Raw genomic sequence first — 55,347 nt, forward strand, 5'->3', positions numbered from 1 at the left:
ATCCACGCTTTGGCGGTGGGGGTGGCGAAGCCCCAGCCGAACAGCTTGTCCAGGAAGGCCCACAGGAACACCCAGCCGATGGCGATGCGGGCGGCGGCCCAGGCGTACCGGGCCGGGCCGGCGGTGGTCGTCTGTGTGGTCGTCCGGGGCGCGGCGGTCTGGGCCGTGACGGGGGGAGTGGCGTCGTACACGTGGTTGCCGTGGTGGCGCCTTTCGATGGTGGCCATGACCGGCCCCTTTCAACGTCTTCTCGCTCTTTCGACACTTCAAGCAAACCGCGATCACCGGCCGTGCCGCAGGAGCAGTACGGCACGCTCCGGTCGTCCCGAAGTCCCGTGATCGCGGGACCTTCGGCCCAGCCGGTCCCCCGGCTGAGGAATGCCCATGGAACGGGTGACACGGGACCCGTACGGAGAGGTCCAAGGTCCCTGCCCGGCCGGTCCGGCAGCCGGGCACCGTTGGGTGAGTCCGGCGGTGTGACCGCGCTCGGAGCACTCTTGGGGGATCGAAGGCATATGTGCGAGTACTGCGGCTGCCAGGCCGTGACCGCGATCGACGAACTGACCCGCGAGCACGATCTGGTGGTCAACCTGATCGCGGACGCGCGCACGGCGCACACCGCCGGCGACGCGGACGCCATGGCCGTGATCGCCAGACGGATCGCCGAGGTGCTCGGCCCGCACACCGAGGTCGAGGAGCACGGCCTGTTCCCCGCCCTGGCGGACGAGTTCCCCGAGCAGATCGCCGGGCTGGAAGCGGAGCATCGGCGCATCGAGGCCGTCCTCGGTGAGGCCGCGGACGCCACGCCTGCCGATCCCGGCTGGCCGCTCAGGCTGCTCGACGCTCTGAACCTGCTGCGCGCCCACATCCTCAAAGAGCAGGACGGAGTGTTTCCGGCGGCGTTGGCCGGCCTGAGCACCGAGGACTGGGAAGCCGTCGAGGCGGTCAGGGCCCGGGCCGGCACGCTGCTGCGGGCTGCCGGCGGTCAGTGAATCGCGGCTCACCCGATCGTGGCCCTGCCATGAGGGCCGGCACGCGGTGGCCGGGAACGGCGCCGTCCCTCAAACGGCGGTAGAACCTCTCATCGGCTTGCGCAAAAGCCGGTCGGGGCGCTGCCTCCGGCGTACGCGCGCGGGTACTTACGCACCAGTCCGCGGTTCTCGCGAGAGGGGAATCCCCCCATGACCACAATGTCCAAGCACCACCCGCACACGGGACACGATCATCACCATGGCGCCGACTGCGGCCATGTCGCGGTGCCGCACGGCGACCACGTGGACTACGTCCACGACGGCCACATGCACCGGGTTCACGAGAACCATGTCGACGAGTGCGAGGTGAGCGGGCACGTCGTACACGACGCGCACGACCACGAGCACGGGCCGGGGTGCGGGCACGTGGCCGTGCCGCACGGCGACCACGTCGACTACATCCACGACGGGCATCACCACATGCACCACGACGGTCACTGGGATGACCACTAGGACACTCCCCTGCCGGGGCTCCCCGGCAGGGAGGCGACGATGCGACCGGCGCTCGCGGCGCCGCTGATCGTCGCGGCCGGCCCGGCCGGCGGGGCCGACCTGGCCGCGGCGCGGACCCAGATGGCCCTGTCCCTCGGATGGCACATCATCGTCGCGTGCCTGGGGGTGGGCATGCCCGCCCTGCTGCTGTTCACCGAGTGGCGGGGGCTGCGGAGAGGCGATGACGACTACCTGCGCCTCGCCCGTCGCTGGGCGAAGGCGGTGGCCGTCCTGTTCGCCGTCGGGGCCGTGTCGGGCACGATCCTCAGCTTCGAGATGGGCCTGCTGTGGCCGGGCCTGATGGGCGTGTACGGCCAGGTGATCGGGCTTCCGTTCGCGCTGGAGGGCATCGCGTTCTTCCTTGAGGCGATCTTCATCGGGATCTATCTCTACGCGTGGGACCGGCTCTCGCCCAGGGCCCACCTGCTGAGCGGGGTACCGGTGATGGTCGCCGGTGTGGCCTCGGCGTTCTTCATCGTCTCGGCCAACGCGTGGATGAACCAGCCGCGCGGCTTCCTCCTTCAGGGCGGCCGCGTCACGCACGTGTCGCCCTGGGCGGCCATGTTCAATCCCGCCACCCCGCCACAGACGATCCACATGATCGTCGCGGCGTTCATGGTGTCGGGCTTCGCCACCGCGTCCGTCTACGCCGTGGCCCTGCTGCGCGGGCGGCGGGACCGTTACCACCGCCTCGGCTTCCTCGTGCCCTTCACCGTCGCGGGGGCGCTGGCGCCCGTGCAGATCCTGGTGGGCGACTACGCCGCGCGATTCCTCGCCGGCTACCAGCCCACCAAGCTCGCCGCCATGGAAGGCGTGACCAGGACCGGCCCGCACGCGCCGTTGAGCGTCGGCGGGATCTTCGTGGACGGCCGTCTGCGCTACGCGCTGGAGATCCCCAACGGACTGTCGCTGCTGGTCGGCTACAGCCCGGACACCGTCGTGCAGGGGCTGGACCGCACGCCGCCCGCCGACCGGCCGCCCGTCACGCCGGTCCACCTGTGTTTCGACACGATGGTCGGCATCGGCGTCCTGCTCGTGCTGCTGGCGGCCTGGCTCGCCTTCGGCTGGTGGCGGCGGCGCGAGATCCCGCGCTCCCGCCTGTTCCTGTGGCCGGCGGCCGCCTCCGGCGTGCTCGCGGTCGTCGCCGTCGAGGCGGGCTGGGTGGTGACCGAGCTCGGCCGTCAGCCGTGGGTCGTGTACGTCAGGCTGCGCACCGCCGACGCGGTCAACCCCGCGCCCAATCTGTGGGCGGGACTGCTGCTGCTGGTCGCCGTATACACGGTCCTCACGGTGTCGACCGTGTACGTGCTGCGGCTCATGGTCCGCGCCCGGCCGGTGGCCGCGCCGCAGGAACGGGAGACGGCCTGATGGAGGCGGCGCAGGTCCTGCTCGGGGTCATGTGGGTCGGACTGACCCTGTACGCGCTGCTCGGCGGTGCCGACTTCGGCGGCGGCCTGTGGGACCTGCTGGCCGGGGGCAGCCGGGCGGGCATGCCCCAGCGGCGGCTCATCGAGCACTCGCTCGGCCCTGTCTGGGAGGCCAACCACGTCTGGCTGATCTTCGTGCTCGTGGTGCTGTGGACCGGTTTCCCGCCGGTCTTCGCGGCGGTGATGTCCACGCTCTACATCCCGCTCACGCTGGCCGCGTTCGGGATCATCGGCAGGGGGGCCGCGTTCGCGTTCCGCAAGAGCAGCACCGAGCTGTGGCAGCAGCGCCTGTTCGGTGCGGCCTTCGCGCTGTCGTCGGTGCTCACGCCGTTCTTCCTCGGCACGGTGGCCGGGGCCGTCGCGTCCGGCCGGGTGCCGCCCGGCCTGGCCAGGGGACGCCTGGTGGGCGCGTGGGTCAACCCGACCTCGATGCTGGGCGGCGTCCTGGCGGTGGCCGTCTGCGCCTACCTGGCCGCGGTCTTCCTGTGCGACGACGCGGTGCGGTCCCGCCTGCCCGGAATGGCCGAGGTCTTCCGGCGCAGGGCGCTGGCCGTGGCCGCCGTCACCGGTGTGGTCGCCCTCGGCGGCATCGGGGTGCTGCACGCCGACGCCCCCCGGCTCTTCACCGGCCTCACCCACCGCGCGCTGCCGCTCGTCCTGGCGAGCGCCGTGCTCGGCGTCGCCTCCATCGCGCTGCTGTGGCTGCGGCGCTACCTGCTCGTACGCGGCACCGCGGCCCTGGCCGTGGCCGCCGTGTTGTGGGGGTGGCCGGTGGCGCAGTATCCGCTCATGCTGCCGCCGGCGGTCTCCTTCCGGCAGGTGGCGGCGGAGCCGGCGGTGATCACGGCGGTTCTCGTGGTCGCCGGGGCGGGCGCGCTGCTGGTGCTGCCGTCGATCGCGTGGCTGCTCGCCGTCCAGCACCGCCTGCCGTTCGAGCGGGGCAGCCCCGGCTGAGCCGCGCCGACGGCGGGCGCCGCGGGCCGTTCCGACCTGCGGGGATAGGCTGGGTGCAGGGGTCGGAGGATGCGTGATCTGCTGAGGGAGTCGCGCCGCCCCCACCGCGTGCGCGAGCACCCGTACGCCCCCTGGTTCGCCGTGGGCGCGGTGTGCATCGGCGCGTTCATGGGACAGCTGGACGCGAGCATCGTCACCCTGGCCTTCCCCGCCCTGGAAGGAGAGTTCGGCGCCTCGCTGGCGGCCGTGCAATGGGTGTCCCTGGGCTACCTGCTGGTGCTGGTCGCGTTGCTGGCCGGGGCCGGCAGGCTCGCCGACGTGGCGGGCCGCAAACTGGTCTACCTCTACGGCTTCGTCGTGTTCACCGTCGCCTCGGCCGCCTGCGGGCTGGCGCCGTCCCTGGCGGTGCTGGTGGCCTGCCGGCTGGTGCAGGCGGCGGGCGCGGCGATGCTCCAGGCCAACAGCGTGGCCCTGGTCGTGTCGAGCGTCCCCCGGGCGCGGATGCGGGCCGGCCTCGGCATGCAGGCGGCGGCCCAGGCGCTCGGCCTGGCCCTCGGGCCGGCCCTCGGCGGAGTGCTGGTCGCCACGGCGGGATGGCGGTGGGTGTTCTGGATCAACGTGCCGGTCGGCTGCGCCGCGTTGATCGCCGGGCGTTACCTGCTGCCGCGCACGCGGCAACGGGGGAGGGGCGGCCGCTTCGACTGGCAGGGACTGGTCCTGCTCGGGGCCTCCACCAGCGCCCTGCTGCTCGCCGCCTCCGTGATCTCGGGCCTGGAGCTGCCGTCCTGGTCCGTCCCCGTCCTGCTCGCCGTCGCCGCCGGGGCCGCGATCGGCTTCTGGCGGTGGGAGGCGCGGGTGCCGTCCGCGCTCATCGACACCGCCCTGCTCCGCAACCGGGTCGTCACGGCGGGGCTCTCCGGAGCGCTGGGCGGCTACCTGGTGCTGTTCGGCCCGCTGGTGTCGATCCCGCAGGTCCTCGTGGCCGGCGGGACCGGCGAACTGGTCGCCGGCCTGGTCCTGACGGCGCTGCCCGGGGGCTTCGCGGTGAGCGCCCTCATGGGCGACCACCTGCTGCCCCGGGCCTGGGGCGACCGGCGCAGGTGCGTCGTCGGCGCCGTGGCGGCGGCCGCCGGCTGCGCGCTGCTGGCCGCGGATCCCGCCGCCGAGGGCTGGGCCGGGGCCTGCCTGGCGCTGACGGGTGCCGGGCTCGGCCTGTTCGTGCCCGCCAACAACACCGTCGTCATGGCCGCCGTCCCCGAACGGGTGTCCGCCACAGCCGGCGGCATGGTGAACATGGCGCGCGGCATCGGCACGGCGCTCGGCATCGCGGCGGTGACCCTGGCCCTGCACCTCGCGGGGGGCGCGCATGAGGAGGCGGGCGCCCGCGCCGCGCCGGCCGTCCTGGCGGCCGTGGCGTTGCTGGCCGCCCTCACCGCTTCGGGCCGGGTGGTGCGGCCGGGGGCCGGCCCCTACCCTGGTCGCTCATGACGACCGTGCGAAGGAGCGAGCCGCGTGAGCGATGAGGACGTGGCGGCCCGGCTCCGGGAGATCTGCCTGAACCTGCCGGAGGCCGTGGAGAAGCCGTTCGGGGGCCACACCGCGCCCTCATACCGGGTCGGCGACAGGTTGTTCGCGATGACCAGTGAGGACGGGCGGTCGCTGACGTTCAAGGCCGGACCGGGGGTGCAGGACGCCCTCGTGGCCTCGGACCCGGAGCGCTTCTTCGTCCCGCCGTACGTCGGCCGCAACGGCTGGGTGGGCGCGCACCTGGACGCCGAGCAGGACTGGGACGAGATCGCCGGGCTGATCGAGGACAGCTACCGGCTGATCGCGCCGAAACGACTGGTCCGGCTCCTCGACGAACGGCCGACCGCTTGGCCGGTGCCTCACAGCGGCGGGTAGGCGTTGGCGAGGAGCTGCCGGAACTGCGCCCCGAACCACTGCCCGGCCGGCGGGGCGTACGGCAGTGCTCCGCTGGGCACGGTCGCCTGGGAGTATGTGGGATCGCACATCGGGTCGGGCCTGATGCCGTCGGGACTCGTGACGTTCACGCTCGAGCCGTCGGAGACGCCCGGCGGCTTGATCCACGCATACGCGTCGATGCCGGCGGCGGGGATGGCCGTGGGCCGCGCGCCGAGCCCGGCGCCGGCCTGGTTGCACCAGTCGCCGACGCTGTGACGGCGGTCCGTCCGGGACTCGTCGACGAACCTGTTCACGTCGCCGGAGGTGCTCCCGCGAACCGGGCGATACGGGCCGCCCCAGCCGCCGCGCGAGGTGTCGATCACCATGCCGATGCCGGACCCGAAGCCGGCCGCGATGAGGCGCTGCCGGAACGCCTGGGCGAACGACAGCTCGTCCACGTAGTCGTTTCCGGCCACCCACCGCGAGCTCTTCACCGGCAGGCCCATCTGGGTGTTGTAGTACGGCTCGACCAGGGCGCCGTAGCCCGCGACGTTCACCGTGAAGCCGTGCACGGGCGTCGATGCTCCCCCGCTCGCGCCCGCGATGCTCGCGAGCAGGTCGGCGGCCCGGCCGAAGTTGTCCGGATGGCCGGCGACGCCGTGATCGGAGGCGTCGAGGTAGACGTACACGTTGGGGATGGCGTGCAGCCGGGTCATCGCGTACCGCACCGCCGCGGGGTAGGCGCCGCTCGCCTGTACGGCGGCGCAGCGGGAGGTGGCGGCGGGCAGGAGCAACCCGGGCAGGAAGTCGGGTTCGACGATCGCCACGATGCGCAACCGCTGGTAGGCCGGGTCGGCCAGGATCTCGGCGATCGGATCGACGTACTCGGTCCGGTAGCGGTTCAGGCCGTCGGACGTCACGCTGAAGTCTCCGTTGGAGACCAGGTGGGTGCAGTTCCGGTCGGGCAGGTCGTCCAGCACGATCTGGATCGTGAGCGGGGCCGGGCCGAAGGCGTCCTGCAGGACGGCCTCGTTCAGATGCGCGCGAAGCCCGGGGGAGGAGGCGGTGCCCTCGATGAGGGAGAGGCGGTCGAGCCAGACGCCGGTCGGCTGGTCGGCCACCGCCCCACCGCCGGGCTCCGCCGCGGCCGACGCCGACCACCAGGGATCGACGTAGCGTTCGGCGGCCACGTAGGGGTTGTCGACGCGGGTGTCCGCGGCGGCGGGGGTGCCCGTGAGGACCGCCGTGACCGGCAGGAGGATCATCGCCGCGACCATCGCCATGAGACGCGCTCCCAGCCGCACCGCCATGCCGTGCCTCCCCACCGCGCGAGATCTTCGTCACCACGCACGATTCACCGGCCGGTCGGGCGCGTACAGCGCCCGACCGCACCGCCCGCCGTACGCCAGGGCGCGCCGGGGAAGATCACCCGCTCTCATCTCGGCGAACGCCGCACCGCCCATGCCGCCGCGCGCCGCGTCGCCTGAAAGCTTCAGCGCCCGGAAGCTTCAGGCGCGACGCTCGGGCTGACAACGCCAACCCCGGCAGCCCCAGTCCGTACGGCTGCGCGAGGACCCTTTGAGCTACGCGGTGCCTGGCCGGTCGCGCCTGGCCGGTCGGATTTCGGGTGCGGTTGAGGCTTCTCCCGCGCAGCGGAACGTGATACGGATCACAGAGGAAGCCGGAATTTATGGCCGGTTGAGGAGGCTTTGTCGCATTATGAGGTTCTTCCCGGTGATCGTGTGGCTCGTGGAGCGACTGCACGTCGACCTGTGCCGCCTGAACAGTCGCCTCTGTCCCTGAGCGCAGTCACCACTCCTTCCCCCTCACCTCGCATGCCGCCTCGGCGTCAGCATGCCCTTCTGCCGGAGTCTCGTTCGTGAAGAAACTCTCCTTCTCCCTGCAGTTGCTGCTCGGTCTGGTGATAGGCGCCGCCCTCGGGTTCGTCGCCCGCGCCGGTGACGTCACCTGGCTCACCGCCACCCTCACCGAAGTCGGCAAGATCTTCGTCCAGCTCCTCAAACTCGCGGTCGCGCCGCTGGTCTTCACCGCGGTCGTCGTCAGCGTGGCCAACCTGCGCAACGTCAGCGGCGCCGCCAGGCTCGCGGGAAAGACGCTGCTGTGGTTCCTGATCACCTCGCTGATCGCGGTGGTCTTCGGCCTCGGCCTCGGCCTGATTCTCAATCCCGGCCAGGGCGTCACCATCTCCACCGCCGGGGCGAAGGCCGTCGACCTGGAGGGCGCGGGAACCTGGCTGGACTTCCTGACCGGCATCATCCCGACCAACATCGTCACCGCCTTCACCGAGCTCAACGTCCTCCAGATCGTCTTCCTGGGGGTCGTCCTCGGAGCCGCCGCCCTGGCGGTCGGCGAGAAGGCCGAGCCGTTCCTCGGCTTCAGCCGGTCGGTCCTCGATGTGGTCCAGAAGGCTCTGTGGTGGGTCATCAGGCTGGCCCCGATCGGCACCGCCGGTCTGATCGGCAAGTCGGTGGCCAGTTACGGCTGGGACCTGCTCGCCCCGCTCGCAAAGCTCAGCGCGGGCGTGTACATCGGCTGCCTGCTGGTGCTCCTGGTGAGCTACCCGCTGCTGCTCGCCTTCGTCGGCAAGGTCAGCCCGCTCACCTTCTATCGCAAGGCCTGGCCCGCGATCGAGCTGGCCTTCGTCTCCCGCTCCTCAGTCGGGACCATGCCGCTCACCCAGCGGGTCACCACCGAGCGCCTGGGTGTGGACCGCGGCTACGCCGCCTTCGCGGTGCCTTTCGGAGCGACCACCAAGATGGACGGCTGCGCCGCCATCTATCCCGCGCTCGCGGCGATCTTCGTGGCCCAGGTGTTCGGCGTCCATCTCGGCGTGGGGCACTACCTGCTGATCGCGTTCGTCTCCGTGGTCGGCTCGGCCGCGACCGCCGGTTTGACCGGCGCGATCGTGATGCTCACCCTGACGCTGAGCACGCTGGGCCTGCCCCTGGAGGGCGTCGGGCTGCTCCTGGCGATCGACCCGATCCTCGACATGATCCGTACCGCGACCAACGTCACGGGGCAGATGGTGGTGCCCGTCCTGGTCGCCCGTTCCGAGGGCCGTCTCGACGAGGCGGTGTTCAACGCTCCACCGCAGCCTCTGGACGAGGCCCCCGCCGCGGTTCGTCCCGCGTCGGGTCCCGAACCCGCTCTCACCTGACCCCGTCCCGTCCGTCGGTGGCGACGGCCTCGCCCACGACTCCGGGTCATGGGCGAGGACCGTCCGCCCGCTCGCGGACCTGCCGTCAGCGCGCCTACCGCGCTCGTCGATCCCGTAGTACGCGGCGCGCGCGGACTGGTCGTCGGATGCGAGGCAGAGGCGACACGTCTTTGTCGGACCCACCGGGCACGATGGCCGCATGACTGAAGCGCCCCCGATCGACGCGATCCCCGACGAGACCGCCTACGCCGAGGCGGTCCAGCTGGCGGCCGACGCGGCCGCGGCCTACTACGGTGACGGCACCTCCTCCCTGGACGATGACGCCTACGACAGGCTCGTCCGTGGCATCGCGGCCTACGAGAAGGCCCACCCCGATCACGTGCTGGAGGCCTCGCCGACGGGCAAGGTCGCCGGAGTCGTGGGTGATGTCCCGCACACGGTGCCCATGCTCAGCTTGGACAACGTGTTCGGGCCTGAGGAGCTGGCCGGCTGGACCGCCTCGCTGGAACGCCGCCTCGGCCGTCCGGTAACCGCATGGTCCGTGGAGCCGAAGTTGGACGGGCTGGCGATCGCCGCCCGCTACCGTGACGGCCGCCTCGTCCAGTTGGTCACCCGCGGCGACGGGAGCGCAGGCGAGGACGTCTCACACGCGATCGGCACGATCGTCGGTCTCCCCGGGCGGCTGGCCGATTCGGTCACCGTGGAGCTGCGTGGCGAGGTGATGATGACCGCCCGGCAGTTCGAGGAGGCGTGTGCGAAACGGCAGGCGCATGACGGGACCACGTTCGCGAACCCGCGCAGTGCCGCCGCGGGCACGCTGAGGGCGCAGGACCGGCCGTACGTGTGCGAGCTGACGTTCTTCGGGTATGGCGCCTTGCCGGTGCCTGGTGACACGACCGACCTCGCGACGCGGCTCCGGGAGTTGCCGCACAGCCAGGTGATGGACTGGGTCGCCGGGCAGGGTGCGCAGACCACGGCCGGGACCGCGGTCGCCGGGATCGTCGCGACGACTGTGGAGCGGGTGCAGCAGCGGATCGAGGAGATCGCGGCCGCGCGGCCGGAGCTGCCGTTCGGGATCGACGGCATCGTGATCAAGGCGGACGATGCGGCGGATCAGGCGCAGGCCGGGTTCGGCTCGCGGGCGCCGCGGTGGGCGATCGCCTACAAGCTGCCCGCCGTGCAGAAGATCACGAAGCTGCTCAAGGTGGAGTGGAACACCGGCCGGACCGGTGTGATCGCCCCGCGGGCGGTTCTGGAGCCGGTGGAGCTGGACGGCTCCGTCGTGACGTACGCGACGCTGCACAACCCCTCCGACATCAAGCGCCGTGGGCTGATGCTGATGGACAGTGTCGTCGTCTACAAGGCCGGCGACGTGATCCCGCGGGTGGAGTCCCCGGTGGTGCACCTGCGCACCGGCGACGAGCAGCCCATCGTGTTCCCGGAGGTGTGCCCGACCTGCGCCGGTGAGATCGACACGTCGCAGGAGCGGTGGAGGTGCGTGCGAGGCCGAGACTGCCGCGCGATCGCCTCGATCCGGTACGCCGTCGGCCGCGACCAATTGGACGTGGAAGGGCTGGCCGACAACCGCGTCCAGCAGATGCTGGACGCCGGGTTGATCGCCGACTTCGGCGATCTGTTCTTCCTCACACGCGAGCAGCTACTGGGCCTGGAGCGGATGGGGGAGGTGTCCACCGACAACCTCCTGACCGCCATCGACAGGGCCAAGACCAGGCCGTTGAGCCGGGTGTTCTGCGCGCTCGGGGTCAGGGGGACGGGGCGCTCGATGAGCCGCCGCATCGCCCGGCACTTCGGCACGATGGAGGCCATCCGTGCGGCCGACGCCGAGGGGTTCCAGAAGGTGGACGGCATCGGCCCGGAGAAGGCGCCCGTGATTGTCGCTGAGCTAACCGAGTTGAGCGACCTCATCGACAAGCTCGTCCGCGCCGGGGTGAACATGGTCGAGCCCGGTGTGGCGGTGGTGGCCGGTGACGAGGGCGGCACGACCACACCGACGTCGGGCGGCGACGAGCCGGCTGCTCTGCCACTGGCCGGGATGACGGTCGTGGTCACGGGCGCGATGAGCGGGCAGCTGGCAGCATTGTCCCGCAACCAGATGAACGAGCTGATCGAAAAGGCCGGAGGCCGGGCGTCGTCCAGCGTCTCGGCGAAGACCTCGTTGGTCGTCGCGGGAGACAACGCGGGGTCGAAGCGGGCGAAGGCCGAATCCCTCGGCGTGCGGATCGTTTCTCCGGAGGAGTTCGCCGAGATGGTCGCGCAGCTGTCGTAGGCGGCCCTGTCATCCGCGTGTAGCCACATCCGACGGGCGAGACGAGCACGCTCAGGCGAGAGGTCACGAAGAAGATCAACAGCTGGTGCAGAGGATTCGCCCGGGCGCAGTCAGGTGGCCTCGCCCAACTGCTCGGCAAGCCGCTCCAGGCCGCCTCTGATGAGCTGTCCATACTCGTCGTCGCCAAGCGCGCCGATCTCGGCCCGCGCCCGCTGGAGGTGCTCACGGGCGCGGCCGATATCGCCCAGCTTCCGATAGCACTCACTCACGTTCAGGTGCAACGACGGATACAAGCCGGCCACTGAAAGTGGCACCCCAGCTTGGGCGACCCGTTCATCGGTGACGAGATCGGCGGCGGCAAGCGCTCGCAGATCCCACATCAGCTCCTGGTGCACGTCGTCTTGCACGTCGGCCATCGAGTGGGCAAGGACACAAACATGCAGCGGGTCGCCTTGCTCACCGCCGATGTCGTCCCAGATCTGCGCGAACAAGTCGCGAGCGGCTTCACGCTGACCTTGGTGGTGATGCAACTCCACCGCCTGGCCGATCCGGGTCATCGTCGGGTCGATGGTCATGAGCAGTCCTTCACCGTCGCGGGCGATCGCGGTCAGCCTACTTGCCTGAGGTGCCTCAACGACCTTCAAGCTGCTGACCGGCTCCCGCGACCACCACGCGAGCAGGGCCGCGTCGAGGGCTGGGTGTTCCTGCGGGCATGGTGCGGCTCCTCTGGGAGTTACTTTTGGTCACCGATGTACTCTTCGATAACCGCTAACAGGAACATGACTTGGTCACCATGAGGTGACGGAGGAGGCGGGAGCCCATGTCGCACCAGGCCGAGGCGGACAGGGTGCTGCGTTCGTTGGGCAGGGCCTGTCTCGAGCACGACCCGGATGTTCTCCGATCCGTGCTGGACCGGGTCGGTGACAAGTGGAGCCTGATCCTCATCGGGCTGCTCGACAAGGGGCCGATGCGCTTCACCGAGTTGCTGCGGACGGCCCCCGGTATCTCCCGCCGCATGCTGACGCTGACGTTGCGCAGCCTGGAGCGTGACGGGCTCGTCAAGCGCGTGATCTATCCGGAGATCCCGCCCCGGGTCGAGTACGAGGTCACCCCGTTCGGACGCACCCTGTCCGAGCCCGTCCTGGCACTCACCCGGTGGGCGGCCGACAACCAGGACACGATCCGCGCCAACCGCCACGCCTTCGACAAGGCGGCCGGCTTCGACACCGACGATCTCGACTGAGACCTGGCCGGTTCACTCCATGTGACCACGGTTCAATTGAAGTGACCGGTTACCGGCGTGTACTCAGTACTCGGAAGTTATCGAGGCCGACGGTGAGCCCTGCTCCACCGCCGGCGCACGTACGGAGATGATCGGTATGTCTGGCGTGCCGGAATGGCCGTCCGCTGCCGGCCCGGGCGAGGTAGGGGACGGGGATCCCGCCCGCCGTCATGGCCGACGGCCCGCTGGTTTCACCCACCCCTGACTTCACCGATGGCTAAGCGATGACCCGCCGGCCGGGCAGGTGACAAGAGTCCCGACCAGCCGGCTCCCCCAGGCCGTCTGACCTGTGCCGCCCAGCCGACTCCGCCGGGCCGCCTGACCCGTGCCGGCGGGGCTGTTCCGCGCGTCCCGGCCGGCACGGTGATCCCCACATACCTCACCCACGATGCAAGCAGGAGGAACCATGACCGTCGGCAGGACCGAACCCCCGAACTTCGAGCTGGGGCTCAACTCGTTCGGGGAGGTGGCGACGGACGGCGGGCGCGTGCTCGACGACGCCGAGACCGTGCGCCTGCTCGTGGAGGAGGCCCGGCTGGCCGAGGCGGTGGGGCTGGACGTCTTCAGCCTGGGGGAACACTACCGGGATGGGCACAACGACTCCGCGACCCCGGTGCTCCTCGCCGCGATCGCCACCGCCACGCGACGCATCGGGCTCGGCACGTCGGTGACGGTGCTGAGCACGAACGACCCGGTCCGGCTGTACCAGGAGTTCTCCACCCTCGACGCGGTGTCCGGCGGCCGTGCCCGGATCGTGTTGGGCCGTGCCTCCGCGACCGAGTCGTTCCCGCTGTTCGGCTACGACCTGGCGGACTACGAGCGGCTGTTCGAGGAGAAGCTCGATCTCTTCCTGCGGCTCGAACGCGAGGAGCATGTGACCTGGTCGGGCACGGTGCGGCCGCCGCTCACCGGGCAGCGGCTGCACCCCCGGATGCGGCCGGGAGGCATCCCCACCTGGATCGGCGTGGGCGGCAGCCCCGACTCCGTGGTGCGCGCCGCCCGTCACGGCCTGCCCCTCATGATGGCCATTATCGGCGGACGGCCGCAGCGGTTCGCGAGGAACGTCGAACTGTACCTCAAGGCGCTTGATCGCTTCGGCCGTCCCGAACTGCCGATCGGCCAGCACTCGCTCGGCCTCGTCGCGGACACCGACGAGGAGGCCGTCGAGACCTGGTGGCGATACTGGCAGCCCGTCGTCGAGGATCTCGCGGCCGAGCGCGGCTTCTACGCGCCGAATCGGGAGCGGTACGAGGCCGAGGTCGAGCACGGCGCGCTCTTCGTCGGATCGCCTGAGACGGTCGCCCGCAAGATCGTCAGGATGGCCCGTGATCTCCGCCTGAGTCGTTTCGATCTCAAGTACGACATCATGCACCTTCCTCGCGACGCCCGCACTCGCACGATCGAACTGCTCGGCCGCGAGGTCGCCCCGCGCGTACGCGAGCTGCTCGCAGCGGACACGGTCCACGCGTGACCCGTCAACGACTCGGAGCGACCATGAAACCCGGCGACGTTCGCACCATCGGCATCCTCGGCGCCGGCAAGGTCGGCACCGTCCTGGCCCGCCTCGCGGTCGCGGCCGGCTACCGCGCCCTGATAGCGGGCTCCGGGGAGGCCGCACGGATCTCCCTCATCGTCGAGGTCGTCACGCCCGGGGCGGTCGCGGTGACCGCGGTGGAGGCCGCGTCCGAGGCGGATGTCGTGGTGCTGGCCCTGCCACTTGGTAAGCATCGCAACGTCCCCGCCGAGGCGCTGCGGGGCAAGCTGGTGCTCGACGCGATGAACTACTGGTGGGAGGTGGACGGGGTGCGGGACGACCTCACCGACCCGCGTACGTCCTCCAGCGAGATCGTCCAGGCGTTCCTGCCTCACTCCCGGGTCGTCAAGGCCTTCAACCACATGGGCTACCACGACCTGGAAGAAAGCGCCCGTCCCGCCGGCGCTCCCGGCCGCCGCGCGATCGCCATCGCCGGCGACGATCCGGACGACGTCGAGGTCGTCGCCTCGATCGTGGACGCGCTCGGCTTCGACCCGGTTATTGTCGGCCCGCTCGCCGAGGGTGTCCGCATGGAGCCGGGGACGGAGCCGTTCGGCGCGAACGTCGACGCGGCCGAACTGCGCGCCCTGCTTGACCGTTTCCCCGATTCGCAGCGCGGCGGCGAGGTGCTCCGCGCGCGCGGCGGCGTGACGTCGTCACCCCATCCGACGTCCTGATCGGCGCGGAGGGCGCGGAGGAGACCGACCTGCCCGTCGAGACCAGCCGCGCGGCGGTGCTGGAAATCACCCACCTGCCTACCACTCGTGCCGCCTCCGGCGGCCCTGCCGGAGGCGGCGAGGTCCCATCACGCGACGGCGGTCCCCTCAAGCTCGACCATCAGGTCGGGGATCGCCAGCCGTGTCACCCCGAGCATCGTGGTGGACGGTGCAACCCCGGCGGCGCCCAACCGCGACGCCAGCACGCCGTAGTGCTCGAAGAGCCGATCGACGTCGGTGGTGTAGACGTTGAGCCGGACGAGGTTCGCAAGGGACATGCCGGCCTCGCCGAGCACGGCCTCCAGGTTGTCGAGGCTCAGCGCCAACTGCGCCGCCATGTCACCGGCATGCAGGGGCTTGCCGTCGCCGCCCATCGCGGTCTGCCCGGCGCAGTACAGGGTCCGGGTGTGCCCGGAGACGATCTCACCCTGGTTGTATCCCAGCTCCACCGACCACGTCCACGGGTTGACCGCCGTTCGCTCCATGCCACATCAGCTCCATTCGATTCGTCGACATCAGGTACGTCGATCGGCTTTGGCCGCGTTCATGAGCCTCCCAACGAATCACGACATCCTGTGTCGTGTATTTCGGTAAAGTCCTCGTATGCGCGCCGACCGTTTGGTCTCGCTGGTGCTGCTGCTGCGGCAGCACGGTCGGCTGTCCGCGGCCGCGCTGGCCCGCGAGCTGGAGGTATCCACCCGCACCGTGCTGCGCGACATCGAGGCGCTGTCCGCAGCCGGCGTCCCGGTCTACGCCGAACGCGGGCGGCACGGCGGTTTCGCGTTGTTGCCCGGTTTCCGGACCGAGCTCACCGGACTCAACCACGACGAGGCTCTTGCCCTGCTGGTCGCCGGATCGCGGCGCGGCGCGCAGGCGTTCGGCCTCGGCTCGGCGCTCGCTTCGGCGATGCTCAAGGTGGTTGACGCGCTACCCGAAAGCTATCGGGACACCGCGGCCGGCGCTGCCGAGCGATTGCTCATCGATCCGGAGACCGACCTCCTCTCGCGTCGGCTGGTCGCCGAGGAGGTCCCCGACGCCATAGTGGCCGAGGTCCTGCGCGCCGTGTTCGCCGGACACAAGCTGCAGATCCACTACGCCGCTGTGGACCAGACCCCGGAGTGGCGCACGGTGGACCCGATCGGCCTGGTCACCGTACGCGACCGGGGTTACTTGCTGGCCACGAAGTCCGGCGCCGACCGCACCTACCGGCTGTCCCGGATCTTGGCCGCCAAGCGACTCGCCGAACCCGCCCAGCGACCGGACCGGGTCGATCTCGGCCGGGCCTGGCAGGAACGCAGCACGCGGTTTCGGACCGGCGGCGACCAAGTCGCCGTGCTGGTACGGGTGGACCCGGCGCGGCGGGAGGACCTGGTGAGCACCGCGCTGGCCGTCCGCGCCGAGGAATCCGACCCAGACGGCTGGCTGCGGATGGAGGTGACCTTCCAAGATCCGAGACACGCCGAATGGGCGCTGTGGCAGCTCACCACGAACGCGGAAGCCCTGACCCCGCAGTGGTTGCGCAACTCCCTGCGCAACCGCGCCGCCGCGATCGCCACCCGCTACGCAGTGTCCTGAGAATCGGCGTCTTCCATGGGTCGCCGCCGACGCGCTTCCTCGGGACGAGGTTAGGCTTACCTAAGCAATCTGATGAAGGGAACCACCTATGGCGACGACCGAACCGGCACGGCGCGCACCCCGGGCGACCACCGGCGTGGTGGAGCGCACCGAGCGGCTGACCCCGCACATGATCCGGGTGGTGCTCGGCGGTGAGGGGCTCGCCGGTTTCGAGGCGGGCGAGTTCACCGACCACTACGTGAAGCTGCTGTTCCCGCTGCCGGGAGCGGCCTATCCGGAGCCGTTCGACATGGCGGTGATCCGTGCCGAGTTGCCCCGCGACCAGTGGCCGAAGACCCGGACCTACACCGTCCGGGCCTGGGACCCGGAGGCGCGGGAGCTGACCATCGACTTCGTCTACCACGGGGACGAGGGACTGGCCGGGCCCTGGGCGCTGCGGGCCCGGCCGGGCGACGTGATCCACTTCATGGGCCCCGGCGGGGCGTACGCGCCGAGCGCGGAGGCGGACTGGCACCTGCTGGCCGGGGACGAGAGTGCGCTCCCGGCGATCGGCGCCGCACTGGAGCGGCTCCCCGCAGGGACGCCCGCCCGGGTGTTCGTGGAGGTGGAGGGCCCGGAGGAGGAGCAGAAGCTGCAGACGGAGGGCGATGCGGGGATCGTGTGGCTGCACCGCCGCGGCGCGCAGGTGGGCGAGGCGCTGGTGCGGGCGGTGCGGGAGCTGGAGTTCCCCGAGGGCGTCGTGCACGCCTTCGTCCACGGCGAGGCGAACTTCGTCAAGGAACTGCGGCGATACCTGCGGGTGGAGCGCGGCCTGCCGCTGGAGTGGTTGTCGATTTCCGGCTACTGGCGGCGGGGCCGTGACGAGGACGGCTGGCAGTCCTCCAAGCGGGAGTGGAACCGCAGTATCGAGGAAGAGGAGTCCGCCGCCCTCGGCGACTGACAACGGCCACACGGCCTGGTCTTCGCGCAAGCGCCCGAAGGGCACCAGAGGACAACCGGCGTCAGCGGGAGATCGATGCCCGGAAGATCGGCCCTCTCATGGAGAGCCGGCGGCGGGCAGGCTCGGTGCGTAGGCGACCGCGTACAGAGTCGCGAGCATCCAGGGCGCCTCGGACCCGGCGCGTTCGAGCGCGCGGACGCCGGGGTGGCGGCCGATGGCCTGTGCCGCCGCACCGGCGTCCGGCGGCGGACACTACCTGCCACATGGCGGACGCGGCGAACGGGGACACATCAGGCGGGTGCACGCGGCGCCGGGCTGTTTTAGATCCGCGTTACGCGCTCGCGGCTATGGTGACGCCCGAGGATGTCTCGGGGAGCGGTCTCGGGAGTGCCGATGTCACAGCGAAAGGTGAAGCGCATGCGCGCCGCCATGCGGCGCGAGGAAGCCATGCGGCGCGAGGAGCGCAGGCGGCTGACGCGCAGGGTCACGTACGCCACCGCCGCGGTCGTGGCGGTGGTGGCCGTCGCGACCGGGGTGCTGGTCTTCGTCTCCGCCGGAGCGCCGGACACGGCGACGCCCGTCGCGAACGCCTCGCCGCATCCGTCCGCCTCGGCCACGGGATCGGCGGCGAACTCGGCCACGCCGTCGTCGCCCGCGTCGCCCGCGTCGCCGTCAGCCGGCACGTCACGTGAGGCGACGGCATCCGGCCGATGACGCGGCCCGGAGCGCCGAGCCCGGCACGGTGACCGGGCGGCCGGGCGGGGGGTTCACCGCGCCCGGGCCGGGATGCACCGCGCCGGCCTTCTCCTGCCCGCGCGCGGACGTGCGCCGCGACGGCCTTCCCCCCCGCGTGGACGGGCGACCCGGCCTACCCGACGACGCCGGAGACGCTGGGCGGCCAGATGCCGACGTTCAGGAGCCGGTGCGCGTAGAAGTAGGCCACGAGCTGACTGCGGTTGCTACAGGCGAACTGGACGAGCAGCTTGCTGATGCGCTCCGCCACGGTGTACCGGCTGAGGTGCATCTCGCGGGCGATCCTCGTCGTCGTGTAGCCCCTGGCCAGCATGACGATCAGCCACCTGTCGCGATCATTTATCAGGCCGTCGGAAACAAGGTCCATGTGCAGTCCCGGGTCGGATCGCCGTTCGACTGAAGGGAGCCTGGTAGGGGTCCCTTTTGCGCGACCCTAGAAAGGGGCGCTTAACGATCGGTATGGCTTGACCATGGCCCCGGTTATGGTCCTCCCGGCCACGCCGGTAGCCCACGTTTGTGGGGTTGTGTTACCTGCTCGTCCCCGGCTCATACTCGACCTGCGACGCGTTCCGGTCAGGCCGGGGACGAGCGGAGAGCCGCTCACATCGCTCGGGAGCAGACCGACAGCGGGAGGGCGAAGTGAAGGGCAGGCTGTGTTGAGAGATGTCGTGACGGCCGTGGGGCTCACCAAACGCTATCGAGGCAGCGAGAGACCGGCCGTGGACGACGTCTCCTTCGAGATCGCCGAGGGGGAGACCGTCGGACTCCTGGGCCCCAACGGCGCCGGCAAGACGACACTGATCAAGATGATCTGCGGGGTCACCACCCCCACCTCCGGTGAGATCCGGGTCTTCGACGCCGATCCGGTGCGCCAGCCCGTCCTCGCGAAGAGCGGCATCGGGGCGATGCACCAGACCGGTCCGTTCGACATGATGCTGCCGGCGCTCGACAACCTGCGGATCGCCGCCCGGTTCCGCGGGCTGCGGTGGCGCGACGTGCGGCCGTGGGCGTTGGAGGTGGCGGACTTCCTCGGCCTCACCGGTGCGATGCAGCGCCTGGTCTTCCAGATGTCGGGCGGCCAGCGGCAGCGGTTGCAACTGGTGCGGGCGTTGCTCACCATCCCGCAGCTGCTCATCCTCGACGAGCCCTCCGCGGGCCTGGACGTCGCGGGGCGGCGCCAGGTCGAGCGCTTCGTGACCTGGCTGCGCGAGGAGCACGGCGTGACCGTGCTGTGGACCAGCCACCACATCGACGAACTTGAGCGCAACAGCCAACGCGTCCTCGTCATCGACCGCGGGAAGGTGCTGCGCTTCGCTAAGCCGCGCGAACTCGTGGAGGAGTTCGGCAGCACCCACCTGCTGGTGACCGTCGAGGACCCCGGCTCTGGCGGTCTCGTGGCCACCTGGGCGGAGTCCGCGGGGCTGCGGGCCAAGGCCGAGGACGACGAGGTGCGCATCGACGACGCGAACGCGCGCGACGTGCTGCCGGAGCTGTCCCGATACTGCCAGGACCACGCGATCGCGATCACGGGAGTGTCGACCGCCGTGGACTCGCTTGAGGAGGTCTTCCTCCGGATGACCGGGAACGAGGGGTGATGATGGCCGCCGGGCTGCACTTCCACACCGCGCCCCCCGCCCGGACCGCGAGGGCGGCCGACCTGTCCGCGGTGCTCTACCGGGAGTACGCGCTGCTCGCCCGCAACCGGGTCTACCTCATCCTCGGCCTGACGCCGATGCTGGTGTACCTGCTGCTGGTGAACACCTCGCTGAGCAACCTCGTCAGGGTCGTCGACTACAAGGGCGTCAGCGTGGGGTTCGCGGTCTTCCTGCTCCCCATGACGCTGGCGATGTCGGTCGTCAGCGCGGCGGGCACGTCCGCGATGGCCGTGTTCCAGGAGGAGATGAGCGGGGTGGCCACGCAGTTGTGGTCGTACCCCATGCGCAGGTCGCGCTTCCTGCTCGGCAAGATGATCGCCGGAGTGTCGCTCGTGCTGGGGCAGACCCTGCTGGGCCTCGCCGTCGCGGCGATCATGTTCAACCTCCCGTTCGGCCCGGAGAACTGGTTAGGGCTGCTGACGGCGCTCACGCTGTCGGCCCTGGCCCTCAACGGGCTGTACCTGGCGGCCGCGATCACGATCACGGACTATCAGGCCTTCATGGTGCTGTCGAACGTGTCGATGCCCGTTCTCGTCTTCAGCGCCCCGTCGATGTACACCACCGAGAGCATGCCCACCGTGCTGCAGTGGATCTCCGTGGTCAACCCGCTGACGTACGCGATCAACGGCATGCGGGACGCCGCGATCTTCGGTTTCGGCGAGGCATGGGTGGACCTGCTCGTGCTGGCGGTCATGGCGGTCGTCGGCTACGCCGTGGGCGGCCGGGCCCTGCTCAACCGCGCCGGCAACATCTGAGCCAGGAACATCCGAGCCGGCACCATCTGAGCGCACCATCCGACCCCGCCGGCTCGATCCCGGCACCTCACCTCGACCAGGGCAAGGGGACGATGCGGACAGACACCTCCTCCCACTCATGGATCCTCTCCCTTTCCGACCAGTCGAAGGTCCGGTTGCCGGGAACGGACCGGGCCCGGGACCCTGCCGCCTCGCTGGAGATGGCCGGCCATGCCGGGCGCAGGGCCGGGATCACCCGGGTCGCGGACATCACGATGCTCGACACCCTCGGCATCCCGACGTTCCAGGCGATAAGGCCAACCGCCCGGACTCTCGCCGTCTCCCAGGGGAAGGGCGTCACCCCCGACCTGGCGAAGCTGTCGGCGATGATGGAGGCCATCGAGCTCTGGCACGCGGAGCAGCCCATGCGGCCGGTCACGACGGCCTCCCCCCGCGAGGTGGCCGGGACGCTGGGCTACGACGTCCACGCCCTCCCGCCGTGCACGCCGACCCTGCTGCACGACGGCCTGCCGGTGGACTGGGTCGCCGCCAAGTCGCTGGTCGACGGGTCGCAGGCCCTCGTGCCGAGGGACGTGGTGGAGTTCACCCTCGTGCGCAGGACGGGCTGGAACCCGCCGGCGTTCTTCTCCTCGACCAACGGCCTGGCCAGCGGGAACACGCAGGCGGAGGCCGTCCTGCACGCGTTGTACGAGGTGATCGAACGGGACGCGGTGACGGGCTTCGTGACCGGCGGCGACCGGGGCGTCCGGATCGACCCGCGCTCGCTCGGGTCGCCGGTCGTCGACGACCTGTGCGTGACCATGGAGCGGGCCGGGGTCCGCCTGGAAGCGAGGTCGCTGACCTCGCCCACCGGGCTGCCGTGCTTCGTCGCCCGGATCACCTGCGACGACTATCCTCCGCCGTTCCTGGGCTTCGGCTGCCACCTGAGCTCGGAGATCGCGCTCAGCCGCGCCCTCACCGAGGCCGCGCAGGCCAGGCTGGGCTACGTCTCGGGCGCACGTGACGACCTGCGGCCCGACATCCAGGACGACCTGGCCGCCAAGCGCCGGCCGGAGCCGGCGCAGGAGGCCGGAGCGTCGATATCGCCCATGCACGCGCACGAGAGCCTGGTCGACGACCTGGAGGACGTGGTGAAACGCGCCGCGGTCGCCTTCTCGTACGCGCCCCTCGTCGTCAACCTGACGAGGGAGGACACCGGAGTCCCGGTCGTCAGGGTGCTGGCGCCGGGGAGCCGCGTCTGCCCAGAGGTCTTTTGATGAGCAGGGTTTTCTGATGAGCCAGGGTTTTTTGATGAGCGAGGGTGTTCTGATGAGCTCGCCGAACGTGGTCGTCTACACCGGCCCGACGATCTCCCGTGACGAGGTCCTGAGCGTCATGCCACAGGCGCGGGTGCGGCCGCCCGTGGCCCGGGGCGACCTCCTCGCCGAGACCTGGAACCCGGACGACACCGCCGTCATCATCGACGGCTACTACCGCGAGCGGCTGTCGGTGGGCCACAAGGAGATCCTCTGGCTGCTCGACGAGGGCGTCCACGTCATCGGCGCGGCCAGCATGGGCGCGTTGCGCGCGGCGGAGCTGAGCCCGTACGGCATGAGCGGCGCAGGGACCGTGTTCGACATGTACGCGACCGGCCAGGTCGACGGGGACGACGAGGTCGCCGTGGTGCACGGACCGGCCGAGCGGGGATACCCGGCCGGGACGGTGGCGCTGGTCAACATCCGGTACGGCTGTCGCGAGGGCGCGCGGACGGGCCTGATCCCGGCGGCGGCAGGGGAGCGGATCGTGCGGGCCGCGAAGGCGCTGCCCTTCATGCGGCGGACCTGGCGCGAGCTGGAGGCGGCGGTCGACTCCGGCGACCGCGACCATCTCGGCACGCTGGAGCGGCTGATCGGCACGGGCGAGTGGGACGTCAAGCGGCTGGACGCGATGGCGGCGCTGCGGGCGGTCGGCGAGGGCCGCGGCGAGAGGTCCGCGGACTGGGCGGCCGACACGGCGCTGACGGGGATCACCCACTACGAGGCGCTCAAACGGCGGTCGAGGCGTGAGTACGCGCCCGGCAGGTGGATGACAGACCTCGACGTCGTGAACGCGGGGCGGCTGTTCGGCGACGACTACCCGCGCCTGCACGAGGAGGCGCTGACCGGCCTGCTGACGGACTTCGCCGCAGCTGAAGGCCTCGGCCTGGAGGCGTACGCCCGTGCCGGGCTCGGGGTCGCCGAGCCCGCCGCCCTGCCGCCCGTCCTCGCGTCGTGGCTCACGGAAACGGAGCTCGCCGCCCTGCCGGTCGCCGAGCAGCTCCGGCTGGTCATGGTGCGGGTCTGGCCGGTCTGGCAGTCGGAAGACTGGAGGCCGGTCGTCCTGGAACGGGTCAGGGAGTCGGGCCACTGGCACGAGTGGTCCGAGATCGTCGCCCGCGCCGACGAGGCGGCGGAGCGGACCCGGGGCAGGCTCGCCGTCCCGCCGCCGGAGATCTGCGCGAAGATCTTCCTGCGCCACTGGCGCCGCAAGGGGACCTCGGCGGAGGTGGAGTTGGCCCGGCGGGGCTTCACCGGCATGCAGGAGCTGGGAAACACCGTCAGGAGGTTCTTCGCCCTCGACGTCCAGAACGCGCGTGCCGCCGAGCGGCGAGCCGACGAGTGAGCGAAGCGGTGGGCCGAGGGACGAGGCCGCCCGCGTAGCGAACGAGGAGGGGAGCGCGACCATGAGCCGAGCGGCGAGCCGACGAGTGAGCGGAGCGGGTGTGGGTCGAGGGACGAGGCCGCTCGCGTAGCGAACGAGGAGGGGAGCGCGACCATGAGCACGGGAGCCGCTGACGCCGGCCGGGTGCGCCCCGGCGGACGGCCGTGTCCGGAACCGTCGGTGCGCCCCGCGAGGAGAGGGTCATGACCGCGACCACGCTCGAGCAGCCGTTCGACCCGGCGGCCGCACGGCATCGTCCGAACCCCCACCCGCTGTTCCACCGCATGCGCGAGCACGCGCCGGTCTACCGGTTCGTGAGCCCGGCGAGCGGCCGGGTGCTGTGGTACCTGACGCGGTACGCCGACGTGCAGCGTGCGCTGCTCGACCCGGACGTCGGGCGTCAGCTCGACCGGCTGCCCCCCGATCTCGCCGCGCCGCACCGCCGGGCGGAGAGCCGCGACCCGCTGGCCATGCTGCGGCGCAACGTGTTCCATCTCGACCCGCCCGACCACACCCGCATACGCCGGCTGATGGCGCCGGCCTTCGGCACCCGTACGGTGGCCGTGCTGGAGCGGCACGTCCACCGGGTCGCGGGCGAACTGGTGGACGGCATGGCGGCCGCCGGTGGCGGGGCCGACCTGATCCGGGACCTGGCGCTGCCGCTGCCGATCCTGGTCGTCGCCGAGCTGCTCGGCCTGCCCGTCGAGGACCGCGCCCGGCTGCGCGGGTGGAGCGACGAGATCGTGGGCAGCGGGGATCCGTTCCGGGTGCGCCGCGCCGGCATGGAGTTCATGGCGTACGCCAACGAGAGGATCGACGAGCGGCGGGCGCACCCGGGGGAGGACCTGCTGTCCCGGCTCGCCGAGGCGGAGCGGGCGGGTGGGATCAGCCGCGTCGAACTGATCTCCAGCGTGTTCCAGCTGCTGCTCGCCGGGGACGAGACGACGGTCAACCTGATCGGGAACGGCGTGCTGGAGCTGCTGCGGCACCCACACGAGCTGGAGCGGCTGCGCGCCCGCCCCGAGCTGATCGGGTCGATGGTCGAGGAGGCGCTGCGGTACAACGGCCCGGTCGGGCACTCCCGGCCGCTGTATGCCCTCGCCGACGTCGAGATCGGCGGGACCGTGATCCCCCGCGGGGACATCGTGGTGCCGGTGCTGCTGGCGGCCAACCGCGACCCGGCGGTCTTTCCCCGGCCGGACGTCTTCGACATCGGCCGCAGCCCGAACCGTCACCTGGGCTTCGGCCACGGCGTCCACTTCTGCCTCGGCGCGGCGCTGGCGCGGCTGCAGGCCGCGGCCGCGATCGGCGCGCTGGTGCGCCGCTTCCCCGAAATCGCCCTGGTGGTCGATCCCGCCGATCTCGAGTGGACGCCCGACCTGTTCCTGCACGGGGTGCGCCGCCTCCCCCTGCGGCTACGCGCTCGCCAGACACCTGTCAGACGCCGAAAGGAGCCGGCCCATGAGTGACCGAGCGCGAGGCCTCGCGGGGTACGCGAACCTGTCCCGAATGGCCTTCGGCTACGCGTCCTCGCAGATCCTCTACGCGGCCGTCCGGCTCGGCGTGCCGGATCTGCTGGCGCAGGGGGACGTACCGGTGACGCGGCTCGCCGAGGCGACCGAATCGGACCCGCACGCGCTGGGCCGGCTGCTGCGCGCGCTGGTGGTGCTGGGCGTGGCGGAGGAGGGGGAGCCCGGGTGGTTCGGGCTGACGGAGCAGGGGCAGCCGCTGCGCGCCGACCACCCGTGGTCGATGCGCTCCAGCCTCCTGCTGCTCGGCGACCCCGACACCTGGCGGGCGTGGGGGGCGCTGACCCACAGCGTCCGGACCGGTGAGGCGGCGTGGGAGCACGTGCACGGCAGGCCGCTTTTCGACCACCTCGCCCGCCACCCGGAGCTGTCGGCGGTGTTCAACAGGGCGATGCGCGAGGGCACAGAACAGATCGCGCCCGCGCTCCCCAGGGCGTACGACTTCAACGGCGCCCACACCCTGGTCGACGTCGGCGGCGGGAACGGCTCGCTGCTGGCCGCGGTGCTGGCCGCGACCCCCGGCATCAAGGGAATCCTGTTCGACACCGCCGAGGGGGTCGCGGGCGCCGCCGAGGAGCTCCGGCTGGCGGGGCTGTCCGACCGGTGCTCCATCGAGACCGGCGACTTCTTCGAGGCGGTGCCCGAGGGGGACGTCATGCTGGTGAAGGGCGTCCTGCACGACTGGGACGACCGGCGCTGCATCGCTCTTCTGCGCAGTTGCCGCAGGTCGATAGCGGCGGACGGCCGCCTGCTCGTGCTGGAGCCGGTCATGCCGTCCGGCCTCGGCACGCCGGAGGCGGCGGGGGCCGTCATGAGCGACATCGCCATGCTCGTCTACACCGGCGGCCGGGAACGCGGCATGACCGAGTTCCGGGACCTGTTCGCCGCGGCCGGCTTCGAGCTGGCCGAGGTCACGCCTCCGCTGGGGGGCTCGGCGATCCGGGCGCTCGTCGCGAAGCCGGCCTGAGCTCGGCCCCCGGATCGCGCTGTGAACCCGTGAGGCGGGCACGGGGCTTTCAGCGGGTGCGGAGCTCAGCGGGTGCAGGCTTTCAGCGGCGGAGTTCAGCGGCGGAGCTCAGCGGGTGCGGACTCAGCTGGTCGCGGCGGCGAACCGCGAGCGCCGCCACGCGGCCAGGACCGGGTACTGCCCGATCGCCTCCTCGCCGGTGAGAAGGGGCTCCGGCCGCCCGGTCAGCACCCGGGCGATCTCCGACCTGTCCGTCGCGGTGTCGCCGGAGATCAACGTCTGGACGCCGAAGAAGTCGGCGGCGAGCCGCGGGCTGCTCAGCTTCGCCTGGGCCAGGCGGGTGCGGATCTCGAGTTCGAACGCGTTGGGCTCCCGTCGCGGTGCACCGTCGAGGCCGGCCCGCTCTGTGACCCGCTCCCCGGCCCGCTCTGTGACCCGCTCCCCGGCCCGCTCTGTCACCCGCTCTCCGTCCTGCTCGATCGCCATCCGCCAGGACCGCTCCGCCTCCGCCGCGAGGGCGGCCTGGAGCCCGGCGAACAGGGACGGCCCGAGCCCGTGCCGTGCCAGCTCCTCGCGCAGCCTGAGCGCGCCGAGCGCGGCGACCGACATCCCGTGCGAGTGGACGGGATTCACCGCGACGGCCGCGTCGCCGACGACGGCGAAACCGGCGGGCAGGCGCGCCCGCTCGAAGAACCGCCTTCTGTTGACGGTGTCGCGGTACGGCCGGACGACGCCGAGGGGGGTGGCCTCCGCCATGAGGTCCGCCACGATCGGGTGGCGCAGCGAGCGCGCGAAGGCCGTGAAGCCCTGCTCGTCCGTCGGCGGCTCGCCGCCCCGGGTGCCGGTCAGCGTGACGATCCACCGGCGGTCCTCGACGGGGAACAACGTCGCCCCGCGAGCCGGCTGCCCCTTCGCCGTCCCCGGGTGCAGCATGATCGCCGGGATCGCGGCGGCCAGGTCGCCGGGCGCCTGGTAGAGGCGCGTCGCGTAGGCCAGCCCGGTGGCGACCGACACCTCCTCGACTTCCCCGGCACCGATCTGGGCGAGCCACCGGGGCGACTGCGACCGGCGTCCCGTCGCGTCGACGACGAGGTCCGCACGTACGGTCTCGGGCGGGGCGCCCTGCCGGCTGACCGAGACGCCGGTGATCCGGGCCTCGTCTCCGGTGAGCCCGAGCGCCCGCGTGTCCTCCCAGACCTCGACGTCGCCGCCGCCGAGCGCCCGCCGCCGCACCACCTGGTCCAGCAGTCCACGGGTGCAGGAGATCAGGTGGGCGTCGGTGTGGAGACGGTGGAACCAGCCGTCGGCGGAGTAGATGAGGGCGTCGCCGGGCAGGCCCCGCAGGTGGGCGCCGTTCGCGAGCAGGGCGTCGACCGTTCCGGGCAGCAACGCGTCCAGCGCCCGCGCGCCGCCGGCCACGAGCACGTGACTGTGGTGCGACTGGGGCAGCCCCCGCCGCGGGCGTGGACCGGACGGGTAGCGGTCGCCTTCGACCAGGACCACCTCGTCCGCGTGCCCGGCGAGCACGGCGGCGGCGAGCACGCCCGCGAGGCCACCGCCGAGGACGACCGCCCTGCTCATCGGGCCAGGCCAGGCGGACGCGCGACCGGCGGACACGGCGCCGGCGGATGCGCGGCCGGCGGACGCGTCACGACAGCGACTCTTCCTTGACCGCGGGCTCCTCGGCCGGGATCTCCTCGATGAGGCCCTGCTCGATCATCGCGCCGAGGAACTCCTCGACGTCGGCCACGATGCGCCTGCTCATCGCGGAGTTGCTGCCGGCGAACTCGCGGGACAGCTTGAACATGACCGGCTCCCGTTCGCCGTCGCTCGCAACCAGCCTCCATATCCGGGAGCCGGTGTCGTTCAGGCTGTGGAAGTCGCCCGTCTCGGTGTTGTAGAGCGAGACGCCCTCCCCGGTCTCCTGCCAGATCACGGCCTCACTGATCCGCAGTGACACATCGACCTCCTCTATACCGGCGTGATGGGAAGCAACTCGCCGACCCTGACGGTGCCGCGCGAGGGGAGAACATAGGTCTTCCAGTCGTCGAAGACGGGATGGACGTCGCCGTTGACGACCAGGCGGGGTGTCGTCATCTCGCGCTCGTCGGCGGCGAGCTCCGAGCGGCTGACACCGGCCTCCATCCACAGCTGCGTGGCGACGCCGTGCCGCAGGATCCGGCACTGGTGGCGGCTGTTGCGCCGCAGGTCCCCGGACTCCGCCATGTGCGCGGCCCGGCATCCGCCGCCGCAGGACGCCTTGATGTAGCACTTCGCGCAGTCGGCGTGGTAGTCGCCGCCGAGCACGGTGCTGGTGCGCATCCCGCGCAGGAGCGGCCCGGCGAAGATCTCCGACAGCGGCTGCCGCCGTACGTTGCCCGCGTGGTGCGACCGTCCGGTGACGAGCTTGCACGGATACACGTCGCCCAGCGAGTTGATGTAGATCTCGTTGCCGCCCATCCCGCAGTTGGCCTTCACCGAGCACGGCGTGATCGGCCGCGGGCCGTCGGGCAACAGCTTGCCTGCGGCCGGAGACGTCCAGGTGATCTGCTGGATCCGCATGTGGTCTTCCCAGCCGAAGTCGTACTCGTCGGTCTCGCCCCGGCCCAGGTCGTTGTGGTACATCAGCCGGATGCTGTGGACCTCGAGCCCCTCGGCGAACCTCGCGAAGTCCTCCAGCTCGTCCACGTTGTCGGAGGTGACGATGTGGTTGATCCGCGGCACCACACCGGCGTCGTTGAGCAGCCGCAGCGCGCGGTAGGTCCGGGCGAAGGAGCCGGCGCCGCGGGTGCGGTCGTGGGTCTCGGCCGTTCCGCCGTCGACGCTCACCGTGACCATGCCGAACAGCTCGGCGAAGCGCTTGGCCTGCGCGGGCGTCCTGATCATCGTGGCGTTGGTGACGATGTTCGACGTCAGTCCGCTGTCGTTGGCGTACTCCACGATGCGGAACAGGTCCTTGCGGAGCATGGGCTCGCCGCCGGTGAAGATCATGGTCTTCGCTCCGATGGCGGCGACCTGGGAGACCAGGCCGAGCGACTCGGCGGTGGTGAGCTCCCCGGGCAGGCACTTCTCCGAGGAGGCGTAGCAGTACGGGCAGCGGAGGTTGCAGCCGTCGGTGATCGCGTAATACACCTGGCGGAGCGCCGGCTCCTTGATGCTGAGCTTCGGACGGTTCCCGTTGTAGTAGACGATGCAGTTCAGGATGAGCTTGGCGAGGGTCCGCTCGGTCTCGCCGGTCTCGTCGGTCTCGCCGAGGGGGGCCGGCTCCCCGCCCGCCCGGGGACGGGCCAGGGCCGCCAGGACGGCGAACTCACGCGCGTCGAGGACGATCCGGCCGCCCACCTGCGGGTTGAGGACCAGATACTTCCCGTCGTGCACGAAGTAGGTCAGGTCTGCCGGTACGTCGATCAACGAGCGGTTCCGGGCGAGTTTCCCAGGCATCATTCCCCTTTACGCTCAGCCGCAGGTGCGGCCCCAGACTCTGTGGGTGACGCGCGGCCGGAGCCGCACCCGCGAAACCGTCCTGACTAGTCCGCCCCGGACCCGGAGCCCGACCAGGCTCCGCACAGGCACTTGCCCTCGACCGGCACGGTGTGGGCCTCGACCTCGGGCCGGGACCACTCGCCACCGGCGCCGGCGTGCGCCAGCACACCGGGCAGCGCGGCGGGGAGCTTGTCCTTGAGCGAGATGAGCAGGGCGACTTCCTCCCGGGTCAAGGTGGCGAACGCCTCCTCGACTTCGGCGGCCAGCGGGCTGTTCAGGATGCCGGCTTCACGCAGAGCTTCCCTCGGATCGAAGGCCATGCCTTCACCTCTCTGTCTGACGGGAATGCGGTGTATGTCGAGTATGTGCTGGTGAGAAGTGGGTGAGACAACCCCACAAACGTGGGCTAGCCGCGATGGGCGGCGAGGTCGTCAGGCCTCGGGGACGCCGTCCCCGAGCACCCGGGCCGGCACGGTGGTCCGGATCCTCGGCGCGGCCGCCGTGCCACGCGACGTGCTGGTCGGGCCGCACCAGCACCAGGGCGGCAGCGGCGCCTCATGGGCGGGCGGGGGAAGCCGCACGGTCACTCCCCGGCCTCCCCGGTCGCCGGTCGCCAGGCGCCTGCCATTGAGCGGCAGGCCTTCTCACCACGGCGTACCACCGGTCTGCCCTCAGCAGACATAGCGACAGGTCGCGGGGCTGCGGCGGATACAACTGCGCCATGAGTGTTTCACCGAGCACGAGTTACCGGGATCGGCTGAACGAGAAGCTGTTCCAGCAACGGACCCTGTTGCTGACCGGAGAGGTCGACGACGAGATGGCCGAGCGGGCGTGCGCCGAAATGGTGTTGCTGGCCTCGGCGGATCCCGAACGCGACATCATCCTGTACATCAATTCGCCGGGAGGGTCGGTGCTGGCCGGGCTGGCGATCTACGACACGATGAAGCTGGTGCCGAACGACGTGGTCACCGTCGCGCTGGGGATGGCGGCGAGCATGGGGCAGGTGCTGCTGGCGTCCGGCACCCACGGCAAGCGGATCAGCCTCGCGCACAGCCGGATCATGATGCACCAGCCGTCGGCGGGCATCGGCGGCACGGCGATCGACATCTCGATCCAGGCCGAGAACCTCAAGTACATGAAGCGGCAGTCCGAGGAGATCCTCGCCGCGGAGACGGGACGCACGATCGAGGAGATCTCCGCCGACAGCGACCGGGACCGCTGGTTCACCCCGGAGCAGGCCCGCGACTACGGGATGATCGACACGATCGTCGACTCCTTCCACAGCATCGCGCCGTACGCCGTTCCCAACCGGATGGGGTTCTCGTCATGAGCCAGTACACGATCCCGTACGTGGTCGAGAAGACCCCGGTGGGGGAGCGGTCGTTCGACATCTTCAGCCGGCTGCTCAACGAGCGCATCATCTTCCTCGGAACGGAGATCGACGACGGCGTCGCCAACGTCGTGATGGCACAGTTGCTGCACCTGGAGGCGGAGAGCCCTGACCAGGAGATCAACCTGTACATCAACTCCCCGGGCGGCTCGTCGACCGCGATGCTCGCCATCTACGACACCATGCAGTTCATCCGCGCGAAGGTCGCGACGTACTGCATGGGCCAGGCGGCCTCCGCCGCCGCGGTGCTGTTCGCCGCCGGCGCCCCCGGACGGCGGTTCATGCTCGGCCACTCCCGCGTGCTGCTGCACCAGCCGTCCACGCAGGGGCAGGGGACGATCTCCGACCTGACCCTGCAGGCGGCCGAGGTGATGCGTGTGCGCGCGCAGACCGAGGAGATCCTCAGCCGTCACACCGGGGTCGACGTCGCCAGGCTGCGCGAGGACACCGACAGGGACCGCGTCTTCAGCGCTCGCGAGGCCGTCGAGTACGGCCTCGCCGACGAGCTCATCATGACCCGCGAGTAGCGCTCACGCCGCCAGCAGCTGCACCCGTGGCGTACCGGCCGACCCAGGCGTCGCGATACGCCGCGACGCCGTGATCCGCCGGACGGCACGGGTGAGCAGGTGCTCGATCGGCAACCCGAGGGCGTCGCACACCGAACGCAGCATCTCCGACGACGGCTCCTTGCGGCCGCGCTCGACCTCCGACAGATACTGCTTCGACATGCCCACCGCACGCGCCACGTCGTCGAGCGTGCGGTCCTGGTCCAGCCGCTCGTCGCGGAGGATCTCCCCGTACACCCTGCGTAGCAACGGGTCCGGGCCGTCGGGAATGGCCGGGCCGCGCTCCTTGCCGGCCCGGCGCGTCCGGATGTCGATGACCACTGATCGGCCCGAGGCTGCCATGTCTGGCAGTCTGGCACGCCCCGACCCTGAGCGGACCGCGTGTTCGCGGACAGGTGAGCGGGCCGACCGGACGGGGGTGGAGAGGGCGCAGGCGAGACCACGAGGGGTCGAGTGCCCCGAGGTGCGGTGACGCACGTCAGGGCCCGCCGAGCCCCCGGGTGATCGAGCGTGCCGCCGTCCGTACGGCAGGCCCGAGCAGCCGCGGTTCGGCGTGCTCCTCCGGCAGGACCACGGACAACGCCGCCGCGATCCGGCCCCGGCGGCGAAGACGGGCGCCGCCACGGTGACCAGCGGCTCGGGAGCGTGGCGACGGACCGTGGCCAGCCCCTCCCGCCGCACCTCGGCCGGCGTCCGCCGCAACTCGGCGGGGGACCGCGCTCCGCTCCGGCTCGTGCACGAGCGGCCGGGCGAGGATCTCCTCCTGGAATCCGGGTTCGGCGAAGGCCGGCAGGACCAGCCCCACGCCCGTGGAGTGCAGCGGAAGCCGTCCGCCGACGCGGTAGAGCACCGGCATCGCCTGGTGCGCGGAGAGCCTCTCGACCAGCACCGCATCGTCGCTCTCGCGTACGGCGAGCAGCACGTGCTGGCGGGTGACCTCGGCGAGGTCGCCCATGTAGGGCATCGCCACCTGCCGAAGCCCTTGGCCTCGCGGCGCGAGCGAGGCCACCTCCCACAGGCGCAGTCCGATCGAGAAGCGGCCGTCGTCTCCCCGTTCGAGCGCGCCCCACGCGGTCAGCCGTGAGGCCAGGCGCAGCGCCGAACTCGCCGGAATCCCGCTGCGCCTGCTCAGCTCGGCGAGCGTCAGATGGCAGTGCCGGGTGTCGAAGGCGGCCAGGAGCGACAGCGCCCGATCGACCACCGGATCGCCGTGCGGCGGCCGGCTGCCCCTGACCCGGTGCGCGGGCGCCCCCGGGCCGTTCATGGGGAAGTCTCCGCGCTCGTCTTGCCTGCTGGCACTGGATCCCGGCGTCAGGGGGTGAGCCGGTGACCGCCCAGTGAGATCGGCGACTCGGGCATGGGAGCGAAGAAGTCGAAGTTGGGCGGCGGGCCGACCCTCCGCTCCAGCGTCTTCACGACGTGCCTGGCGTCGTCGTTGGGGCCCGCGAGGTAGAAGGGCCTGCCGTCCTTGCCGAAGGTGATGGCCGCCTTCTCCTCCCACGTGCCGAGGTGTCCGGCCGCCCCGGCGAAGTCCGCCGCCGGTTCGAAGCCGAGGTCACGGGCGTAGTCGACCGCGCCGAAGACGAGGTGCCGCACCAGGTCGAGCGGCGCCTCCCGCGAGCCGTACGGGTAGATCCTGAACCACTTGGGGAGGAAGCGATGCAGCTCCACCTCGCTCATCACGTCGGGGCCGAGGGCGTGCTTGACGCCAAGGCAGTAGACGTCGACGAGGTAGGCGCAGACCGACAGCTTGTCCCAGCCGTGCTTGCGCGCCACCACCACGCTCACCGTGCCCGCGGTCTCCTGACCGTCCGGGACGTCGTCCGCCCAGCCGCTCGTGTCCGGGACGCCCAGTCCCTCGCCCCAGCCGGCGTTGATCCAGCAACCCGCGAGTTCGGGTTCGGCGGCCTGCCCGCCCGTCTGCTCGGCCACCGCCCTGACGTACGGTGCGACCGCCGCCGGCGCCATGCCCAGGGCGCGGGCGATCTGCTTGGGAGAGTGGCCCTGTCCGCGGAGCTCGCGGACCTTCTCCAAGATCGAGCTGTCCATAGGGTCCGAAGCCTACCGGTCATGCAAGGCGGGCCAGGGGCTGCCGCATAACCGGCACCATAGGGTGCGAGGCAGCGGGCACTGGAGGAAAATGGACGAGCGGCGGTTGGTGCGGGTCTCGAAGTACCTGGCCAAGCATCTTCGGCACCAGCCCGAGCGCATCGGCATCGAACTCGACGCGCACGGCTGGGTGGACATCGACGCCCTGCTGACGGCGGCGGCCTCGCACGGGTTTCCGATCTCGCGTGGCGAACTGGAGCAGGTGGTCGCCGACAACGACAAGCGGCGATACGTGATCGAGGGCGATCGGATCCGGGCCAGCCAGGGGCACTCGGTGCCCGTCGACCTCGACCTGCCGGTGGTCGAGCCGCCCCCGATCCTCTATCACGGCACGGTCGCCCGGAACGCTGCGGCGATTCGCGCGGAGGGGCTGCGGCCGATGGCACGTCATCACGTCCACCTGTCGCCCGACCGGGAGACCGCGACCCGCGTCGGCGCGCGCAGGGGGAAGCCGGTCGTGCTCGTGGTGGACGCGGCGGCGATGCACGCCGCCGGGCGTCACTTCCGGGTGAGCGCCAACGGCGTCTGGCTGGTGGACCACGTCCCGCCGTACTTCATCCGATGGGGAAGCGACCGATAGACGGCTTCCCTGGGCTGAGGCCGCTACGGCGGCCCATTTTCAGTGGCGATCCGCGCATATCCGGCCTATATCTTTCCTACGTGGAGGATCTGATCATTTCCCGGCGCCTGCGTGTTCCCGTCGACGATGCGGGGGACGACACGCCCGGTTGGGGTGGGGTGGCTGCGCGGCAGCTCGACGCGGCGCTGCTCAGCGTCGGCTTCACCTGCTCGCCGGCGCTGCTCGACCGCCTGACCCGGCTGCCCGGCGAGCAGGTGATCGACCTTGGCGTACGCGTCCTGGCCGCGGTCCGCCGCCTGGTCGGCGACCACGTCGAACACAACGCCTACTTCATCGACTTCCCGAAGAACGTCCCGGACACCGTTGAGTTCTGGGCGGGGCTGCTGCGCGAGGCCATGCTCGACCCGGTCGCCGCCGCCCGGCTCCAGCCGGGCATCCTCAACCTGCTCGACCTGCCGCGATACGGCAGCTATCAGCACACCTACGCCGACCTGCTGGCCGCGCACGCCGAGCTGATCCCCCTGGCCAAGGACCGGGTGACCGTGCTGGAGCTGGGCGGAAGCCTGCGGGACGAAGCACGAGAGCTCTACCTCTCGCTGGCCGGATCCGAGGTTCCGCTCGCCGCCGAGGACCTGGCCGCTCTGCGCGCGCTGGCCGCGTTCTGCGCCGACTTCTGGGCCGACTTCCGCGCCGACGACAAGCCCGAGCACGTCCCGGTACGCGAGAACCGGGCCGTCGTCAACGAGGCGCGGCTGGCCGCCGGGCAGCCGCTGCTCGTCGACACCGTGACAGACGTGCTCCGGCTGGCCGCGCTCTGCTCCGGCGGCGACGTCACTCTGGCCACCCCCACCCGCCTGCGCTCCTTCCGCCGCGCCGAACGCCGCATCCTGCTGGCCGCCCTGGACGCCGTCCCGGCCGCCAAACACGGGGACGTGCTACGTCACAGAGAGCAGTGGAAGCGGCTCGGCGAGCGGCTGCACCCCCACGAGCATCCGCGGTTTCCGCGGGCCGCCCAGGTCTTCGACGTGGCCAGGGGTGTGCGCAAGGCGGCGAGCTTCGGCAGCCGGGTCGAGGCCGCGCTGGCCGCGGGCCGTACCGAAGAGGCCGTCCCGCTGCTGGAGCACACGCCCGGCGCACTGCTGCGCCGCCTCGACCATCTGCTGCGTGCGGGTGGCGGCTCCGCCGTGCTGGAGGCGGCGGAGAGGGCCGCCGCCCGCGCCTCCGGCCGCGTGCTGCTGTCCCTGCGCGAGCACCTGCAGAACCGGCTCACTCCCGCGAACCGGGTCTTCACCAATCGGTTCGGCAGGGCGTGGGCGACACCCGACACCCGTGCCCCGCTCGACGAGGACGCCCTCAACCGGGTGCTCACCATCCTGGACGAGGAGATCAGCCGCCGCCTGCCCGACCCCGGCGAGTTGATCGTCGACCCCGCCGTACTCGACGTGGCGCTGCCCCTGTCGGGCAAGGCGGTCGCGCCCGGGCTCGGGATGCTGCCCCGCGGCTCGCTGTCGCCCGTGGAGGGTGAGCTGCTCCGATTCTTCGTGCACTGGCGACAGGCCGAGCGGCGCACCGACTACGACCTGTCCGCGCTCATGCTCGACCCCACCTATGACAACCCGACCAACATTTCGTGGACGTCCTACGCCAACGAATTCGCGACCTACTCGGGCGACCTCACCGAGGCTCCCGACGGCGCCTCGGAGTTCATCGACGTCAGTCTGTCCCGCGCCACCAAGCCGATCATCATTCCTCAGGTCAACATCTACGCCGGGGAGCGGTTCGACGAGGCCGCCGAGGCCTTCTTCGGCTATATGACGAGGGACGCCGCCCAGGAGGGCAGGCCGTTCGAGCCGCGCACCGTGCGGATGAAGTCCGACCTGCGCGGATCCGGCCGCATCGCGCTCCCACTCGTCTTTCTGCGCGGGGACGACGATGCCTGGCGGGTGAAGTGGTTGCACCTTTACCTGTCGGGCCATCCGGCGTTCAACCAGGTGGAGGGCAACCGGGTCACCGCGTCGCTGCTCGTACGCTCGATCGTGGAGCGGGACTACCTCCGGGTCGGTTACCTGGCCGACCTGCTACGGGCCAAGCCCTCCACGGGCGGGCACGTCACGTACATCGGGCTTGAGGCACCCGCGGACCTCTCGGAAGGGGCGCGTATCTACACACCGGCCACGCTGCACGAGCTGATCCCGGCCTGATATCTTGCTGACCGCAAGGCCATGGGAGAGCTTCCTTCTCACCTCTTTTGGAACCGGTCTGCCCGTACGGGCGCCGGTCTGGATCTAGCTCTCCCGCTTTCCTTGCGCCCGGCGGGTGAGGCCATTCCGAGGCTTCCTTCTAACCTGGTTCAATTCCAGGTGGGCCTGTAAAGGCCTGCTGGTACATCTAGCGTCCGAGCCCTCCTCACCCGCCCGGCCGGCGAACCGCTCCACAGCAGGTCTTCGCCCCCCGTTCCGCCGATCGCTGCAGCAGACAACCGAGCGACCCGCTCCCGCCTCGGGAGCCAAAGAAGACCGCCCCGAGAAGACCACGAGGGCGGGTAGAACTTAGGGTAACGGATTAATTACTTTAAGCAACATTCAGGTTGCCGTCCGTCTCGGCACAGATACGGTCACGCAGTGGCACTAGCCGAACACGAAGCCCTCGTCCGTCTGTTCTGCGAACGACCCGACCTCGCTGCCGACCTGCTCACGCGCTCCCTCAGAGTCCAACTGCCCGACTACGACTACGCGGGCCTCGAATCGGCCGATCTCACCGAGGTCACACCCACCGAACGTCGCGCCGACTCGGTCATAGCCTTCCGTCGTAAGAGCCCCGACGACGAGCCCGAACCCGTCCTGGCTGTGATCGTGGAAGTCCAGCGCGACCGTGATTCGGACAAGCTCTGGTCTTGGCCGCTGTACCTCAGCAGTCTGCGCAGCCGGTTGAGATGTCCTGTCATGCTCCTGGTCGTCGCGCCCGATGCGGCGATCGCCCGTTGGTGCGCCCGCCCCATCGGGCTGGGGCACCCCGGTATGGTGCTGACCCCGCTCGTTGTCGGACCAGCCGAGGTTCCGGTGATCACCGACCCCGGCCAGGTGGCAGAGGATCTCGAACTCGCCGTACTGTCGGTGATCCATCATGCCGACACGCCGCAGGGTCCGGAGATCCTCGAAGCCCTGCTCACCGCGTTGCACAATCTCGACCGCGATCAGGCGGGTATGTACGCTGACATGGTGCGTGCGGCGCTGCCTGGCGAGATCTGGGATCACTTGGAGAAGCACTTGAAGACCGAGACCTACGAGTACCTGAGTGACTGGGCCCGCGACAACATCGCCAAAGGCAAGGCGGAAGGCAAGGCGGAGGGGCAGGCCGAGGCAATCCTGACGGTTCTGTCGGCCCGAGGCATCGAGGTGCCTGAGGACATTTCCGAAAAGATCCGGAAGTGTCATGACCTCGACAGGCTGGCTGCCTGGCTGCGAGCAGCCGCCACGGTCGACTCTTCTGACGCGCTGCTCGACGACGTTTCCTGACGCCGTCCGGGTGACATGGCCCCCGCTGTGCCGGGCGCCCAGGGGAGATCGCATGACCTCTGATCACGACGGCGGCGATGGCGACAGCTCGTGTCGACCTGCCGGCGCTGCCGGAGTCCGCCGGGCAGAGGGCTTCGTGGTGGACGGTGGGTCTTGAAGAAGAACGGCTCGCCGTGGTCGATCGCGCGGAACTCCCGTCCGCTTGAGGGCCGCCAGAAGTTCACCTCGCGAGGCCCGGACGCTCCGCTTACCTGCGAGCGCTGACCTCAGCCGTGCCCCGGAGGACGAGCTCTGATGCCCGGCCGCCTGATCGCCCGGCGCGAACGGTGGCGATCAGGCGACCGGTGACTCGGCCTACGCGTGTCAGCGGGGGACGATCGGCAGCGTGATGTACGAGTCGGGGAAGACCTTCTGGTGCTGGACGACCAGGTCCGCCTCGGTCGCCCCGACCCGGCCGGTGCCGGGGTTGCGGTCGAAACGGGGGAAGTTGGAGCTGGAGATCTCCACCCGGATGCGGTGACCGGCCTTGAAGACCTGACTGGTGGCGACCAGGTCGATGGCGAAGGTCCCGGAGGGCTCGAAAACGCGGACGATGCCGTCGATCACGCTCATCGCCCGGCCGTCGGGATACACGTCCACGAGCTTGGCCGTCCAGTCCGTCGAGGCGGCCGAGGTCTCCGCATGCAGGGTCACCGACACCGGGCCCGTCACCTCGACATCGCTGGTGAGCACGTCGGTCGAGTAGCAGAGCACGTCGGGGCGCCGCTCCACGTCGCGCTGGTCCTGCGGCCCGACGTTGGTGGGGTCGGGCAGCAGGGTCGGGCCGCCGACGGTCGGGACCGGGTCGCGCGGGTCGAAGGCGAAGGTCGCCGGCTCGGACGCCGAGGAAGGCTCGGGAGAGAGCAGGCCGCCGGTGTGCAGGTAGTAGGGGGTCTCGACGGCGCGCTCCAGCGGCCAGGCCTCCTCGTCCCGCCAGACGTCGTCGCCCATCACGAAAAGCTTCACCGCGGGGCCGGTGTCCTCGCCCTTCAGGAACGCGAGCTCCCGCTGCTCGAGCTGGATCGCCTGCGCGGAGGCGGCGCTCCCGAAGAACAGCCGCCCGGTGCCCGTGGCGCCCGGTGCGAGGTGGGACCAGGGCCCGATGACCAGAGGGCCGCCAAGTCGGCGGTGGTTTTCCAGCGTCCCGCCGAGGAACAGGTCGAACCAGCCCGCCACGTGCATGACCGGCACCTCGACGCGGTCGTGGCGCAGGGTCTCGGCCAGTTCCTCCCAGTAGGCGTCGCGTTCCACGTGAGAGGTCCAGTCGCGCCACCAGGGGATGCCCGGGATGTCGCCCACCGGCAGGGTGCGCGCCGCGGCGTCCTGGTCACCCAGCATGGGCAGAACGGCGGCGAGCCCCGCGCCGGCGTCCTCGCCCGCCTCGGCGGCGTGCAGCAGGCCGAGCATCGTCTGGAAGGCGCCCCAGTTGAGGGCCGACCCCAGCGCGAACGCGCCGCCGTGATACTTCAGGCCGTCGTGGAAGTCGTGCGGCGTCATCGAGGCGACCACGGCCTTCAGCCCGGGCGGGCGCGTCGCCGCCGCCTGCAGCGCGCACCCGGCGAGGTAGGACATGCCGCTCATCACGACCTCGCCGTTCGACCAGGGCTGGGAGGTGATCCAGGTGATCGTGTCGTGCCCGTCTGCGCCCTCGTCCACCCACGGCCGGAACTCGCCGTCGCTGCTCCCGCGCCCCCGGCAGTGCTGCAGCACCACGGCGAAGCCGGCCCGCAGCGCGGGCGTCACCGGCGCCATCCGGAACGAGTCCTCGCCGTACGGCGTGCGCATGAGCAGCGCCGGGAACGGACCGCCGTCGACCGGCCGGTGGACGGTGCCCCGCAGAGTGGTGCCGTCCCGCATCGGCATCGGGACGTCGTGCTCGACGGCGACCGGAAGCGGGGGGCGGTCGAGCTTCGGCATGAGGACTCCTCAGGTCAGGGCGTAGGCGTCGTAGCGTACGGCGGTGGCCACGCGGGCGGCCGAGGCCACGGCGAGGGTGCGGTTGAGCCACAGATATCGATCGTCGCCGGTCTCGAAGCGGCAGAACAGCCGGAAGTAGTACTCCGACGGGTCCACGTCCTCGCCCCGCGCGAGGCGGCCGAGCACCTCGGGGGAGCCGTGCCGGACTCCGCTGGTGGTGATGTAGACGTGCGCGCCGTCGTGGGTGCGCAGCGTGTAGCGCGTGTCGATACTGATCATGCCGTCGGCGTGCACGACCTGCCAGTCGGCGCCGCCGGGCAGCACGGTGCCCGACAGGCGGGGACCGTCGAACGTGCCGCCCACGATGTTGACCACACGGCGGTGGCCCCACTGCGAGTCGCCGAGGTCGAGCACGGGGTCGAGATCCACGCGGAACGTCGCGAGCGGTTCCAGGTTCACGAGGCGGCACTCCGATCGACGCTCCAGGAGGGACGTTCGCTGAGCGAGGCGGGGTCGAACCCGGCCGTGCGCTTGTAGGAGGCGGCGATCTCCGCCCGCTCCGCGTGGGGGACGACCTGCTCGATGTCGTCGAACCCGCCGGGGGCGCGTTCGTGGGCGAGCTTCATCACGACCTCCGGGCCCATCTCGCGGTTGGACAGTTGCAGCGCCGTCGTGGCCGGGCGGCGCATCTCCTCGTACGACGCCAGGTCGCCCCGGGCGAGGGCGTACGCCAGCACCCGGGCATCGATGATCGCCTGGGAGGCGCCGTTGGAGCCGATCGGATACATGGCGTGCGCCGCGTCGCCGAGCAGCGTGACGTCGCCGAAGGTCCAGCGGGGGAGCGGGTCGCGGTCCACCATCGGGTACTCGTACGCGGTCTCGGCTCCGGCGATGATCCCCGGCACGTCGAGCCAGTCGAAGCGCCAGCCGGCGAAGTGCCTGCCGATCTCGGCCAGGTCGGCGGGGCGGTTCCAGTTCCCCCGGTCGGGGGCCTCGCCATCCAGGGGCCGCTCCGCGATCCAGTTGATCAGCGTGCGCTCGCCGGTCTCGATCGGGTAGGCCACGAACTTCTGTGTGCCGTCGCCCGCCATGATCATGGATCGACCGGTCAGGAACGGCTCGCCGTAGGTGACGCCGCGCCACAGGACCAGGCCGTTCCACGGCGGCGGGCCCTCGCCGGGGTACAGATGGGCGCGCACGGCCGAGTGGATCCCGTCCGCGCCGACCAGCAGGTCCTCCGTGCCGGGGCCGGTGATCCGGCTGCCGGTCCGCACGGCGTCCGGGCCCAGCCGCTCCACCACCGCCTTGAGCAGGAGCATCTGCAGCCTCCCGCGGTGGACGGAGTACTGCGGCCAGGCGTAGCCCGCGGCCAGTCCCCGGGGCTCGGACCAGATCGGCGTGCCGTAGCGGTTGAAGTAGGCCAGCTCGGCCGTGGCCACGCCGATCTCCGCCAGCCGGTCGGCCAGTCCCAGCTCGGTCAGCTCCCGCACGGCATGCGGGAGGAGGTTGATCCCGACGCCGAGCGGCCCGATCTCGGGGGCGGCCTCGTGCACGGTCACGTCCTCGAACCCGGCCGCGTGCAGGCTGAGCGCGGCGGTCAGCCCGCCGATGCCCGCTCCGGCGATGACGATGCGCACAGGCGCCTCCGGAAGAACGAAGTTGTTATGGCCGTAACAATATTCAGGACACCCCTGCGGCTACGCAAGACTTGAGCGGTGAACAGCGAGCCCGACACCCGGCCGGACCTCGGCGTGGACATGCCGCCGGACCTGCGCTACGCGGCCTACGCGCGCGAGCGCCTGGCGACCATGTCGCCTCCGGCCGACGCCGAGGCGTTCGCGCTGGCCCACCACCTGCTCCAGCTCGCCTACCTGCTGGTCACCGACCTGGAGACCCGGATCCACCGCCCGCGCGGTCTGACGCTGCCCGGATTCCGGCTGATGTTCAAGCTCTGGCTGCTCGGCCCCACCCAGCCCGTACGGCTCGCCGAGATCTCGGCCATGTCGCGGTCCGCGGTGACCAACGCCGTCAACACCCTCGAACGCGGCGGTCTGGTCGAACGCCGGCCGGTGCCGGAGGACGGCCGCGCGGTGGTCGTCGCGCTGACCGCGGCGGGCGAGGCGGCCGTGCGTGAGGCCTTCGCCGAGCAGACCCGCAGGGAACGGGAGTGGTTCGCCTGCCTCGGTCCCGCCGAGCGCGAGCAGATGACGGCCCTGCTGGCCCGGATCCTCCACAGCCGGCCGGCGGATCTTCCATAGGACGAACCGGGGCAGTCGCCCAGAAGCTACGCGTACAGTTCTCGCAGGCGTCCCCGGGGGCGGGACGCGCCCGCTTCACCGTGAGGACCGCACCAGTGGCCGTTTCCGAGCAGTTCCCGCCGTTCGCGGCGCCGGACGCCGACGCCGCAGCCGAGGACGAGCCCGGCGGCGCGGAGCCGGACCCGTTCTCCGGCGACACGCACTGGTACGACCTGCCGGACGACGACGCCGCGCCGGAGGAGGGCGATCCCCTTCCATGGGGAAGGCGCCTGTGGCGCGCGCTGGGGCGGCGCTGAAGCGCCTCCCGCTTTGGCGGCTACGCCACCGCCCACGTGCCCGAGCCGTTCGACGCCCGCCACCACTGGTCAGGATCTTCGCGATCGATCTGGTCCACGAGCTTGTCCGCGCTGGGCGCGCTTGAGGAGGTGGAGCGTAGTCGCCGTTGAGGCTGTCGTGCTGTCGGATCGCCGACGACCGGCGTCCCGGGAGATTTTTCAGAAGAAGTCTCGGGAGGCGGTGTCGGATCGGGGCGGTGGTGTTCGTAGCAGGGGTGAGACCGCCCGCAAGGGGCGGCGCCAAGGCAGAGGAACCGCGATCATGAAGCTGACGACCATGACTCAGGTCACCATCGATGGAGTGATGCAGGGAAACGGCGGTGCGTCGGATGAGGACCGCAGGAACGGATTCGAGCGCGGCGGATGGGCCCGGGGGAAGGGCGACGACGAGACCAGGACGTTCATCACGCAGACCTACCAGCGCGCCGAGGCGTTCCTGTTCGGCCGGCGCACCTACGAACTGTTCGCCGGCTCCTGGGGATCAATCGACCAGACACATCCCATCGGCGTGGCCTTGAACGAGGCCCCCAAGTACGTTGCCTCGACCACGCTCACCGCGCCGCGTTGGAAGGACACGACCGTTCTCCGCGGTGACCTCGCGGCGGCCATCAGTGAGCTGAAGGCCAAGCCCCGGGGTGAGCTGCAGGTGCACGGCAGTGGCGCCCTGACCCGGTGGCTGCTGGAGAACGGTCTGGTCGACGAGATGACTCTGATCGTGATCCCGGTGATCCTCGGCCAGGGCGCGAGACTGTTCCCGGAAACCGGCCCGGATCTCGCGCTCGACCTGGTCGAGTCGCGCGTCGACTCGAAGGGCGTGACGATCCAGGTCTACCGGCCGGCCGGGCGTCCGCGGTATGCAACGGCCTGAAGTCCCTGACCACCGAATCACGCTGTCTTGACACCACAGGAGATGATCTCCAGATGCGATACCTGGTTTCCGTGATCGATGACAAGAGCAATCCCGGCGGCACGGACAGACGGCCTGCCATCAGCGCGTTCAACGAACGACTGATCGCCGAGGGCTACTGGGTTTTCGCGGGCGGACTCGCGGACACCGACGCGGCCACGGTCATCGACAACCGGGGCGAGCAGGCGGTGTTCAGCGACGGGCCTTACGTGGAGTCGAAGGAGTACCTCGCCGGCGTCTGGGTGTGGGAGGCCCCCGATCTGGATGTGGCGCTCAAGCTGGCAGCCGAGGCGTCGAAGGTCTGCGATCGGAAGATCGAGGTGCGGCCGTTCCTGTGAACAGGATCGACGTCCGCGAGGCGATCACCACGTCGCAGATCTCGCGGACCGGCGCGGCCGACAGGTGCAGGCCGTCGCGCGCCCGCCCTGACCGTCCACAGCGACCGGCGCGTCACCGCCTGTGTGAAGGCATCGTCAGCTGGGCTGCCACAGTTCGATTCGATTGCCCTCAGGATCGGTGACCCAGCCGAACCGGCCCACACCCTCCATGTCCTGAGTCTCCCCGGCCACGTCCGCTCCCTTGGCGCGCAACTGCGCGAGCATCGCATCGAGGTCGCGGACGCGGAAATTGAGCATCGTCTGCTGGGCGCGGGAGCCGAAATACTCGGTCTCGGACTCGAAAGCCGCGAACACCGTCACCCCGGCTTCCTGACGCCACATGCCGTTCTCATCGGCGTCCAGGCCCAGGCAATCGCGATACCAGGCACTCAGGGCCACCGGGTCGGCGGCCCGCATGAAGTATCCGCCGATTCCAAGCACACGCTCCATGCGGCCATCCTGCCAGGACCATGATCGCCGCTTCACACCCCGTCATAATCGCTGGGAACTCGTTATCTGGCGGCTTGCCGAGCCTCGGAATTCCCGCGCCGTAACCGGCCTGCTCGGCGTCCTTCAGGCGGTGACCTCGTCGAGAAGTTCGAGCAGGTGGTGGTAGGTCTTTCCGGTGGCGCGGGTCATGCCGATCTCGCATGTGCGGTTGACCGACGCGTGGGCGGCGAAGCCGCCCTCGGCCACCGAGGCGGCCTCGGCGCGGGTGGCCGAGGCGGTCAGTTCCGGGTGCAGCAGCCCCCGGTCGCCGGCGAAGGCGCAGCACTGCCAGCCGTCCGGAACGACGACCTCCTTCGCCACCGCCTCGGCCACCCTGGCGACGGCGGCGTCGAGGCCGAGCCGGACGGACGAGCAGGTCGGATGCAGGGCGAGCGAGGTCAGCCTGCGGTCCTCCGGCGGCTGCGGCAGCCGCGGCAGGACGTGTTCGGCCACGAAGGTCACGGCGTCGAGCACCCGGACGGCGGGGGTGGCCGCCTTGGGCCGCTCGGATCCCGCGGCGGTCAGCCGTTCGAACCCTTCCGTGCAGGAGGCGGCGTCGCTGACGACCGGAAGCCGGCCGCCGTCGGTCGCCGACAGGAGCGTCTCCCGCACCCGGCGGCGCATCACCTCGTAGCCCTCGTCGAAGCCCTTGGAGGACCACGGCGTGCCGCAGCACAGGCCCCCGACGCCCTCCGGCACGTGCAGGCGCAGGCCGGCCCGCTCGGCGAGCCGCCGTACCGCGGCCATGACGCCGGGCCCGCCGTCGGCGGGGGCGAACATGGTGTTGAGGCACGAGGGCACGTACACCGCGTCGGCCTGGTGACGCGGCGCGGGGCGGCGGGGCGTGCCGCCGCGCGGCAGGTCACGGCTCCACTGGGGGACGGTGTCGGGGTCGCCGACGGCGCGGGCGGCCCGGCTCGCTCCCTCGGCGAGCCCGGCCGGGGCCGCGGCGGCCGCGTCCATCGCGAGGTCCATCGCCCGGGTCACCGCGCCCCAGTGCTTCGCGGCGGTTTTCCAGCCCGCCCGCGCCGGGCGCCCGTGACGACCGCCGCGCAGGCGCTTGGTGAGGTCACCGGTGTTGATCAGCACCGGGCAGGCGGTGGCGCACATGCCGTCCACGGCGCAGGTGTCGAGGGCGTCGTAGTCGTACTCCTCGGTGAGCTGCCGGGCGAGCGCGTGGTCGCCGGCCGCCTCGGCCGCGGCGATCTCGCGGCGCAGCACGATGCGCTGGCGCGGGGTGGTGGTGAGGTCGCGGCTGGGACAGACCGGCTCGCAGTAGCCGCACTCCACGCACCGATCGACCTCGGGCTCTACGCTGACGACGGTCTTGAGGTCGCGCAGGTGCGCCTTCGGGTCGTCGGTGAGCACGACGCCGGGATTGAGAGTGCCGGCCGGGTCGCACAGCCGTTTGATCTCCCGCATCACCTCGTACAGTTCGTCGCCGTACTGGCGGCGCACGAAGGGGGCCATGACCCGTCCGGTGCCGTGCTCGGCCTTGAGCGTGCCGCCGCGGTCGAGCACGGCGGCGACCATCTCCTCGGTGAAGTCGGCGTAGCGGTCGAGGTCGGTGCCGAAGTGCTCGTTCAGCATGAAGTGCAGGTTGCCGTCCTTGGCGTGCCCGAAGATCACGCTGCGCTCGTACCTGTGCTTCGCGAACAGCTCGGCCAGGTCGTCGCAGAGATCCGCCAGGGCGGGCACGGGGACGGCCACGTCCTCCAGCAACGCCGTCGTGCCGCTGGGCCGAGCCCCGGCGACCGCGGCGTACAGGTTCTTGCGGATGCGCCACAGGGCCGCCCGGCCGGCGCTGTCCCCGCTGAGCCGGGCGGGGGCGGCGAGGTTCAGCCGGGTGAACACCCGCTCGGCCTCCCGCTCGCGTGCGGTGAGCGGTTCGGGGTCGGGCTCCTGCCACTCCACCAGCAGCGCCGCGTGATCGCGCACCTCCAGCGTCCGCAGGACGTCGTCGGCCTGCGGGTCGAGCCGGGCCACCCGCAGTGACTCGGCGTCGAGCAGCTCGACGGCGGCGGGGCCGGCCGCGACCAGCTCGGGCGTGGCGGCCATCGCCTCCCGTAGCGAGGAGAAGACCAGCAGGCCGGTCGCGGCGAGGCGGTGCGCCGGCACGGTGCGCAGCACCGCCTCGGCGACGAAACCGAGGGTGCCCTCGCTGCCGACGACCAGGTGGGCGAGGATCTGCGCCGGGCTGTCGTGGTCGAGGAAGCTGTTCAGGCCGTAGCCCATGGTGTTCTTGATGGCGAACTGCGCCGTGATCCGGCGTACCGATTCGGGGTTGCCGCGGATGCGGTCGCGCAGCCGCTCCAGGCCCTCGGCCAGGGCGGGTTCGAGGGCGCGCAGCCGGGCGTCGGCGTCGGGCGCGCCGGTGTCGATCACAGTGCCGCTGGGCAGCACCAGGACCATCGACTCCAGCGTCCGGTAGGTGTTGGCGTGGGTGCCGCAGGTCATCCCGCTGGAGTTGTTGGCCACCACCCCGCCGATCGTGCACGCCGACTCACTGGCCGGGTCGGGGCCCAGCCTGCGGCCGTAGGCCGCGAGGCGGGCGTTGACCTGCCGCAGCACGGCCCCGGGCTGCACCCGCACCCGCTCGCCGTTGTCGAGGACCTCGATGCCTCTGAAGTGCCTGCGGGTGTCGACCAGCAGGTGGCTGGTGACGCCCTGCCCGGACAGGCTGGTGCCGCCGGAGCGGAAGGTCAGCGGCAGTCCGGCCCGCATCAGCGCCGCCACCTGCGCGGCGCTTTCCGGCACCACGACGGCCTGCGGGGTCAGCAGGTAGTGTGAGGCGTCGTGCGCCATGCCGAGCCGGTCGCTCGCCCGCGCACGGGTGATCCCCGGGACGGCGGCCTCCACGGCCGCCAGTACGGCGGGGTCGGACGGCGCCGGCCGTCGCGGTTCTGCAAGGGTTCCGGCATCGGTAAGGCTCATGATCTCAACGCTTCCGTCCGGAGGCGCGATGCGCCCCCTCTATCGCCGAGGGTCGATGTGGATCTTCGGGCCCGGACCCGCGCCGGCCGGGCGGTGCCCCGCCAGCACGCCGGCGGCGTCGTCCAGGCCGACGGTGGCGGCCACGAGCGGGCGGGCGTCGACCGACCCGTCCGCGTACGCCTCGATGGTCCCGGCCAGACCGGCCGATCCGCTGAGCACGCCGACGGCGGTGACGTCCCTGAACACGAGGTCGCGGGTGTCGATGCGGCTGGGGGACCCGGCGAGACCGATATAGACTACCCGGCCCGCGGGCCTGACCAGGTCGAGCGCGAGCGCCGGCAGGTCCGCCGCGTTGGACGCGTCGACCACGGCGTCCCATGGCAGGGACGGCAGTGACGCCCGGGTCCACGCGCCCGCGAAGCCGAGGTCGCGGGCCAGGAGGAGGGCGGGCTCGTCTCGGCCCATCAGATGCACCTGCGCGCCCCGCGCCCGTGCGAGCAGCGCGACGAGCAGGCCGATCGTGCCCGTGCCCAGCACCAGCAGCCGATCACCTGATTGCAGGGCGGCGCCGCGCACCGCACGCAGGGCGTTGCCGCCGGGTTCGACCAGCGCGCCCATCGTCGCGTCGATCGTCTCGGGCAGCGCGTGCAGCGCCCACGCCGGTACGGCGAGCCGCTCGGCGAGCGCCCCGGGGAAGCCCTTGCGAATGCCGATCTCGGCCCGGTCGGGACAGACGTGGTGCAGTCCGTCGCCGCAGAGGCGGCAGCGCCCGCAGCCGAGCTGGGTGTCGCCGGTGACGCGGCGGCCCAGCCAGCGGGGGTCGACGCCCTCCCCGAGCGCCGTGACGACGCCGCACCACTCGTGGCCGGGGCGCAGCGGATACCAGGCGTGGCCGGAGTGCAGATAGCTCATCTCGCCGGTGAACAGCTCCACGTCGGTGCCGCAGACGCCGACCCGCTCGACGTCGACGACCACCTGCCCGGGCGCCGCGACCGGCGGCTCGAGGTCCGCGACCTCGGCCCTGCCGGGGCCGGTGACGACCAGTGCCCGCACTACCGGGAGAAGGGGAGGGGCGCGAGGGCGCCGATGCGGGTGAGGGGCAAGGTCCTGTCTCCTTGACGGGGATCGGGGCTCATGATCGAGGCGGCACCCAGTAGGGCGTCGCCAGGCCGCGTACGCCCACTTGGGCGGTGAACAGGTGCCCGGACCCCGGGTGTTCGGCCGGATCGACGCCACTGGCGGACGTGGTGATGACGAGGACGTCGAGATCGGGTCCGGCGAAGGCGGGGCAGGTGACGTTGGGCGCGCCGACCTCGACCGTGGCGAGCAGGCGCCCGCCGGGATCGCGGCACTCCACCCGGCCGCCGCCGAACACCGCGATCCACAGGTTGCCCTCGGCGTCGGCGCACATCCCGTCGGGCATGCCGTCGGCGAGCCTGAACAGCTCCCGCCGCGGCCCGGTCCGTCCTGTGGCGGGGTCGTAGTCGCGCTCCCACACCACGTGCGGGGTGCTGTCGATGCTGTACATGCGGTCGCCCGCGGGGCTCCAGGCCAGGCCGTTCGACAGGGTCAGGTCGTCGTCGAGGCGGACGCAGGCCGTGCCGTCGAGGCGGACCAGCACCTCCTGGCCCTCCCGGTCGTCCAGCGCCATGCTGCCGATCAGGAAGCGCCCGGCCGGGTCCACGGCGCCGTCGTTGAGCCTGCTCGGCACGCCGGGAGGCAGCACCCGGGCGAGCTCGGTGCGGCGGCCTGCGGTGTCGACCAGGGTGAGGACCTCGCGCTCGGCGACGACGAGCTCTCCGCCGGCGGAGACGGCGACCGCGCCCACGGTGTTGCCCACGGTGTTGCCTACCGTGTTGCCCGCTGTGCCCCCCACCGTGCCGCCGAAGGTGTGCGCAGTGGTGGCGGCGACGGCGCCGGTCGCGGGGTCGAGCCGTCCCTCGTGCACCGCCCCCGCGTCGATGTCCACCCACAGAAGGCGCTGCCTGGCGGGATCCCACACGGGGCCCTCGCCGAGGGCGTACACCTCGCCGGATGCCTGGGTGGCGGTGAACTGCCTGGTCATGGCATCTCCTGTCCGGCGGGGACCGCACGGATGGACGGCAGGCCGTCGGGAACCGCCCGCGGCGGGGCGAGCGGAAGCGTGGTCATGTTCCGGATACTAGAGCCGATTTCGGGCGGGAGAAAAGGTCCTCACCGTGGGTTCGGCTTCCTCGCCGGCTCCAGCGGCCACCGCGTGTCCCGCGAGTCGCACCAGCGGTGTGCCACCGCGTCGTCTTCAGAGGTCGCGGGCGCGGAGGTACGCGTCCAGGTCGGCGGCGCCCTTGAGCATGGCGCGGCCCCGGGCGGACAGGCGGGCCTGCCAGTCGCGCAGGGTCGACTCCAGCGGGGCGACCCCTCCGGCGGAGCGGACCTGAGCGATCAGCGGGGCGATCTGCTCCAGCAGATAGCCGCCCCGCCTGAGCTGGTGGGCCAGCCGGACGTCGCGTACGTCGGCCGCGCCGTAGATCCGATAGCCCGTCTGCGGATCGCGGCGCGGCCGGACCAGCCCGGCGTTCTCCCATTTGCGCAGCGTGGCGGGGCGCAGGCCGAGCCGCCTGGCCAGGGGGCCGATGAACGTGTCGCCGCGTTCCTGCGGCACGGGCGCCAGATCGCGGAGCGCGGCCTCGACGGTCTGGAGGGTGCGGCGGTCGTCGAGGAGCCGGGCGTGGCTCTCGTCGACGAGCCGCAGCGCGTCCTCGATGGCGCCCCGGTTGACCGCCTGCATGATCGACGTGGCCGTCTGGTGACCGTGCCCGGGCACGAGGGCGAGGAACGCGCGCAGGGCCTGCGCGTGCAGCGGCGTGTAGGTGCGGTAGCCGTGGTCGGTGCGTCCGGCGGCGGGCAGGATGCCGGCGTCCTCGTAGTTCCTGATCGCCTGGGTGGACAGGCCGTGCTCGCGCGCCAGGTCCACTGGCCTCATGGATGCATCACCGATTGAAGGTCCGTCGCGGTGAGAGAGGGGTTTTCGGGGAAAAGTTTACACCGAATGTTCAACGATACCGTCAAAGGTATGGATATCAAGGACACGGCCCGGCCGCTCGACGGCGCGGGAGTCTCGGCGTTCCTCGGGTCGCTTCCCGCCCGGCCCCTGCTGCTCGGCCTGGGCGAGGCCAGGCACTTCGTGGGGGAGCTGGGCGAGGTGCGCAACGAGATCTTCCGGCATCTGGTCGAGCACGAGGGTTACCGGTCGTTCGCCATCGAGAGCGACTGTCTCAAGGGCCTCGTGGTGGACGACTACATCACGACGGGCGCGGGCACCCTCGACGACGTCATGGAACGCGGCTTCAGCCACGGCTTCGGCGCGTCACCGGCCAACCGCGAGCTCGTGCGCTGGATGCGGGCGTACAACGAGGAGCATGACGAGAAGCTCCGGTTCTTCGGGTTCGACGGCCCGCTCGAGTATTGGGCGGCGAGCCCGCGCCAGGCGCTCACCGCCCTCTACGCCCTCCTCGACGGCCCGCTCCCCGGCACCGTGGTGACCGGGGAAGCCCTCGACGCTCTGCTGGGCCAGGACGACCGGTGGTCGAACGAGGCCGCGGCCATGGATCCGTCCCAGTCGATCGGCCGGTCCGCCGACGCCCAGCGGCTGCGGCTGATCGCCGACGACCTGGTGGCGCTGCTCGAGACGCAGGCGCCGCAGCTGAGCACGGAGGACGGGGAGCGGGCGGCACTGTACGCACGCACCGCCGTCGGCCTGCTCCGCTACCACTACTGGATGGCCGACGCGTCCCCGGCACGGTGGACCCGGCTGTCGGCCCTGCGGGACGCGATGATGGCCGCCAACCTGCGTGCCGTCGCCGGGCACGGCCCGGCCCTGGTCTTCGCGAGCAACCTCCACCTGCAGCGGAACAAGAGCGTGATGCCGTTCGGCGACCAGCAGCTGGAGTGGTGGAGCGCGGGGGCCATCACCGCGACGCACCTGGGCGACCGGTACGCCTTCCTGGCCTCGGCCTTCGGCACGGCCGGCGACGACACCCCGCCCCCGGACACCGTGGAGGGCATCCTGTCCACGCTCCCGTGGGAGCACTCCCTCGTCGACGCCCGCCGCCTGGCCGAGGCCGTCACGGAGCCCGTCCCGCGCGTCTCCCGCGATTTCGCCTATTTCCCGCTGGACCCGGCCCAGCTCGGCATGATCGACGGCGTCGTCTTCCTCAGGCGGGTTGTCACGCCGGGTTGACGGAAGTGCGTGCGTGTCAGGCCCGGCCGGCGTGCACGCGCATCAAACACCCATCCGTGCCGCCCCTCACCGGGGCGGCACGTCACCTGCCCGCCGTAACGGCCTTCAGCTCGTCGAACGACTCTCGGACGATCTGCGACATATCCGGCTCGCCGGGGTCACTGATCCACTGTTCGAACGCGATCTTGAAGACGGCGATGCCCGTCTCGGCGGCCAGGCTCGCGGCCGGGTCCGCGACGCCGCGCCGCCGCAGCGTGTCGGCGAGCGCCGCGGACAGCGACGCGAGCTTGATCAGCTCCCGTTCCCGGAGTTCGGCGTTGGCGGCGATGACGGTCTGCCGCTGCCGGGCGCTCTCGCGGCGCTCCTGGAACACGGCGCCGACGCTCTCGACGGCTCCGGCTATCGCGTCGATCGGCGCGGCGGAGTCCGGCGCGGCGGCGACGGCGTTCACGAGGTGATCCCGCAGTGTTCCCGAGCCCCAGAACAGCACCTCGCGCTTGTCGGCGAAGTGCCGGAAGAACGTGCGCTCCGTCAGCCCCGCCCGCTTGGCGATCTCCGCCACGGTCGTCTGCTCGTATCCGCGTTCGATGTAGAGCTCGATCGCCGCCTGCTCGAGACGGCCGCGCGCGTTCGGCTCCCATCGACCCATGCCTCGGATCCTACCCTGATGACAGTCGCTGACATCAGTGCTACGTTGATGACAGTCACTGACATCGCCGCCCGCTCGGGGTGACCCGGCGCGGAGGGCAATCGACCATTTGGAGTACGTCATGCGCGTGTTCGTCACCGGCGCGTCCGGCTGGATCGGCTCCGCCGTCGTCCCCGAACTCATCGGCGCGGGGCACGAGGTCGTCGGCCTGGCGCGGTCCGACGCCTCGGCCGCCGCACTCACCAGGGCCGGGGCGCGGGTGTGCCGCGGCACCATCGACGATCTCGACACCCTGCGGAGCGCGGCCGCGGAGTCGGACGGCGTGATCCACCTCGCGTTCAAGCACGACATCGCCTTCACCGGTGACTTCCAGGGCGCCGCCGACGCGGATCGTCGAGCCGTCGAGACGTTCGGCGAGGTGCTGGCGGGCTCTGACCGGCCGTTCGTCCTCGCCTCCGGCCTCCTCGGGCTGACACAGGGACGGGTGGCGACCGAAAGGGACGGGCGTGATTCCGGCTCCGCCGGGGCGCACGACGGCGGCCCGCAGGCCCGGCAGGCCACCGCGCTGAGGACGCTCGACCTCGCCTCCCACGGCGTCCGCTCGTCGGTGCTGCGCCTGCCCCCGACCGTGTACGGCGAGGGAGACCACGGCTTCATGGCGGCACTGGTCGGCATCGCCCGCGACAGGGGCGTCTCCGGTCACGTCGGCGACGGGTCCAATCGCTGGCCCGGTGTGCACCGGCTCGACGCCGCGCACCTGTTCCGCCTCGCGCTGGAGAAGGCCCCGGCGGGATCGGTGCTGCACGCGGTCACCGACGAGGGCGTGCCGATCCGCGCCGTCGCCGAGGTGATCGGCCGCCACCTCGGTCTGCCGGTGGTCTCGATCCCCCGCGAGGAGGCGAGCGAGCACTTCTCCTGGCTGGGCGGCATGATCGGGATCGACGCCCCGGCGTCGAGCGCGCTGACCCGTGAACTGCTGGGCTGGCAGCCGGTCCAACCGGGGCTGATCGACGACCTCGAAAAGGGCCACTACTTCCGCGCAGGGTGACCGGCGAGCGGTGACCGGCGAGCGGTGACCGGCGAGCGGTGACCGGCGGGCGCGCCGGTGCGGGATCGTCAGGGACGGGGCAGGGCGATGGAGGTCGCGATGTGCCCGTCGCTCACCACCCACCGCCCCGGCAGGGTGTTCGTCGCGATGGCCGGGTCGGCGACCAGGAGCCGTGCGCGGAACGTGCCCGAGGGCTCGATGTCCACGACCGCCCCGGTGAAGTCGAGCCAGCGGCCGGTCAGCGGGAACCACACCTTGTAGACCGACTCCTTGGCGCTGAACAGGATCCTGTCCCAGCAGACCTCGCCGTCCGCGTCGCCCATCGCCCGGAGGGCGGCGATCTCCTCGCGTGAGGCGATCGTGGAAAGGACCTCCTCCGGAAGGGGTTCGTGCGGTTCCGCGTCGATCCCGACCGCGCGCGCGACGTCCGCGGAGGCGACGGCCGCCGCGCGATAGCCCGAGCAGTGCGTGATGCTGCCGACCGTGCCGGCGGGCCAGACGGGCGCGCCCCGCTCGCCGCGCGGGATCGGCACCGGCCCGACGCCGATCCGGGCCAGCGCGAGCCGGGCGCAGTGGCGTCCGGTGACGAACTCGCGCCGCCGCCGGTCGACGGCCCGCGCGATGAGCGGCCTCTCCTCCGGGAACAGCGTCTCCTCCGGCACGTCGCCGAACTTCTCGGCCGACGCCACCCACGGGGGGAGGATCTCGTCGATCATGCGGCCGTCCCCGGCGCCGCGAACATCCCCTCCACCGACGCGGCCATGTGTGGAGAGTACAGATGTCCGCGCGGCAGCGGAAGATCGATTCCGGCGGCCGTACGAGCGTGCGGGACCGATCGAGAGGGCGGGCCCTCGCTATTGGCGATCCCGGGCGGTCAGGTTCTTCCCTGAGGGCTCCTCGCGGCGGTTCCTGTATTCGCTCGCGCCCACGGAGACCACGAGGCAGGCGCAGATGACCGCGAGCGACAGCCATACGGGGATCTTGTACACGTCCGCCAGGAGCATCTTCGCGCCGACGAACACGAGGATCGCCGCCAGGCCGTACCGCAGATAGCCGAACCGGTGCATGGCCCCGGCCAGCAGGAAGTACATCGCGCGCAGCCCCAGGATCGCGAACGCGTTGGAGGTGAAGACGAGGAACGGCTCGGAGGTGACGGCGAAGATCGCCGGGATCGAGTCGACCGCGAAGACGATGTCGCTGGTCTCCACCGCGACCAGGACGGCCAGCAGCGGCGTCGCGGCCCACCGGCGGCCCGGCCGCCCGTCCGCGTCCTGCCGCACGAGGAACCGCTGGCCCTGGTAGGAGTCGGTGACGGGGATGAGCCGGCGCATCGCGCGCAGCACCGGGTTGCGGTCGGGGTGCACCTCGATCGCCGAATGCCTGGCCATCTTCACGCCGGTGTAGAGCAGGAACGCCCCGAAGACATACAGGATCCAGTGGAATCGGTCGAGCAGGACGGCGCCCGCGCCGATGAAGGCCGCACGGAAGACCAGCGCGCCGAGCACACCGAAGAACAGCACGCGGTGCTGCAGTTCGCGGGGGACCGCGAAGAACGAGAACAGCAGCGCGATCACGAAGACGTTGTCGACGGCCAGGGACTTCTCGATGAGATAACCGGCCAGGTACTCCCCGCCGGCCTCCGGCCCCCAGGCGAGCCAGACCACGGCCCCGAAGCCGAGGCCCAGCGCGATCCACACCCCCGACCAGGCCAGCGCCTCGCGGACGCCCACCACGTGGGCCCGGCGATGGGCGAACAGGTCCACGGCGAGCATGGCGAGGATGACCGCCAGAACCGCGGCCCAGACCCACAGGGGCACAGACATCGTCAACCTCCTCACCGCCGCATGGGCGGGCTCGGCAGGCCGACGGTCTCCCCGTGCCACCGCCAGCGGTGACCCTCGCGCCGGGACGCCCTACGACGGCGGCCGTGATGACGACGCTGAGGAAGCCGGGTACTCCCCCTCGAACTGTGTTCAAGTATTCACGAAATCAACTTCGTGCGTCAACCGCCGCCCCGAACAGTTCGAGGAGCTCGCCGATGTGCCGGTGCCGCTCGACCGGGTGGCGGAACGGGGCCAGCGGGTTGATCGTGTAGTGGTTGCGCCGCCCCACGCGCTCACGGCGCAGGTAGCCTGCCGCCTCCAGGTCGGAGACGATCGTCTGGGCCGCCCGCTCGGTGATCCCGACCGACTCGGCGACGTCCCGCAGCCGCGCGTCGGGATCGCGGGACAGCGCGAGCAGCACGTGCGCGTGGTTGGTGAGGAACGTCCAGCCGCCCGCGGGGGAGGAGGTGCTCATACCTCATTATGCGATGGCGGATTCGCGAAACCCAGATCGGGCCACCCCGCCGCCGTACCCGCCCAGGTCGCGAGGGACAGGAGCGCGGCCGGCGAACCGCGCCGAGCGTGGCCGTACGGGTGCCGCCCGGCCCGGCGAGGAGCACGTGCACACGGAGGAGTGAGTCGCAGGCCGGGCAGAATGGGGCTTTCGGGATCTTCTGGGAGGCTTCACGTGACCATCGACGTCGGACGGGTGCGGGCGGACACGCCGGGATGCGAGCACGTCGTCCACTTCAACAACGCCGGTTCGTCCCTGCCGCCGCGGCAGGTGACCGACGCCGTGGTGGACCACCTGCGCCTGGAGGAGCGCGTCGGCGGCTACGAGGCGGCCGCCGCCGCCCTCGACCGGTCGGAGCGGACCTACGACGCGCTGGCCGAGCTCGTCGGCGCGGACCGCGACGAGATCGCCCTCGTCGAGAACGCCACCCGCGCCTGGGACATGGCCTTCTACTCCCTGCCGTGGAAGCCGGGCGACCGTATCCTCACCTCGCGCGCCGAGTACGCCAGCAACGCGATCGCCTTCCTGCAGACCGCCAG

56 protein-coding genes and 1 pseudogene (1 of these 57 only partly in view) are annotated in these 55,347 nt (G+C 71.3%); 31 read left to right on the plus strand and 26 right to left on the minus strand.

All coding sequences use genetic code 11. The annotated features are described in order from the left end of the window. Positions 1 to 227, minus strand: a pseudogene (locus tag FH610_RS27020) (hypothetical protein); the annotation flags it as partial. 288 nt (positions 228 to 515) lie between these two features. Here FH610_RS27020 and FH610_RS27025 point away from each other — a divergent pair. The 6 genes from FH610_RS27025 to FH610_RS27050 all read left to right on the plus strand — a co-directional run bounded on the left by FH610_RS27025 (position 516) and on the right by FH610_RS27050 (position 5,806). Continuing rightward, a complete protein-coding gene (locus FH610_RS27025) occupies positions 516 to 992 on the plus strand; it encodes a hemerythrin domain-containing protein (protein ID WP_139577648.1) in 477 nt (158 codons plus the stop codon). A 189-nt stretch (positions 993 to 1,181) separates the two neighbouring features. Further along, positions 1,182 to 1,484 (plus strand): hypothetical protein, encoded by a 303-nt coding sequence (locus FH610_RS27030; protein WP_139577649.1) that lies wholly within the window; start codon positions 1,182 to 1,184, stop codon positions 1,482 to 1,484. A gap of 39 nt (positions 1,485 to 1,523) precedes the next feature. Continuing rightward, entirely contained in the window at positions 1,524 to 2,891 is a 1,368-nt protein-coding gene (locus FH610_RS27035) for a cytochrome ubiquinol oxidase subunit I (RefSeq protein ID WP_139577656.1), read from the plus strand. After that, positions 2,891 to 3,904: a cytochrome d ubiquinol oxidase subunit II gene (locus tag FH610_RS27040; protein WP_139577661.1), complete on the plus strand. Its 1,014-nt coding sequence runs from the start codon at positions 2,891 to 2,893 to the stop codon at positions 3,902 to 3,904. The genes FH610_RS27035 and FH610_RS27040 overlap by 1 nt, the downstream gene beginning before the upstream one ends. Before the next feature lie 69 nt (positions 3,905 to 3,973). Next, positions 3,974 to 5,392, plus strand: coding sequence for an MFS transporter (locus FH610_RS27045; protein ID WP_139577664.1), 1,419 nt, complete (start codon positions 3,974 to 3,976; stop codon positions 5,390 to 5,392). A gap of 24 nt (positions 5,393 to 5,416) precedes the next feature. After that, positions 5,417 to 5,806 (plus strand): MmcQ/YjbR family DNA-binding protein, encoded by a 390-nt coding sequence (locus FH610_RS27050; protein WP_139577669.1) that lies wholly within the window; start codon positions 5,417 to 5,419, stop codon positions 5,804 to 5,806. On the opposite strand, the gene FH610_RS27055 is transcribed toward FH610_RS27050, so the two are convergent. After that, on the minus strand, positions 5,791 to 7,116 hold the full coding sequence (locus FH610_RS27055; protein ID WP_139577673.1) for a glycoside hydrolase family 6 protein: 1,326 nt from the start codon (positions 7,114 to 7,116) through the stop codon (positions 5,791 to 5,793). The genes FH610_RS27050 and FH610_RS27055 overlap by 16 nt on opposite strands. Positions 7,117 to 7,685: 569 nt before the next feature. Here FH610_RS27055 and FH610_RS27060 point away from each other — a divergent pair. Further along, positions 7,686 to 8,984: a dicarboxylate/amino acid:cation symporter gene (locus FH610_RS27060; RefSeq protein ID WP_139577678.1), complete on the plus strand. Its 1,299-nt coding sequence runs from the start codon at positions 7,686 to 7,688 to the stop codon at positions 8,982 to 8,984. Positions 8,985 to 9,183: 199 nt separating this feature from the next. Continuing rightward, entirely contained in the window at positions 9,184 to 11,271 is a 2,088-nt protein-coding gene (gene ligA / locus FH610_RS27065; protein ID WP_139577685.1) for an NAD-dependent DNA ligase LigA, read from the plus strand. A 110-nt stretch (positions 11,272 to 11,381) separates the two neighbouring features. Here ligA and FH610_RS27070 read toward each other — a convergent pair whose 3' ends face one another. Further along, positions 11,382 to 11,846, minus strand: coding sequence for a hypothetical protein (locus FH610_RS27070; RefSeq protein ID WP_139577688.1), 465 nt, complete (start codon positions 11,844 to 11,846; stop codon positions 11,382 to 11,384). Positions 11,847 to 12,091: 245 nt separating this feature from the next. Between FH610_RS27070 and FH610_RS27075 the strand changes: the two genes are divergently transcribed. The 3 genes from FH610_RS27075 to FH610_RS27085 all read left to right on the plus strand — a co-directional run bounded on the left by FH610_RS27075 (position 12,092) and on the right by FH610_RS27085 (position 14,764). Continuing rightward, complete coding sequence (locus FH610_RS27075) at positions 12,092 to 12,514, plus strand: winged helix-turn-helix transcriptional regulator (RefSeq protein WP_139577693.1); 423 nt, start codon at positions 12,092 to 12,094, stop codon at positions 12,512 to 12,514. Between the two features lie 445 nt (positions 12,515 to 12,959). Then, complete coding sequence (locus tag FH610_RS27080) at positions 12,960 to 14,024, plus strand: LLM class flavin-dependent oxidoreductase (RefSeq protein WP_139577697.1); 1,065 nt, start codon at positions 12,960 to 12,962, stop codon at positions 14,022 to 14,024. 23 nt (positions 14,025 to 14,047) lie between these two features. Then, positions 14,048 to 14,764 (plus strand): NADPH-dependent F420 reductase, encoded by a 717-nt coding sequence (locus FH610_RS27085; RefSeq protein ID WP_139577699.1) that lies wholly within the window; start codon positions 14,048 to 14,050, stop codon positions 14,762 to 14,764. A gap of 128 nt (positions 14,765 to 14,892) precedes the next feature. Here FH610_RS27085 and FH610_RS27090 read toward each other — a convergent pair whose 3' ends face one another. After that, entirely contained in the window at positions 14,893 to 15,288 is a 396-nt protein-coding gene (locus tag FH610_RS27090; RefSeq protein WP_139577700.1) for a RidA family protein, read from the minus strand. Between the two features lie 118 nt (positions 15,289 to 15,406). Here FH610_RS27090 and FH610_RS27095 point away from each other — a divergent pair, with 118 nt between their 5' ends. Together FH610_RS27095 and FH610_RS27100 are read left to right on the plus strand one after the other, a co-directional pair. Further along, positions 15,407 to 16,378, plus strand: a complete 972-nt coding sequence (locus FH610_RS27095; RefSeq protein ID WP_139577701.1) for a helix-turn-helix transcriptional regulator — start codon at positions 15,407 to 15,409, stop codon at positions 16,376 to 16,378. An 88-nt stretch (positions 16,379 to 16,466) separates the two neighbouring features. Beyond that, a complete protein-coding gene (locus FH610_RS27100) occupies positions 16,467 to 17,318 on the plus strand; it encodes a siderophore-interacting protein (protein WP_139577702.1) in 852 nt (283 codons plus the stop codon). 320 nt (positions 17,319 to 17,638) lie between these two features. On the opposite strand, the gene FH610_RS27110 is transcribed toward FH610_RS27100, so the two are convergent. Together FH610_RS27110 and FH610_RS27115 are read right to left on the minus strand one after the other, a co-directional pair. Beyond that, positions 17,639 to 18,001: a hypothetical protein gene (locus tag FH610_RS27110; protein ID WP_139577706.1), complete on the minus strand. Its 363-nt coding sequence runs from the start codon at positions 17,999 to 18,001 to the stop codon at positions 17,639 to 17,641. A 185-nt stretch (positions 18,002 to 18,186) separates the two neighbouring features. Continuing rightward, a complete protein-coding gene (locus FH610_RS27115; protein WP_139577711.1) occupies positions 18,187 to 18,438 on the minus strand; it encodes a LuxR C-terminal-related transcriptional regulator in 252 nt (83 codons plus the stop codon). A gap of 310 nt (positions 18,439 to 18,748) precedes the next feature. Between FH610_RS27115 and FH610_RS27120 the strand changes: the two genes are divergently transcribed. The 6 genes from FH610_RS27120 to FH610_RS27145 all read left to right on the plus strand — a co-directional run bounded on the left by FH610_RS27120 (position 18,749) and on the right by FH610_RS27145 (position 25,656). Continuing rightward, positions 18,749 to 19,666, plus strand: a complete 918-nt coding sequence (locus FH610_RS27120; protein ID WP_205826097.1) for an ABC transporter ATP-binding protein — start codon at positions 18,749 to 18,751, stop codon at positions 19,664 to 19,666. Then, positions 19,666 to 20,481, plus strand: a complete 816-nt coding sequence (locus FH610_RS27125) for an ABC transporter permease (RefSeq protein WP_139577716.1) — start codon at positions 19,666 to 19,668, stop codon at positions 20,479 to 20,481. The genes FH610_RS27120 and FH610_RS27125 overlap by 1 nt, the downstream gene beginning before the upstream one ends. Before the next feature lie 92 nt (positions 20,482 to 20,573). Further along, positions 20,574 to 21,737, plus strand: coding sequence for a YcaO-like family protein (locus FH610_RS27130; RefSeq protein ID WP_161628088.1), 1,164 nt, complete (start codon positions 20,574 to 20,576; stop codon positions 21,735 to 21,737). A gap of 34 nt (positions 21,738 to 21,771) precedes the next feature. Continuing rightward, entirely contained in the window at positions 21,772 to 23,121 is a 1,350-nt protein-coding gene (locus tag FH610_RS27135; RefSeq protein ID WP_161628089.1) for a TfuA-like protein, read from the plus strand. A gap of 242 nt (positions 23,122 to 23,363) precedes the next feature. Further along, entirely contained in the window at positions 23,364 to 24,629 is a 1,266-nt protein-coding gene (locus FH610_RS27140) for a cytochrome P450 (RefSeq protein WP_139577721.1), read from the plus strand. Next, on the plus strand, positions 24,622 to 25,656 hold the full coding sequence (locus FH610_RS27145; RefSeq protein WP_139577722.1) for a methyltransferase: 1,035 nt from the start codon (positions 24,622 to 24,624) through the stop codon (positions 25,654 to 25,656). Before FH610_RS27140 ends, FH610_RS27145 begins: the two co-directional genes overlap by 8 nt. Positions 25,657 to 25,779: 123 nt before the next feature. Here FH610_RS27145 and FH610_RS27150 read toward each other — a convergent pair whose 3' ends face one another. From FH610_RS27150 to FH610_RS42970, 5 genes are all read right to left on the minus strand, one after another. Then, positions 25,780 to 27,237, minus strand: coding sequence for an NAD(P)/FAD-dependent oxidoreductase (locus FH610_RS27150; RefSeq protein WP_139577723.1), 1,458 nt, complete (start codon positions 27,235 to 27,237; stop codon positions 25,780 to 25,782). A 67-nt stretch (positions 27,238 to 27,304) separates the two neighbouring features. Further along, positions 27,305 to 27,616, minus strand: a complete 312-nt coding sequence (locus FH610_RS42965) for a PqqD family protein (RefSeq protein ID WP_161628090.1) — start codon at positions 27,614 to 27,616, stop codon at positions 27,305 to 27,307. 11 nt (positions 27,617 to 27,627) lie between these two features. Further along, entirely contained in the window at positions 27,628 to 29,100 is a 1,473-nt protein-coding gene (gene stsB / locus FH610_RS27160; protein ID WP_338104587.1) for a StsB family radical SAM/SPASM domain sactipeptide maturase, read from the minus strand. Positions 29,101 to 29,183: 83 nt separating this feature from the next. Beyond that, a complete protein-coding gene (locus FH610_RS27165) occupies positions 29,184 to 29,459 on the minus strand; it encodes a StsA-related sactipeptide RiPP (protein ID WP_139577725.1) in 276 nt (91 codons plus the stop codon). A gap of 111 nt (positions 29,460 to 29,570) precedes the next feature. Then, a complete protein-coding gene (locus tag FH610_RS42970) occupies positions 29,571 to 29,720 on the minus strand; it encodes a hypothetical protein (RefSeq protein WP_161628091.1) in 150 nt (49 codons plus the stop codon). A 140-nt stretch (positions 29,721 to 29,860) separates the two neighbouring features. Between FH610_RS42970 and FH610_RS27170 the strand changes: the two genes are divergently transcribed. Together FH610_RS27170 and FH610_RS27175 are read left to right on the plus strand one after the other, a co-directional pair. Then, complete coding sequence (locus FH610_RS27170) at positions 29,861 to 30,469, plus strand: ClpP family protease (protein WP_139577726.1); 609 nt, start codon at positions 29,861 to 29,863, stop codon at positions 30,467 to 30,469. Next, positions 30,466 to 31,056, plus strand: coding sequence for a ClpP family protease (locus tag FH610_RS27175; RefSeq protein ID WP_139577727.1), 591 nt, complete (start codon positions 30,466 to 30,468; stop codon positions 31,054 to 31,056). Before FH610_RS27170 ends, FH610_RS27175 begins: the two co-directional genes overlap by 4 nt. Before the next feature lie 3 nt (positions 31,057 to 31,059). Here the strand turns inward: FH610_RS27175 and FH610_RS27180 are convergent, their stop codons facing one another. The 3 genes from FH610_RS27180 to FH610_RS27190 all read right to left on the minus strand — a co-directional run bounded on the left by FH610_RS27180 (position 31,060) and on the right by FH610_RS27190 (position 33,144). Then, positions 31,060 to 31,437 carry a helix-turn-helix domain-containing protein gene (locus tag FH610_RS27180; RefSeq protein WP_139577728.1) on the minus strand — a complete coding sequence of 126 codons (378 nt, stop codon included), beginning with the start codon at positions 31,435 to 31,437 and terminating at the stop codon, positions 31,060 to 31,062. Between the two features lie 136 nt (positions 31,438 to 31,573). After that, on the minus strand, positions 31,574 to 32,359 hold the full coding sequence (locus FH610_RS27185; protein ID WP_205826099.1) for an IclR family transcriptional regulator: 786 nt from the start codon (positions 32,357 to 32,359) through the stop codon (positions 31,574 to 31,576). Positions 32,360 to 32,406: 47 nt separating this feature from the next. Further along, complete coding sequence (locus FH610_RS27190; protein ID WP_139577729.1) at positions 32,407 to 33,144, minus strand: helix-turn-helix domain-containing protein; 738 nt, start codon at positions 33,142 to 33,144, stop codon at positions 32,407 to 32,409. Between the two features lie 91 nt (positions 33,145 to 33,235). Here FH610_RS27190 and FH610_RS27195 point away from each other — a divergent pair, with 91 nt between their 5' ends. From FH610_RS27195 to FH610_RS27205, 3 genes are all read left to right on the plus strand, one after another. Next, a complete protein-coding gene (locus FH610_RS27195; RefSeq protein WP_139577730.1) occupies positions 33,236 to 33,784 on the plus strand; it encodes an RNA 2'-phosphotransferase in 549 nt (182 codons plus the stop codon). A gap of 80 nt (positions 33,785 to 33,864) precedes the next feature. Beyond that, entirely contained in the window at positions 33,865 to 35,985 is a 2,121-nt protein-coding gene (locus tag FH610_RS27200) for a TerD family protein (RefSeq protein ID WP_139577731.1), read from the plus strand. A 420-nt stretch (positions 35,986 to 36,405) separates the two neighbouring features. After that, a complete protein-coding gene (locus FH610_RS27205) occupies positions 36,406 to 37,299 on the plus strand; it encodes a hypothetical protein (RefSeq protein WP_139577732.1) in 894 nt (297 codons plus the stop codon). Between the two features lie 363 nt (positions 37,300 to 37,662). Here the strand turns inward: FH610_RS27205 and FH610_RS27210 are convergent, their stop codons facing one another. The 3 genes from FH610_RS27210 to FH610_RS27220 are packed head-to-tail and all read right to left on the minus strand — an operon-like array spanning position 37,663 to position 40,892. Continuing rightward, entirely contained in the window at positions 37,663 to 39,255 is a 1,593-nt protein-coding gene (locus tag FH610_RS27210) for a CocE/NonD family hydrolase (protein ID WP_139577733.1), read from the minus strand. A 9-nt stretch (positions 39,256 to 39,264) separates the two neighbouring features. Next, complete coding sequence (locus tag FH610_RS27215) at positions 39,265 to 39,714, minus strand: DUF3237 domain-containing protein (protein ID WP_139577734.1); 450 nt, start codon at positions 39,712 to 39,714, stop codon at positions 39,265 to 39,267. Next, entirely contained in the window at positions 39,711 to 40,892 is a 1,182-nt protein-coding gene (locus tag FH610_RS27220; protein ID WP_139577735.1) for a flavin-dependent oxidoreductase, read from the minus strand. The genes FH610_RS27215 and FH610_RS27220 overlap by 4 nt, the downstream gene beginning before the upstream one ends. Positions 40,893 to 40,970: 78 nt before the next feature. On the opposite strand from FH610_RS27220, the gene FH610_RS27225 reads away from it, so the two are divergent. The 4 genes from FH610_RS27225 (at position 40,971) to FH610_RS27240 (ending at position 43,093) form a co-directional block, all read left to right on the plus strand. Next, the gene (locus FH610_RS27225) at positions 40,971 to 41,513 is read left to right on the plus strand and encodes a MarR family winged helix-turn-helix transcriptional regulator (protein ID WP_240809216.1); all 543 of its coding nucleotides are present in this window, start codon (positions 40,971 to 40,973) and stop codon (positions 41,511 to 41,513) included. A 95-nt stretch (positions 41,514 to 41,608) separates the two neighbouring features. Continuing rightward, entirely contained in the window at positions 41,609 to 41,809 is a 201-nt protein-coding gene (locus FH610_RS27230; protein WP_139577736.1) for a hypothetical protein, read from the plus strand. A gap of 301 nt (positions 41,810 to 42,110) precedes the next feature. After that, positions 42,111 to 42,716 (plus strand): dihydrofolate reductase family protein, encoded by a 606-nt coding sequence (locus tag FH610_RS27235; protein ID WP_139577737.1) that lies wholly within the window; start codon positions 42,111 to 42,113, stop codon positions 42,714 to 42,716. Between the two features lie 53 nt (positions 42,717 to 42,769). Further along, a complete protein-coding gene (locus FH610_RS27240) occupies positions 42,770 to 43,093 on the plus strand; it encodes a YciI family protein (protein WP_139577738.1) in 324 nt (107 codons plus the stop codon). Positions 43,094 to 43,228: 135 nt separating this feature from the next. On the opposite strand, the gene FH610_RS27245 is transcribed toward FH610_RS27240, so the two are convergent. The 5 genes from FH610_RS27245 to FH610_RS27265 all read right to left on the minus strand — a co-directional run bounded on the left by FH610_RS27245 (position 43,229) and on the right by FH610_RS27265 (position 49,517). Then, the gene (locus FH610_RS27245) at positions 43,229 to 43,573 is read right to left on the minus strand and encodes a VOC family protein (RefSeq protein ID WP_205826100.1); all 345 of its coding nucleotides are present in this window, start codon (positions 43,571 to 43,573) and stop codon (positions 43,229 to 43,231) included. A 132-nt stretch (positions 43,574 to 43,705) separates the two neighbouring features. Next, positions 43,706 to 46,555 (minus strand): FAD-binding and (Fe-S)-binding domain-containing protein, encoded by a 2,850-nt coding sequence (locus tag FH610_RS27250; RefSeq protein ID WP_139577740.1) that lies wholly within the window; start codon positions 46,553 to 46,555, stop codon positions 43,706 to 43,708. A gap of 39 nt (positions 46,556 to 46,594) precedes the next feature. Beyond that, positions 46,595 to 47,608: a zinc-dependent alcohol dehydrogenase gene (locus FH610_RS27255; RefSeq protein ID WP_139577741.1), complete on the minus strand. Its 1,014-nt coding sequence runs from the start codon at positions 47,606 to 47,608 to the stop codon at positions 46,595 to 46,597. Positions 47,609 to 47,687: 79 nt separating this feature from the next. Then, positions 47,688 to 48,620: an SMP-30/gluconolactonase/LRE family protein gene (locus FH610_RS27260; RefSeq protein ID WP_139577742.1), complete on the minus strand. Its 933-nt coding sequence runs from the start codon at positions 48,618 to 48,620 to the stop codon at positions 47,688 to 47,690. 213 nt (positions 48,621 to 48,833) lie between these two features. Continuing rightward, complete coding sequence (locus FH610_RS27265; protein ID WP_139577743.1) at positions 48,834 to 49,517, minus strand: TioE family transcriptional regulator; 684 nt, start codon at positions 49,515 to 49,517, stop codon at positions 48,834 to 48,836. A 90-nt stretch (positions 49,518 to 49,607) separates the two neighbouring features. On the opposite strand from FH610_RS27265, the gene FH610_RS27270 reads away from it, so the two are divergent. Further along, complete coding sequence (locus FH610_RS27270) at positions 49,608 to 50,774, plus strand: erythromycin esterase family protein (RefSeq protein ID WP_240809217.1); 1,167 nt, start codon at positions 49,608 to 49,610, stop codon at positions 50,772 to 50,774. Between the two features lie 82 nt (positions 50,775 to 50,856). Here FH610_RS27270 and FH610_RS27275 read toward each other — a convergent pair whose 3' ends face one another. Beyond that, positions 50,857 to 51,423 (minus strand): TetR/AcrR family transcriptional regulator, encoded by a 567-nt coding sequence (locus FH610_RS27275; protein ID WP_139577745.1) that lies wholly within the window; start codon positions 51,421 to 51,423, stop codon positions 50,857 to 50,859. A 121-nt stretch (positions 51,424 to 51,544) separates the two neighbouring features. Between FH610_RS27275 and FH610_RS27280 the strand changes: the two genes are divergently transcribed. Further along, complete coding sequence (locus tag FH610_RS27280; protein WP_139577746.1) at positions 51,545 to 52,471, plus strand: SDR family oxidoreductase; 927 nt, start codon at positions 51,545 to 51,547, stop codon at positions 52,469 to 52,471. A 68-nt stretch (positions 52,472 to 52,539) separates the two neighbouring features. Here the strand turns inward: FH610_RS27280 and FH610_RS27285 are convergent, their stop codons facing one another. From FH610_RS27285 to FH610_RS27295, 3 genes are all read right to left on the minus strand, one after another. Continuing rightward, positions 52,540 to 53,187: a 4'-phosphopantetheinyl transferase family protein gene (locus tag FH610_RS27285; protein WP_139577747.1), complete on the minus strand. Its 648-nt coding sequence runs from the start codon at positions 53,185 to 53,187 to the stop codon at positions 52,540 to 52,542. 138 nt (positions 53,188 to 53,325) lie between these two features. Next, complete coding sequence (locus tag FH610_RS27290; RefSeq protein ID WP_139577748.1) at positions 53,326 to 54,294, minus strand: TerC family protein; 969 nt, start codon at positions 54,292 to 54,294, stop codon at positions 53,326 to 53,328. Positions 54,295 to 54,460: 166 nt separating this feature from the next. Further along, positions 54,461 to 54,769, minus strand: a complete 309-nt coding sequence (locus FH610_RS27295; RefSeq protein ID WP_139577749.1) for a helix-turn-helix transcriptional regulator — start codon at positions 54,767 to 54,769, stop codon at positions 54,461 to 54,463. Positions 54,770 to 54,982: 213 nt separating this feature from the next. Here FH610_RS27295 and FH610_RS27300 point away from each other — a divergent pair, with 213 nt between their 5' ends. After that, positions 54,983 to 55,347, plus strand: the beginning of a protein-coding gene (locus FH610_RS27300; RefSeq protein ID WP_240809218.1) for an aminotransferase class V-fold PLP-dependent enzyme. The gene runs 808 nt beyond the window's last position; only the first 365 of its 1,173 coding nucleotides appear in the window; it begins with the start codon at positions 54,983 to 54,985; its stop codon lies beyond the right edge, outside the window.

Origin of the sequence: Microbispora catharanthi, assembly GCF_006334915.2 — a bacterium.
GTDB lineage: Bacteria > Actinomycetota > Actinomycetes > Streptosporangiales > Streptosporangiaceae > Microbispora > Microbispora catharanthi.

Coding starts and splice junctions, on each gene's coding strand:
- FH610_RS27025 (WP_139577648.1), top strand. CDS start 516: ATGTGCGAGTACTGCGGCTGCCAGGCCGTGACCGCGATCGACGAACTG.
- FH610_RS27030 (WP_139577649.1), top strand. CDS start 1,182: ATGACCACAATGTCCAAGCACCACCCGCACACGGGACACGATCATCAC.
- FH610_RS27035 (WP_139577656.1), top strand. CDS start 1,524: ATGCGACCGGCGCTCGCGGCGCCGCTGATCGTCGCGGCCGGCCCGGCC.
- FH610_RS27040 (WP_139577661.1), top strand. CDS start 2,891: ATGGAGGCGGCGCAGGTCCTGCTCGGGGTCATGTGGGTCGGACTGACC.
- FH610_RS27045 (WP_139577664.1), top strand. CDS start 3,974: ATGCGTGATCTGCTGAGGGAGTCGCGCCGCCCCCACCGCGTGCGCGAG.
- FH610_RS27055 (WP_139577673.1), bottom strand. CDS start 7,116: ATGGCGGTGCGGCTGGGAGCGCGTCTCATGGCGATGGTCGCGGCGATG.
- ligA (WP_139577685.1), top strand. CDS start 9,184: ATGACTGAAGCGCCCCCGATCGACGCGATCCCCGACGAGACCGCCTAC.
- FH610_RS27070 (WP_139577688.1), bottom strand. CDS start 11,846: ATGACCATCGACCCGACGATGACCCGGATCGGCCAGGCGGTGGAGTTG.
- FH610_RS27075 (WP_139577693.1), top strand. CDS start 12,092: ATGTCGCACCAGGCCGAGGCGGACAGGGTGCTGCGTTCGTTGGGCAGG.
- FH610_RS27080 (WP_139577697.1), top strand. CDS start 12,960: ATGACCGTCGGCAGGACCGAACCCCCGAACTTCGAGCTGGGGCTCAAC.
- FH610_RS27085 (WP_139577699.1), top strand. CDS start 14,048: ATGAAACCCGGCGACGTTCGCACCATCGGCATCCTCGGCGCCGGCAAG.
- FH610_RS27090 (WP_139577700.1), bottom strand. CDS start 15,288: ATGGAGCGAACGGCGGTCAACCCGTGGACGTGGTCGGTGGAGCTGGGA.
- FH610_RS27095 (WP_139577701.1), top strand. CDS start 15,407: ATGCGCGCCGACCGTTTGGTCTCGCTGGTGCTGCTGCTGCGGCAGCAC.
- FH610_RS27100 (WP_139577702.1), top strand. CDS start 16,467: ATGGCGACGACCGAACCGGCACGGCGCGCACCCCGGGCGACCACCGGC.
- FH610_RS27115 (WP_139577711.1), bottom strand. CDS start 18,438: ATGGACCTTGTTTCCGACGGCCTGATAAATGATCGCGACAGGTGGCTG.
- FH610_RS27125 (WP_139577716.1), top strand. CDS start 19,666: ATGATGGCCGCCGGGCTGCACTTCCACACCGCGCCCCCCGCCCGGACC.
- FH610_RS27130 (WP_161628088.1), top strand. CDS start 20,574: ATGCGGACAGACACCTCCTCCCACTCATGGATCCTCTCCCTTTCCGAC.
- FH610_RS27135 (WP_161628089.1), top strand. CDS start 21,772: ATGAGCGAGGGTGTTCTGATGAGCTCGCCGAACGTGGTCGTCTACACC.
- FH610_RS27140 (WP_139577721.1), top strand. CDS start 23,364: ATGACCGCGACCACGCTCGAGCAGCCGTTCGACCCGGCGGCCGCACGG.
- FH610_RS27145 (WP_139577722.1), top strand. CDS start 24,622: ATGAGTGACCGAGCGCGAGGCCTCGCGGGGTACGCGAACCTGTCCCGA.
- FH610_RS27150 (WP_139577723.1), bottom strand. CDS start 27,237: ATGAGCAGGGCGGTCGTCCTCGGCGGTGGCCTCGCGGGCGTGCTCGCC.
- stsB (WP_338104587.1), bottom strand. CDS start 29,100: ATGATGCCTGGGAAACTCGCCCGGAACCGCTCGTTGATCGACGTACCG.
- FH610_RS27165 (WP_139577725.1), bottom strand. CDS start 29,459: ATGGCCTTCGATCCGAGGGAAGCTCTGCGTGAAGCCGGCATCCTGAAC.
- FH610_RS27170 (WP_139577726.1), top strand. CDS start 29,861: ATGAGTGTTTCACCGAGCACGAGTTACCGGGATCGGCTGAACGAGAAG.
- FH610_RS27175 (WP_139577727.1), top strand. CDS start 30,466: ATGAGCCAGTACACGATCCCGTACGTGGTCGAGAAGACCCCGGTGGGG.
- FH610_RS27180 (WP_139577728.1), bottom strand. CDS start 31,437: ATGGCAGCCTCGGGCCGATCAGTGGTCATCGACATCCGGACGCGCCGG.
- FH610_RS27185 (WP_205826099.1), bottom strand. CDS start 32,359: ATGAACGGCCCGGGGGCGCCCGCGCACCGGGTCAGGGGCAGCCGGCCG.
- FH610_RS27190 (WP_139577729.1), bottom strand. CDS start 33,144: ATGGACAGCTCGATCTTGGAGAAGGTCCGCGAGCTCCGCGGACAGGGC.
- FH610_RS27195 (WP_139577730.1), top strand. CDS start 33,236: ATGGACGAGCGGCGGTTGGTGCGGGTCTCGAAGTACCTGGCCAAGCAT.
- FH610_RS27210 (WP_139577733.1), bottom strand. CDS start 39,255: ATGCCGAAGCTCGACCGCCCCCCGCTTCCGGTCGCCGTCGAGCACGAC.
- FH610_RS27235 (WP_139577737.1), top strand. CDS start 42,111: ATGAAGCTGACGACCATGACTCAGGTCACCATCGATGGAGTGATGCAG.
- FH610_RS27240 (WP_139577738.1), top strand. CDS start 42,770: ATGCGATACCTGGTTTCCGTGATCGATGACAAGAGCAATCCCGGCGGC.
- FH610_RS27250 (WP_139577740.1), bottom strand. CDS start 46,555: ATGAGCCTTACCGATGCCGGAACCCTTGCAGAACCGCGACGGCCGGCG.
- FH610_RS27260 (WP_139577742.1), bottom strand. CDS start 48,620: ATGACCAGGCAGTTCACCGCCACCCAGGCATCCGGCGAGGTGTACGCC.
- FH610_RS27265 (WP_139577743.1), bottom strand. CDS start 49,517: ATGAGGCCAGTGGACCTGGCGCGCGAGCACGGCCTGTCCACCCAGGCG.
- FH610_RS27270 (WP_240809217.1), top strand. CDS start 49,608: ATGGATATCAAGGACACGGCCCGGCCGCTCGACGGCGCGGGAGTCTCG.
- FH610_RS27275 (WP_139577745.1), bottom strand. CDS start 51,423: ATGGGTCGATGGGAGCCGAACGCGCGCGGCCGTCTCGAGCAGGCGGCG.
- FH610_RS27280 (WP_139577746.1), top strand. CDS start 51,545: ATGCGCGTGTTCGTCACCGGCGCGTCCGGCTGGATCGGCTCCGCCGTC.
- FH610_RS27285 (WP_139577747.1), bottom strand. CDS start 53,187: ATGATCGACGAGATCCTCCCCCCGTGGGTGGCGTCGGCCGAGAAGTTC.
- FH610_RS27290 (WP_139577748.1), bottom strand. CDS start 54,294: ATGTCTGTGCCCCTGTGGGTCTGGGCCGCGGTTCTGGCGGTCATCCTC.
- FH610_RS27295 (WP_139577749.1), bottom strand. CDS start 54,769: ATGAGCACCTCCTCCCCCGCGGGCGGCTGGACGTTCCTCACCAACCAC.